Annotated in this window: 49 protein-coding genes and 1 tRNA gene (2 of these 50 cut by a window edge); 27 read left to right on the forward strand and 23 right to left on the reverse strand. The window is 67.0% G+C overall.

Features of this window, described 5'->3' with window-relative positions:
* A protein-coding gene (locus QZ951_RS04385; protein ID WP_292998939.1) for a fumarylacetoacetate hydrolase family protein crosses the window boundary here: on the reverse strand, window positions 1-215 show its start. It extends 412 nt beyond the left edge of the window; the window shows 215 of its 627 coding nt (coding positions 1-215); its start codon is at window positions 213-215; its stop codon lies off the left edge, out of view.
* Window positions 216-339: 124 nt separating this feature from the next.
* On the opposite strand from QZ951_RS04385, the gene QZ951_RS04390 reads away from it, so the two are divergent.
* Window positions 340-1,041, forward strand: a complete 702-nt coding sequence (locus QZ951_RS04390; RefSeq protein ID WP_292998941.1) for a hypothetical protein — start codon at window positions 340-342, stop codon at window positions 1,039-1,041.
* A gap of 312 nt (window positions 1,042-1,353) precedes the next feature.
* On the opposite strand, the gene QZ951_RS04395 is transcribed toward QZ951_RS04390, so the two are convergent.
* The 4 genes from QZ951_RS04395 to QZ951_RS04410 all read right to left on the reverse strand — a co-directional run bounded on the left by QZ951_RS04395 (window position 1,354) and on the right by QZ951_RS04410 (window position 7,035).
* Window positions 1,354-2,016, reverse strand: a complete 663-nt coding sequence (locus tag QZ951_RS04395) for a response regulator transcription factor (RefSeq protein WP_292998943.1) — start codon at window positions 2,014-2,016, stop codon at window positions 1,354-1,356.
* Window positions 2,013-5,063: a CHASE domain-containing protein gene (locus QZ951_RS04400; protein WP_292998945.1), complete on the reverse strand. Its 3,051-nt coding sequence runs from the start codon at window positions 5,061-5,063 to the stop codon at window positions 2,013-2,015. The genes QZ951_RS04395 and QZ951_RS04400 overlap by 4 nt, the downstream gene beginning before the upstream one ends.
* Window positions 5,060-5,914: an Hpt domain-containing protein gene (locus QZ951_RS04405; protein ID WP_292998947.1), complete on the reverse strand. Its 855-nt coding sequence runs from the start codon at window positions 5,912-5,914 to the stop codon at window positions 5,060-5,062. Before QZ951_RS04405 ends, QZ951_RS04400 begins: the two co-directional genes overlap by 4 nt.
* 221 nt (window positions 5,915-6,135) lie before the next feature.
* On the reverse strand, window positions 6,136-7,035 hold the full coding sequence (locus QZ951_RS04410) for a LysR family transcriptional regulator (RefSeq protein ID WP_292998949.1): 900 nt from the start codon (window positions 7,033-7,035) through the stop codon (window positions 6,136-6,138).
* A gap of 140 nt (window positions 7,036-7,175) precedes the next feature.
* Between QZ951_RS04410 and QZ951_RS04415 the strand changes: the two genes are divergently transcribed.
* Window positions 7,176-7,742, forward strand: a complete 567-nt coding sequence (locus tag QZ951_RS04415) for a carboxymuconolactone decarboxylase family protein (RefSeq protein WP_292998951.1) — start codon at window positions 7,176-7,178, stop codon at window positions 7,740-7,742.
* 25 nt (window positions 7,743-7,767) lie between these two features.
* Window positions 7,768-8,523, forward strand: a complete 756-nt coding sequence (locus QZ951_RS04420; RefSeq protein ID WP_292998953.1) for a glucose 1-dehydrogenase — start codon at window positions 7,768-7,770, stop codon at window positions 8,521-8,523.
* A 114-nt stretch (window positions 8,524-8,637) separates the two neighbouring features.
* On the opposite strand, the gene QZ951_RS04425 is transcribed toward QZ951_RS04420, so the two are convergent.
* The 9 genes from QZ951_RS04425 to gshB all read right to left on the reverse strand — a co-directional run bounded on the left by QZ951_RS04425 (window position 8,638) and on the right by gshB (window position 19,906).
* Window positions 8,638-11,001, reverse strand: a complete 2,364-nt coding sequence (locus QZ951_RS04425; protein ID WP_292998955.1) for a PAS domain-containing hybrid sensor histidine kinase/response regulator — start codon at window positions 10,999-11,001, stop codon at window positions 8,638-8,640.
* A gap of 102 nt (window positions 11,002-11,103) precedes the next feature.
* On the reverse strand, window positions 11,104-12,780 hold the full coding sequence (locus QZ951_RS04430; protein ID WP_292998957.1) for a phosphoenolpyruvate carboxykinase (ATP): 1,677 nt from the start codon (window positions 12,778-12,780) through the stop codon (window positions 11,104-11,106).
* 185 nt (window positions 12,781-12,965) lie between these two features.
* Window positions 12,966-15,011: a methyl-accepting chemotaxis protein gene (locus QZ951_RS04435; protein WP_292998959.1), complete on the reverse strand. Its 2,046-nt coding sequence runs from the start codon at window positions 15,009-15,011 to the stop codon at window positions 12,966-12,968.
* Between the two features lie 55 nt (window positions 15,012-15,066).
* Window positions 15,067-15,432: a response regulator gene (locus QZ951_RS04440; protein ID WP_292998961.1), complete on the reverse strand. Its 366-nt coding sequence runs from the start codon at window positions 15,430-15,432 to the stop codon at window positions 15,067-15,069.
* Between the two features lie 98 nt (window positions 15,433-15,530).
* Entirely contained in the window at window positions 15,531-16,832 is a 1,302-nt protein-coding gene (locus tag QZ951_RS04445; RefSeq protein ID WP_292998963.1) for a dihydroorotase, read from the reverse strand.
* A gap of 27 nt (window positions 16,833-16,859) precedes the next feature.
* Entirely contained in the window at window positions 16,860-17,828 is a 969-nt protein-coding gene (locus QZ951_RS04450) for an aspartate carbamoyltransferase catalytic subunit (RefSeq protein ID WP_292998965.1), read from the reverse strand.
* A complete protein-coding gene (ruvX, locus tag QZ951_RS04455; RefSeq protein WP_292998967.1) occupies window positions 17,825-18,355 on the reverse strand; it encodes a Holliday junction resolvase RuvX in 531 nt (176 codons plus the stop codon). The genes QZ951_RS04450 and ruvX overlap by 4 nt, the downstream gene beginning before the upstream one ends.
* A complete protein-coding gene (locus QZ951_RS04460) occupies window positions 18,348-18,908 on the reverse strand; it encodes a YqgE/AlgH family protein (protein ID WP_292998969.1) in 561 nt (186 codons plus the stop codon). The genes ruvX and QZ951_RS04460 overlap by 8 nt, the downstream gene beginning before the upstream one ends.
* Before the next feature lie 44 nt (window positions 18,909-18,952).
* Window positions 18,953-19,906, reverse strand: a complete 954-nt coding sequence (gene gshB, locus QZ951_RS04465; protein ID WP_292998971.1) for a glutathione synthase — start codon at window positions 19,904-19,906, stop codon at window positions 18,953-18,955.
* A gap of 77 nt (window positions 19,907-19,983) precedes the next feature.
* Between gshB and QZ951_RS04470 the strand changes: the two genes are divergently transcribed.
* From QZ951_RS04470 to QZ951_RS04490, 5 genes are all read left to right on the forward strand, one after another.
* Complete coding sequence (locus QZ951_RS04470; RefSeq protein ID WP_292998973.1) at window positions 19,984-21,036, forward strand: molybdopterin-dependent oxidoreductase; 1,053 nt, start codon at window positions 19,984-19,986, stop codon at window positions 21,034-21,036.
* Entirely contained in the window at window positions 21,036-21,953 is a 918-nt protein-coding gene (locus QZ951_RS04475; RefSeq protein WP_292998975.1) for a cation diffusion facilitator family transporter, read from the forward strand. Before QZ951_RS04470 ends, QZ951_RS04475 begins: the two co-directional genes overlap by 1 nt.
* A gap of 132 nt (window positions 21,954-22,085) precedes the next feature.
* The gene (locus QZ951_RS04480) at window positions 22,086-23,888 is read left to right on the forward strand and encodes a CocE/NonD family hydrolase (protein ID WP_292998977.1); all 1,803 of its coding nucleotides are present in this window, start codon (window positions 22,086-22,088) and stop codon (window positions 23,886-23,888) included.
* Window positions 23,889-24,060: 172 nt separating this feature from the next.
* A complete protein-coding gene (locus tag QZ951_RS04485) occupies window positions 24,061-25,602 on the forward strand; it encodes an FAD-binding oxidoreductase (protein WP_292998979.1) in 1,542 nt (513 codons plus the stop codon).
* A gap of 162 nt (window positions 25,603-25,764) precedes the next feature.
* Window positions 25,765-26,664, forward strand: a complete 900-nt coding sequence (locus QZ951_RS04490) for an AEC family transporter (RefSeq protein ID WP_292998981.1) — start codon at window positions 25,765-25,767, stop codon at window positions 26,662-26,664.
* A gap of 53 nt (window positions 26,665-26,717) precedes the next feature.
* Here the strand turns inward: QZ951_RS04490 and QZ951_RS04495 are convergent, their stop codons facing one another.
* Window positions 26,718-28,535, reverse strand: coding sequence for a creatininase family protein (locus QZ951_RS04495; RefSeq protein WP_292998983.1), 1,818 nt, complete (start codon window positions 28,533-28,535; stop codon window positions 26,718-26,720).
* A 131-nt stretch (window positions 28,536-28,666) separates the two neighbouring features.
* Between QZ951_RS04495 and QZ951_RS04500 the strand changes: the two genes are divergently transcribed.
* Window positions 28,667-28,742, forward strand: a tRNA-Thr gene (locus QZ951_RS04500).
* A gap of 131 nt (window positions 28,743-28,873) precedes the next feature.
* Here the strand turns inward: QZ951_RS04500 and QZ951_RS04505 are convergent.
* Both QZ951_RS04505 and QZ951_RS04510 read right to left on the reverse strand, forming a co-directional pair.
* On the reverse strand, window positions 28,874-29,275 hold the full coding sequence (locus tag QZ951_RS04505) for a DUF4149 domain-containing protein (protein WP_366943799.1): 402 nt from the start codon (window positions 29,273-29,275) through the stop codon (window positions 28,874-28,876).
* 54 nt (window positions 29,276-29,329) lie between these two features.
* Entirely contained in the window at window positions 29,330-30,457 is a 1,128-nt protein-coding gene (locus tag QZ951_RS04510; RefSeq protein ID WP_292998987.1) for a demethoxyubiquinone hydroxylase family protein, read from the reverse strand.
* 507 nt (window positions 30,458-30,964) lie between these two features.
* Between QZ951_RS04510 and QZ951_RS04515 the strand changes: the two genes are divergently transcribed.
* From QZ951_RS04515 to QZ951_RS04545, 7 genes are all read left to right on the forward strand, one after another.
* The gene (locus QZ951_RS04515; protein ID WP_292998989.1) at window positions 30,965-31,420 is read left to right on the forward strand and encodes a nuclear transport factor 2 family protein; all 456 of its coding nucleotides are present in this window, start codon (window positions 30,965-30,967) and stop codon (window positions 31,418-31,420) included.
* A gap of 371 nt (window positions 31,421-31,791) precedes the next feature.
* Window positions 31,792-32,823, forward strand: coding sequence for a hypothetical protein (locus tag QZ951_RS04520; protein ID WP_292998991.1), 1,032 nt, complete (start codon window positions 31,792-31,794; stop codon window positions 32,821-32,823).
* Between the two features lie 278 nt (window positions 32,824-33,101).
* The gene (locus tag QZ951_RS04525) at window positions 33,102-33,569 is read left to right on the forward strand and encodes a cupin domain-containing protein (RefSeq protein ID WP_292998993.1); all 468 of its coding nucleotides are present in this window, start codon (window positions 33,102-33,104) and stop codon (window positions 33,567-33,569) included.
* A gap of 110 nt (window positions 33,570-33,679) precedes the next feature.
* Entirely contained in the window at window positions 33,680-34,243 is a 564-nt protein-coding gene (locus tag QZ951_RS04530; protein WP_292998995.1) for a YdeI family protein, read from the forward strand.
* A 332-nt stretch (window positions 34,244-34,575) separates the two neighbouring features.
* Window positions 34,576-35,637 (forward strand): bifunctional nicotinamide-nucleotide adenylyltransferase/Nudix hydroxylase, encoded by a 1,062-nt coding sequence (locus tag QZ951_RS04535; protein ID WP_292998997.1) that lies wholly within the window; start codon window positions 34,576-34,578, stop codon window positions 35,635-35,637.
* A gap of 67 nt (window positions 35,638-35,704) precedes the next feature.
* Window positions 35,705-37,135, forward strand: coding sequence for a nicotinate phosphoribosyltransferase (locus QZ951_RS04540; RefSeq protein ID WP_292998999.1), 1,431 nt, complete (start codon window positions 35,705-35,707; stop codon window positions 37,133-37,135).
* Between the two features lie 559 nt (window positions 37,136-37,694).
* Window positions 37,695-38,156, forward strand: coding sequence for an SRPBCC domain-containing protein (locus QZ951_RS04545; RefSeq protein ID WP_292999001.1), 462 nt, complete (start codon window positions 37,695-37,697; stop codon window positions 38,154-38,156).
* 580 nt (window positions 38,157-38,736) lie between these two features.
* Here the strand turns inward: QZ951_RS04545 and QZ951_RS04550 are convergent.
* The gene (locus QZ951_RS04550; protein WP_366943786.1) at window positions 38,737-39,459 is read right to left on the reverse strand and encodes a class II aldolase/adducin family protein; all 723 of its coding nucleotides are present in this window, start codon (window positions 39,457-39,459) and stop codon (window positions 38,737-38,739) included.
* 343 nt (window positions 39,460-39,802) lie between these two features.
* Between QZ951_RS04550 and QZ951_RS04555 the strand changes: the two genes are divergently transcribed.
* From QZ951_RS04555 to QZ951_RS04605, 11 genes are read left to right on the forward strand one after another with little or no spacing between them, the layout of a single operon-like run.
* On the forward strand, window positions 39,803-40,750 hold the full coding sequence (locus QZ951_RS04555) for an acetaldehyde dehydrogenase (acetylating) (RefSeq protein ID WP_292999005.1): 948 nt from the start codon (window positions 39,803-39,805) through the stop codon (window positions 40,748-40,750).
* A gap of 52 nt (window positions 40,751-40,802) precedes the next feature.
* A complete protein-coding gene (gene dmpG, locus QZ951_RS04560; protein ID WP_292999007.1) occupies window positions 40,803-41,837 on the forward strand; it encodes a 4-hydroxy-2-oxovalerate aldolase in 1,035 nt (344 codons plus the stop codon).
* Window positions 41,838-41,841: 4 nt separating this feature from the next.
* On the forward strand, window positions 41,842-43,548 hold the full coding sequence (locus tag QZ951_RS04565; RefSeq protein ID WP_292999009.1) for an AMP-binding protein: 1,707 nt from the start codon (window positions 41,842-41,844) through the stop codon (window positions 43,546-43,548).
* Window positions 43,549-43,591: 43 nt separating this feature from the next.
* On the forward strand, window positions 43,592-44,908 hold the full coding sequence (locus QZ951_RS04570; protein ID WP_292999011.1) for an aromatic ring-hydroxylating dioxygenase subunit alpha: 1,317 nt from the start codon (window positions 43,592-43,594) through the stop codon (window positions 44,906-44,908).
* Complete coding sequence (locus QZ951_RS04575; RefSeq protein WP_292999013.1) at window positions 44,908-45,408, forward strand: aromatic-ring-hydroxylating dioxygenase subunit beta; 501 nt, start codon at window positions 44,908-44,910, stop codon at window positions 45,406-45,408. Before QZ951_RS04570 ends, QZ951_RS04575 begins: the two co-directional genes overlap by 1 nt.
* A 10-nt stretch (window positions 45,409-45,418) precedes the next feature.
* Window positions 45,419-46,315: a VOC family protein gene (locus QZ951_RS04580; protein WP_292999015.1), complete on the forward strand. Its 897-nt coding sequence runs from the start codon at window positions 45,419-45,421 to the stop codon at window positions 46,313-46,315.
* On the forward strand, window positions 46,312-47,079 hold the full coding sequence (locus QZ951_RS04585; RefSeq protein ID WP_292999017.1) for an SDR family oxidoreductase: 768 nt from the start codon (window positions 46,312-46,314) through the stop codon (window positions 47,077-47,079). The genes QZ951_RS04580 and QZ951_RS04585 overlap by 4 nt, the downstream gene beginning before the upstream one ends.
* A gap of 38 nt (window positions 47,080-47,117) precedes the next feature.
* Complete coding sequence (locus tag QZ951_RS04590) at window positions 47,118-47,432, forward strand: non-heme iron oxygenase ferredoxin subunit (protein ID WP_292999019.1); 315 nt, start codon at window positions 47,118-47,120, stop codon at window positions 47,430-47,432.
* 4 nt (window positions 47,433-47,436) lie between these two features.
* Window positions 47,437-48,132, forward strand: a complete 696-nt coding sequence (locus QZ951_RS04595; protein ID WP_292999021.1) for a TetR/AcrR family transcriptional regulator — start codon at window positions 47,437-47,439, stop codon at window positions 48,130-48,132.
* A complete protein-coding gene (locus QZ951_RS04600; protein WP_292999023.1) occupies window positions 48,129-49,001 on the forward strand; it encodes an alpha/beta hydrolase in 873 nt (290 codons plus the stop codon). Before QZ951_RS04595 ends, QZ951_RS04600 begins: the two co-directional genes overlap by 4 nt.
* A 59-nt stretch (window positions 49,002-49,060) precedes the next feature.
* Window positions 49,061-49,825 (forward strand): fumarylacetoacetate hydrolase family protein, encoded by a 765-nt coding sequence (locus QZ951_RS04605; protein ID WP_366943800.1) that lies wholly within the window; start codon window positions 49,061-49,063, stop codon window positions 49,823-49,825.
* A gap of 33 nt (window positions 49,826-49,858) precedes the next feature.
* Here QZ951_RS04605 and QZ951_RS04610 read toward each other — a convergent pair whose 3' ends face one another.
* From QZ951_RS04610 to QZ951_RS04630, 5 genes are all read right to left on the reverse strand, one after another.
* Window positions 49,859-52,327, reverse strand: a complete 2,469-nt coding sequence (locus QZ951_RS04610) for an MMPL family transporter (RefSeq protein WP_292999027.1) — start codon at window positions 52,325-52,327, stop codon at window positions 49,859-49,861.
* A gap of 89 nt (window positions 52,328-52,416) precedes the next feature.
* A complete protein-coding gene (locus QZ951_RS04615; RefSeq protein ID WP_292999029.1) occupies window positions 52,417-53,799 on the reverse strand; it encodes a DUF1329 domain-containing protein in 1,383 nt (460 codons plus the stop codon).
* Window positions 53,800-53,864: 65 nt separating this feature from the next.
* Window positions 53,865-55,082 carry an AMP-binding protein gene (locus QZ951_RS04620; protein WP_292999031.1) on the reverse strand — a complete coding sequence of 406 codons (1,218 nt, stop codon included), beginning with the start codon at window positions 55,080-55,082 and terminating at the stop codon, window positions 53,865-53,867.
* 66 nt (window positions 55,083-55,148) lie between these two features.
* Window positions 55,149-56,729 (reverse strand): hypothetical protein, encoded by a 1,581-nt coding sequence (locus tag QZ951_RS04625; protein ID WP_292999033.1) that lies wholly within the window; start codon window positions 56,727-56,729, stop codon window positions 55,149-55,151.
* A 45-nt stretch (window positions 56,730-56,774) separates the two neighbouring features.
* A protein-coding gene (locus QZ951_RS04630; RefSeq protein WP_292999035.1) for a hypothetical protein crosses the window boundary here: on the reverse strand, window positions 56,775-57,431 show its 3' portion. 369 nt of this gene lie beyond the right edge of the window; 657 of the gene's 1,026 nt are visible here — the last part of the coding sequence; the start codon falls outside the window, past its right edge; its stop codon occupies window positions 56,775-56,777.

Here is a 57,431-nt window from a genome sequence, read left to right on the forward strand (position 1 = left end):
CGGCCGCCGCCGGTCAGCATCACCACCAGTTCCGCTTCGTGGTGAACGCCGCCGTGGCCCTTCGGCAGGTCGATCACGTCGCCGAGCGGCACCACCGCCGAGGCCGGCTTCATGAACACCACGCACTCGCCATCCGGCTTGTGGCCGAGGTGCGCCAGTTCGGCGACGTGGTCGGCGTAGTTCTTGCCGATGCAGAAAATGCGGTTGACCTTCATCGAGTGCCTGACGGAAGAGGGAGGGGGCCTGCGCTTTTGCGAACGCGGCGGTGTCGGCGATACTTTAAGCGTGCTGCCGCAGGGATGTGGCGGCCCACCATTCGATCCAACGGAGAAGGTCAGCATGAAGCATCGCAAGTGGCAGCTCGGTGTGGTGATGGCAGCGGCCGGCAGCCTGTTCGCATCCGGTGCAGTCGGTGCCGACCAGCAAGGCGCCTACATCGGCCTCGTTGGCGGCGTCGGACTGCTGAACGACACGGCGGCGACCGTCAGCAGCGGCGGCGTGGCGACGACCGGCACGCTCGAATTCAGTGACGGCCCGATCGGCGGCATCGTTACCGGCTACACCTTCGCCAACGGTCTGCGCCCGGAACTGGAAGTGACCTACCGGCGCAACCGCTTCGATGGCGGCGGCGGCAATGTCCGCACCGCGTCCGGCGTTGCCAGCCTGTACTACAACTTCTCGAACAAGGGCTATTACTTCTACGTCGGCGGTGGTGGCGGCTACGCCAACCTGCGTGCCTACCTCGACGAGGCCGGCGGCGATACCGCGAACAAGGCGGTCTACAGCGCTGGCACCGGTCTGGGCTTTGCGGCCACGCGCAACCTGCAGGTCGGCGTCGACTATCGCTTCACCGGCACCTTCGATCGTCCGGTGTTCACTTATGACGTCGGCGGCGCGCCGGTCGACGCCGCGTTCCGCTATCGCGGCAGTGTCGTCACCATCGGCCTGCGCTACTCGTTCGGCGCGATCTTCGGCGGCGGCGAGGGCAGCGGCGTGCGCGCCGGTGACGAAGACGTACGCGTGGTGCCGGTCTCGCGCTGAGTCCGTATCGCGCGTGTCATCGGAAGCCGTCGGCGAAATCCGGCGGCTTTTTTGTGGACGACGCTGCGCAAGCCGTCGCCGCACGAAAAAAAAGCGGCCACCACCCCGGTACTTCGGTGGCCGCAAGCTCAGGGTACCTCCGACTTCGCGACCGATCCCCGATGCGCGGCTGCGCCGCGGACCCGACACCGGCACACGAGGCCGGAACAGCCCCGGGATTGTTGATGCCACGTGAATGTGCCTCAATCGGCTGATCGGCTTGGTACGAAAGGACTAGTCCCGTTCGTGCCGATCGGCTGACCCAAACGCGGCTCAGCCGCGCTCGGGATTCGCCATCAGCCGTTGCGCCAGCACCGCCGCCTGCGTGCGCGTCTGCAGATCGAGCTTGCGCAGCAGCGTGCTGATGTGGGTCTTGACCGTCGATTCGCTGATGCCGAGATCGCTGGCGATCTGCTTGTTCAGCCGGCCATCGCGCAGGTGCAGCATGATCCGGAGCTCCTGCGGCGACAGCCGCCCCAGCCGGACCTCGGCGGCATCGCGCGGCTTGGCGCGGTCGTCCATCGCCGCCGGCATGACCCACGAGCTCTCGCCATCGAGCAGGCGCCGGATGATCGTCTGCATCTCGTCCGGGCCGATCGACTTGTGGATGAACGCAACCGCACCCAGCGTCTGCGCCAGCCGCACCCAGACCTGTTCCGACAGCGACGACACCACCGCCACCCGCAGCGCCGGATGCTGGCTGCTGAGGTATTGCAGCGATGACAGGCCTTCGGCGCCGGGCATCAGCAGATCGAGCAGCACGAGGTCGGCTGGCGGCGTCGCGGCGGCGGCGGTGGTCAGCGATTCGAACGAATCGGTCTCGACGATCGTGGCATCGGGGGCCACGGCCTTCACCGCCAGACGCAGCGCAACCCGGAACAGCGGATGGTCGTCGGCGATCAGCACGATGGGCGCAGCGGAAGTACGGTCGGTCATGGCCGGAGGGAGCGGTCGGTGCGGGAAAGGGTTGACGAGTCGGATCGGGGGGATGCGGGATCGAGTGCCGCGATCAACTGCCGGTGACGGGCCACGGCGGCGGCAATCTCCGCGTCATCGGCAGCGGGTGTCAGGGTCGCGTGGCACCGCGACAGCGCCTGCGCACCGAGCCAGTCGCAGTGGCCCTGCAGGGTCGCGGAAGCCTGCCGGAAGGCGACGTCGTCACCCGACTGCCGGGCCGCGAGCAGCGCCGCGATGGTCGGCTCGGACTGGCCGCGCAGGCCGTCGAGCATGGCCTGCAGGCCGTCGGGACCGAGATCGTCCCGCCACTGGTCGAGCACGGCGGCATCCGGCAGGTCGGCCGGATGCGCGGGCGCCGCGGGTTCGGGTCGTGCATCGGCGCGCTGCACCGGCGAACGGCCAGCCGCCGGCATCACTTCGCGAAGCGCGGCATCGAGCTCGGCGCGGCGGATCGGCTTGCCGAGGTGCCGATCCATGCCGGCGGCGATGCAGGCCTGACGCTCGTCGTCGAGCACGCTGGCGGTCATCGCGAAGATGCGCGGCTGACGCGGCAGCGGCAGCGCCCGGATCCGGCGCGTGGCCTCCAGACCGTCGAGCCCCGGCATCTGCACATCCATCAGCAGCAGGTCGTAGTCGCCGGCCGCGGCCATCTCGACCGCGCGCAGCCCGTCTTCGGCGAGATCGGCCGCCACGCCCAGCGACTGCAGCATGCGCAGCCCGACCTTCTGATTGACCGGGTTGTCCTCGACCAGCAGCACGCGCAGGGCCGATGGCCGTGTCCCGGGCGGCGCAGGGGGCGTCGATGTGCTGGCGGCGGCCGGCGCGGCCAGCAGTTCGGTGAACACTTGCAGCAGTGCCGCGCGGCGCAGCGGCTTCAGGCGCACGCGGTCGACCAGCGGCGTCGCCTGCGGCAGTCGCAGGCTGCTGAGCAGCAGCAGCGGCAGGTTGGCGCCATCGGCACGGGCGCGGATCGCCGCCGCCAGCGCCAGCCCGTCCATCTCCGGCATCAGGTAGTCGAGCACGGCCAGGTCGTAGCGTTCGCCCGCCGTCAGCCGACTCAGCGCGTCGGCAGCGCTGGCGCAGCCAACGGCCGTCATCTGCCAGTCGCGCGCGGCGGCCAGCACGATGCGGCGATTGACCGGGTGATCGTCGACCACCAGCAGGCGCTTGCCGGCCAGCGCCGAGGCGTCCGGCTGCGGTGGCGGTGGCCACGCCGGATCATGCTGGACGGCGACGTGGAACGAGAACGTCGAGCCTTCGCCGGGCCGGCTGTCGACCGCGACATCGCCGCCCATGCGCTGGGCGAGCCGCTGGCAGATCGCGAGCCCCAGCCCGGTACCGCCGTAGCGGCGCGTGGTCGAGGCATCGACCTGGCTGAAGCTGCGGAACAGGCGATCGAGCCGTTCCGGCGCGATGCCGATGCCGGTGTCGCGCACGGCCACATGCAGGCGCAGCCGCTGCGCATCGAGCGCCTCGGCCCGGATCGAGACCAGCACCGAGCCGCGCTCGGTGAACTTCACGGCGTTCGACAAGTAGTTGACCAGCACCTGCCGCAGGCGGCCACGGTCGGCGCGGATCATCACCGGCACGCCGTCGTCGATCTCGCAGGCGAGTTCGAGGCCTTTCGCGGCGGCGGCGACGGCGGCCTGCTCCAGCGCTTCGTCGACCGTGTGCGGCAGGTCGAACACCTGCTCGTCGAGCTCGATCTGCCCGGCCTCGACCTTCGAGAAATCGAGGATGTCGTTGATCACGTGCAGCAGGTGGTCGCCGCTGTGGCGAATCGTGTCGAGGCTGGCGCGCTGGTCGGCATCGAGCGGCGCATCGGCCATCAGCTCGGCGGTGCCGAGGATGGCGTTCAGTGGCGTGCGGATCTCGTGGCTCATGTTCGCCAGGAACTCGCTCTTGGCCCGGTTGGCCGCCTCGACCGCCGACCGCGCCTGCTGCAGCGCCACCGCCTGCCGCCGCCAGCGGGCGCCGCCGCGGGCAACGACGGCCAGCAGCAGTGCCGACAGCGCGCCGCCAAGCGCCACCAGCCACGGCGCCAGCCGATCGGCCACGGTGACGAAGCCGGGCAGCGCATGGGCGCGCAGCGTCCAGGCCCGCCCCGGCATCGCGATGCCGACGGTGCCGTCGAGCCCGGTGCCGACGCCGGGATCGTCGGCGCCGGCCAGCGGCTGGGGGCTGCCGGCAGCGTCGCGGCCGGCGGTCGAGTAGAGCCGGGCGGCGCCGGCGGTGGCCGGGCCGTCGAACACCTCGAACGCGATCGGGCTCGGGCTGTCGCCGAGCAGGCCGAGCATGAAATCGTCGGCGCGGAATGCCGCCGTGAGCCAGCCGAGCAGGCGGCCCTCGCGCTGGATCGCGAGATAGGCGATGAAGCCGGCCTGCGCGCCGTTCGAGGCGGCCAGCCGCAGGCGCGGGCTGATCGTGACTTCGCCGCTGGCGACCGCCGCTTCCATCACGGCGCGACGAGTCGGCTCCTGCATCATGTCGACGCCGAGCACGCGCTGGTTTTCGGCCGTGAACGGCGCGACGTAGAGAATCGGCGAATGGATCGCCGGCGGTTCGACCGCCGCCGGCCGGCCCGGCTCGACCGGCGGCCGCGGCGTGAATTCCCGCAGCAGCGCCGGGTCCGCCAGCCCTTCCGGCAGCGGCGCGCGGCGCACCGATGCGACGAAGGCCGACAGCTCGGCCGCCGGCACGGCCACGGCGAAGCTCAGCGACTTGAAGCCGGGGTAGTGCTGGTCCAGCCGCAGCGTCTCGACGTAGCGCAGCCAGTCCGCACGGCTGACCTCGTCGGACGCGATGAACAGGCCGAGGCCGCCGCGCAGCACCTGACCGTACGCCGCCATCCGCTGTTCGACGGCGGCGACGATGCGCTGCAGTTCGTAGTCGAACCGGGCGCGCTGATGTTCCTGCACCAGCTTCTGCGTCTGCCAGCCGCCGAGCAGGCCGGCGGCCAGCATCACCGCGATCAGCGCCAGGGCGGATCGCGACAGCAGTGGCCCGTCGGTCGGCGCTTCGCTCATCGGCCGATATCGCCCGCTGCCGCCGACGCGGCTGCCGCCGACGCGGCTGCCGTCGTCGGGGCCGCGGCCAGGATCGCGCCGTGCCGCCACACGGCGGCGACCAGCCGCGCGTGCCGGGCCAGCAGGCCGCGCACGTCGGCGCTGGTGCGCGTGCGATCGCCGGCACTCGCCTGCGCTTCCACCTCCGCGCACCGTGCGGCCAGCGCGTCGGCCCCGAGCTGCAGGCTGGTGCCGCGGAGCGCATGGGCGATCCGGCCGAGCGCCGCGAGATTGCCGGCAGCAATGGCGGCGTCTGCCCGCGCCTGCTGCACGGGCAGATCGGCGATCAGCGCGCCGACCACTTCGGCCAGTCCGGCGTCGCCGTACAGCCGCTGCAGGTCGTGCAGCGCCCCCGGATCGAAATCCGTGGGCGGTTCGACGGTCGGTGACGCGGCCATCACTGCACGCAGCGTGGCCAGCCGCGGTGGGTGCGGAAGCGTTGCGTCGGCGCCCGCGGCACGGCAGCGCTCGTCATCGGCCGGATCGCGGATCAGCGCGACGAGGCGGATGGCGCCGGGGGCCTGCGCGCGGCCGACGGCGGCAAGCGTCGCCAGCGGCGCGAGGCGCGCGACATCGGCGTCGGCGTCGACGTCAGGATGGCCTGGTGGGTCGATGCCGACGATCAGCAGCGCGGGCGTGGCCTCGGCGATGAACCGGCCGGCGGCGTCGAGGTCCTCGACGATGACCGGCGGCGCGGCTTCCAGGCGCTGCAGCAGCAGGCCGAGCAGTTGCCGGGTCACGGCATCGGACATCAGCAGGCCGACGCGCAGCGCGGTGGCGTCCGGGCCTGAAGCAGAGTCGGCATTCGGCATCGCGCCTGTCCCTGTGGGCGAAGAGTCCAGCGCTGACCTTACGGGGGCGCGCGGCGGCGATCAATGGCGGTGGCGAAAAAAGGCCCGGAAATAATGAATTCTGGTCGTCAGAATGCTCCGAATCGCCGGAAATTCTGCTGCTTTGTGGCGATCGATGCGCCGATCATGCTGGCCGTGACGACCATGACGACGAGGTGATTTTTGTCAACAATCGCTCTGTTTCACGGCGCTGGCAGCGTGCGCAGCAGCGGGTCGGCGGAAAACTCGGCATCGAGATAATCGATGAACACGCGGGCCCGGCGCGGCAGCAGGCGCTTTTCGGCGTAGATCGCATGAATCGGCAGCGACGGAATGCCCCAGTCAGGCATCAGCACCTGAACCCGGCCGGATGCGATCTCGTCGGCGAACAGCCAGCGCGGCATCAGCGCGATGCCCAGACCGTCGAGCACGGCGGCCCGCACGCCTTCCGGACTGTTGACGCGGAAGCGTCCGCCAACGGTGATCGGTGCCCGCTCGAACGGCCAGACCGCGCCGGTGGCCAGCAGCGAAAACAGCACGCACTGATGCCGGGGCAGGTCGAGCGGCGTCTGCGGCGTGCCGTGGGCCGCGAGGTAGTCGCTGCTGGCAACACAGACGCGCCGCGCCGTGCCGATGCGCCGCGCGCGCAAAGCCGAATCGCGCAGATCGCCAACGCGGATCGCGACATCGACGCCTTCCTCGACCAGATCGATCATCCGGTCGCCAATCTGCAGATCGAGATCGATCTCCGGATATCGCGCGAGGAACGGCTTGACCAGCGGCAGGATCTTGTAGCGCGCCAGCGCGGTCGGGGCAGTCGCGCGCAGCAGGCCGGCCGGGTGATCCTCGCCGCGGGCGTTGGATTCGGCTTCGCGCAGCGCATCGAGCGCCGGTCGCAGCTCGGCGTAATAACGCTCGCCCTCCGAGGTCAGGGTCAGCCTGCGGGTCGAGCGGTGCATCAGCCGGGCGCCGACCTGCGCTTCGAGCGACGCCAGATGGCGGCTGACATTCGGCTGGCCGATGCCCAGCTCGCGAGCGACGGCGGACAGGCTGCCCGTCTCCACGGCGCGCGCGAAGCAATGCATCCACAGCAGGCGGTCCATGCGATGGGGCTCCGATCATTCATCCGGATTCATGCGCCACGCGCATGAGCCATATGTGTTTTGGTTAGCTTATCGCCAAAAGCGCATGAGTCGATAGTGCGGTCCACGCCGAAACGATTCGGTACCGAACGAGAACCGCCATGCTCCATTTCCCGCTGCCCACCGCTGAAACCGCTCCCGAAGCCAGCCGCGCGACGCTGGTCGCGGTCGAGAAGGCCTGGGGCTTCACCCCGAACCTGATCCGCACGTTTGCCAACAGCCCGGCTACGCTGCAGGGCGTCTGGGGTCTGCTGGGCGCGTTCCAGCAGTCATCGTTCACGCCGGCCGAGCGCGAGCTGGTGCTGATCGCCGCGAGCGTCGAGAACGCCTGCGGCTACTGCACCGCCGGCCACAGCCTGATGGGCAAGGGAGCCGGCCTGAGCGATGTCCAGATCGCCGCGCTGCGTGCCGGCCAGCCGCTCGAGAATGCCCGGCTCGAAGCGCTGCGCGTGTTCACGGTGGCGGTGGTGGCGAAGCGCGGCTTCGTCGACGATCTGGAACTGCAGCGCTTCCTCGCGCAGGGCTACAGCCAGGCGCAGGTGCTGGAAGTGCTGCTCGGGGTCGCGGCCAAGACGCTGACCAACTACACCGACCACATTGCCCGCGTCGCGCTGGACGATGCCTTCCAGTCCGCCGCGTGGACGCCCGCGCCGCGGCAGGCCGCCTGAGCCGGCCGCATTGGAGCGCCTGACCATGACCACCACCACACCCGTCGTCCTCATCACCGGTGCCCTGACCGGCATCGGTCGCGCCACGGCCTTCGCGTTCGCCCGCAGCGGTGCCCGGCTTGTCGTGTCCGGCCGCCGCGAGGCCGAAGGGGCCGCGCTGATCGCCGAACTGAACGGCCTCGGCGCCGAGGCGATCTTCGTCCCGGCCGATGTCCGCCACGAAGCCGACATCGCCGCGCTCGTCGCGAAGACGCTCGATGCCTTTGGCCGCCTCGATGTCGCCGTCAACAATGCCGGTACCGAGGGGCAGGGCGGGCCGATCACCGCCGTCGACGAGGCGGTCTACCACAGCGTGTTCGAGACCAACGTCAAGGGCGTGCTGCTGTCGATGAAGCACGAACTGCCGCCGATGGCCGCGCAGGGCAGCGGCAGCATCATCAACCTGTCGTCGCTGGCCGGGCATGTCGGCTTCGCCGGTGCGTCGATCTATGTCGCCAGCAAGCACGCGGTCGAAGGCCTGACGCGCAGCGCCGCGCTCGAAGTCGCCGGCTTCGGCGTCCGGGTCAATGCCGTGGCGCCGGGACCGATCCAGACCGACATGCTCGATCGCTTCACCGGCCGCAGCGCCGAGATGAAGGCCGGCTTCCTCGGCATGGTGCCGGCGAAGCGCGCCGGCACGGTCGAGGAAGTCGCGTCGACCATCGTCTATCTGGCCAGCGCCGGTGCCGCGTTCATCACCGGCCAGATCGTCAGCATGGATGGCGGCCTGTCGGCGCGGTGATGCCGGACCTCGCGGACTGAGCGCCGCGCCGGCCACGGTGCCCTGCCGCAGCGGCAAGGCACCGTGGCCGGTGGCGGCGCTGCGCCGGTTGCGCGCGGTGCTCCCGAGCCGGGCTCAACGGCCGCGCTTGTCGCGCACCATCGACACCAGCCGCTGGTAGTCCGCCAGCACCGATGGCGCGGCGTGCAGCGCAAGCGCGGCATCGCCGCTGCGTGCCGCCTGTTCCAGCGCGGCGCAGGCCTGCGCCAGCGCATCGGCGCCCAGCAGCCACGCGGCAGACTGGAAATCGTGCGCGACGCGGCCAAGCGCGGCGACGTCGCGGGTGCGCAGCGCAGCCTTGAAGCGCTGCTGCTGGCCCGGAAACTCGTCGAGCAGGGCCTGCATCAGTTGTTGATGATCGCTGGCGCCGTACGCTGATTTCAGGCGCTCGCCGATGCCTGCGACGTGACTTCCGGCGGCATCCGGCACCAGGCCCGGGCCAGCCACCGGACGGTCCGGCGTTCGTCGCAGCACGGCGGCGAGTTCGTGCACGTCGATCGGCTTGCGCAGGTAGTCATCCATGCCGGCTTCGCGGCAGCGCTGCTCGTCCGCAACCAGCGCGCTGGCGGTCACGGCAACGATCCACGGGCGAGGCCGAGCATCGCGCGCTGCCCCCGGCTGTCGCAGGGCGCGCGCCACGGCGAAGCCATCGATCTCCGGCATCTGCAGATCGAGCAGGATCAGGTCGTAGGCGCATGCCGTCGCCATCCGCAGCGCTTCGCGGCCATCACGGGCCAGATCGGCGGCCCGCGCACCGTGATAGCCGAAGCGTTCGAGCCAGTGCAGCAGCACCTGCTGGTTCACGCGATTGTCCTCGGCCACGAGGATGCGCAGCGGATGCTGGCTCGCCCATGCGCTGCGATCTTGCTCGGCCAGCGCCTCGGCTCCCGCCGACTCCGGCCCGTCGTCGAGCACGTCGGGCGCGGCCGGGAGGTCGATCTCGAAGCTGAAGGTCGACCCCTGCCCCGGCTGGCTCGTGGCCCAGATGCGGCCGTTCATGCGCTCGACCAGCCGCTTGGCGATGGCCAGCCCGAGGCCGGAGCCGCCGTAGTTCCGCGTGTGCGACGGATCCAGCTGGCTGAACACGCCGAACAGGCGATGCATGTGCTCGGCGGCGATGCCGATGCCGGGATCGGTCACCGAGAAGCGCAGGCGCCTGCCGGCGTCACCGAGGTTTTCGGCGGGCGGGGCCGATGCCACCTTCAGTACCACCGATCCGTGCTCGGTGAACTTCACGGCGTTCGACAGCAGATTGACCACGATCTGGCGCAGGCGCGCGGCATCGCCGAACACGGCCTGCGGCAGGTCGGCTGCAAGGTCGAGCGTCACCGGCAACTGCTTGTCGAGCGCACTGGCCGCAACCAGCTGCAGCGCTTCGTGCAGGCAGCTGCGCAGCACGAAGCGGTAGCGCTCCAGTTCCAGCCGGCCGGCCTCGGCCTTCGAGAAATCGAGAATCTCGTTGATGACGGTCAGCAAATGGGTGCCGCTGCTGCGGATGATGGTCACGTAATCGCGCTGCTGCGCGTTCAGCACCGTATCGAGCAGCAGCGAGGTCATACCGATCACGCCATTCATCGGCGTGCGGATCTCGTGACTCATGTTGGCGAGGAACTGGCTCTTGGCGGCTGCCGCCGCCTCGGCGGCTTGCTGGCTGCGCTTCAGTTCCTCGACATCGACCAGCGTGCCGAACCAGCGGATCGGCCGACCGTGATCGTCGAGCTGCGGGCGGCGATCGGTCTGATGCCAGCGGTACTCGCCGTCGTGTCGGCGCATGCGCACGAGCATCGGCTGGGATTCGCCGGTATTCAGGCAGTGCTGCCACTCGGCCTGCACGCGGGCGAGGTCGCCGTGATGGACGCTGTCCTCCCAGCCGTTGGCCATCAGTTGCTCGGCCGTGCGGCCGAAGTAGTCGACGCAGACGTCGTTGACGAAATCGAGCAGGCCGTCGGCCCCCGAACTCCAGATCTGGATCGGCACCGCGGCGGCCAGCGCGCGGTAGCGGGCTTCGGCATCACGGCCGGCAGCCGCCGCTTCGGCGGCGGCGGCGCGCGCTTCGAGCAGGTCCGCGGCGACGCCGATCAGGGCCAGCAGTTGATCGCGCTGCGCCGATGTCAGCACGCGAGGCCTTTCGTCGAACAGGCACAGTGCGCCGAGCGTTCGCCCGCCGCGGTCGTTCAGCGGCGCGATGGCGCAGTAGCGAATCGGGCGCGAAGGCTGCGCGCCGCGCTCGTCCTGCCGCGGATCCTGAACTTCGAGCAGGCCGTCCGGCATCGCTTTCGCGGCGGTCATCAGCGGGTCGACATCGATGCCCAGAATCGGCTGCGATGGTCCGGCGTCCGGCAGCAGGCGCACGTGCGGCATGTCGAGCAACGCGCTCGCCAGCCGCGTCAGCGACTCGCCCGCGTTCGCGGCAGCGGCATCCCTCCGATCCTGCGTCACGGCCCGTGTCCTCGTGGCGTCCCTGTCATGGCCGATTATCCACCGCCACCGGCCACAAAAAACCCGGCGCGAGGCCGGGTTCTTCGTGCAGCGAAGGTTGCGCTAGATGCGCGCCTCGATGCCGAACGCGGCGAAGCCCTTGGTCTCGAAGTTCTTGCGGAACATGTCGCGCAGCTTGGTGGCCGTCGCGTCGTAGTCCGCCGGATTCGGCCAGGTGTTGCGCGGGTTGAGGATGGCGGCATCCACGCCAGGGCAGGACTTCGGCATCTTCAGGTTCAGGATCGGCTGGGTTTCGGTTTCAACGCCGTCCAGCTCGCCGTTCAGTGCCGCGTTGAGCAGCGCGCGGGTCACCTTCAGCGACATGCGCTTGCCGGTGCCGTACGGGCCGCCGCTCCAGCCGGTGTTCAGCAGGATGCAGCGCGACTTGTGCTTCTTCATCTTCTCCGCCAGCAGCTTGGCGTAGACGTTCGGCTTGTGGGCCATGAACGGGCCGCCGAAGCAGGCCGAGAACGTCGGCTGCGGTTCGGTGACGCCGACTTCGGTGCCGGCCACGCGCGCCGTGAAGCCCGAGACGAAGTGGTACATCACGTCTTCCGGCTCGAGGATCGAGATCGGCGGCAGCACGCCGAAGGCATCGGCGGTCAGCAGCACGATGGTTTCCGGATGCGGGCCCTGGCCGTTCGGCATGGTGTTCGGCACCACGCTCAGCGGGTAGCTGAAGCGGGTGTTCTCGGCGATCGAGCCGTCGTTGAGGTCGAGCTCGTCCGGATGGCACTCGGCCATCGTCCTGCCCGGCAGCGGCGGCACGTTCTCGATGATCGTGCCCGGCTTCGACAGCGCTCCCGCGATCACCGGCTCGGCGTTCTTGTCGAGGTTGATCAGCTTGGCGTAGCAGCCGCCTTCGAGGTTGCACAGGCCGTTGTCGGACCAGATGGTCTCGTCGTCGCCGATCAGGCGGCGCGACGCGTCGGCCGACAGCGTGGTCTTGCCGGTGCCGGACAGGCCGAACAGGATCGCGCCGTCGCCCTTCTCGCCGACATTGGCCGAGCAGTGCATCGAGAGGCGGCCCTGCTTCGGCAGCAGGTAGTTGCCGACCGTGAAGATGGTCTTCTTGTTGACGCCGCAGTAGTCGGCGCGGCCGGCGACGATGCAGATCTGGTTGCGGGTATCGATGATCACGGCGGCTTCGGCGCGGCTGCCGTCACGCTCCGGCTCGCAGACGAAGCTCGGCACGTTGAGCATGGTCCAGCGGCGGGCATCGACATCCTTCACGCCCGGCAGGTTCTTCGGAAACATGTTGTCGCAGAAGAACGCATGGGTCGCGTACTCGCCGACGAAGCGGTACGGCACGGCGAAATCGGCGTCCGAACCCATGAACAGGTCCTTGACGTACAGCGTCGCCTGCTTGTCATTCAGATGGGCGACGACGCGCTTCAGCAGGCCTTCGTACTTGGTCGGGTCGTACGGCGTGAGATCGGCCTTGAACCAGATCTCGTCGGCGACTTCCGGCCACTTCACGGCGAAGGTGTCCTTGGTGCGGCGGCCGGTGCAGTCGGGATCGGTGTAGTAGACCAGCGGGCCGTTGACGCCGAGCTTGGTCGCGAACGCCTTCTGCGCATCCGACGGACCTTCGCGAGAAACGCGACCGCGATCGTTGGCGATCGCCTCGTGAAACAGCTGTTCCTTGCTCAGCTCGTACTTGTAGGTGACGGAGGTGAGACCGAACAGCTTCTCGAGGTCAGCCTGGAAGCTCGTCGCGGCGCTTTTCTGATCATCCATTGGTTTCGTTACCACTTTCTGCGAGGGAGAGGGTCGCGCGCCGAAAAATGTTGCGCTGCGGGACGTGCATTTTACGGAAACGGCGCCGAATAGGGGCCGGAGGGTTCATTTTTACGGGGCGACCGCCGCGGCGCCGTTTCAATCACCGCGATCGCAGGCAACGGTGGCGGAAAGACCGCCGTCCCTCAGATCGGTGCGGTGACTGCGCCGGCTTCGTTGTCGTCGGCCAGCTTGAAACCGGATACCGACTCGCGCAGCTTGTCGGACAGCGCATTGAGCTCGCCGACCGCCTGCGAGGTCAGCCCGGCGGATTCCGACGTCTGCATCGCGATCTGGCGGATCGACAGCATGGTATCGGCGATGCGCGTGGCGGCCTGCGATTCGCCACGGGCGGCGATGGCGATGTCCTGAATCGACCGCGCCAGTTCCTGCGACGAGGCTTCGATCCGCGTCAGCGCCTGGCCGGCTTCCTCGGCCGACTGGGCACCCGACACGACGTTTGCCGTCGAGCGCTCCATCGAGATGATCGCTTCGTTGGTATCGGCCTGAATGGTCTTGACCAGAGTCTCGATCTGGCGTGTGGCGGAGCCGGCGCGTTCGGCCAATCGCTGCACTTCATGCGCGACCACCGAGAAGCCGCGACCGGCTTCGCCCGCCATCGCCGCCTGGATCGAGGCATTCAGCGCCAGCGTGTTGGTCTGCTCGGCGATGTCGTTGATCACCTCGATGATGTTGCCGATTTCCTGCGACGACTCGCCGAGCCGCTTGATGCGCTTCGCCGTGTCCTGGATCTGCTCGCGCAGCGCGGCCATGTTCTGGATCGTGCGGCCGACGGTGTTGGCGCCGTTGTGCGCGATCTGCACCGAGCCCTCGGCTTCCAGCGAGATGTTCTCGGCACGGGCGGCAACGGCCCGCAGCGATTCGCTGGTGGCGGTGATCGCGGTCGAGGTCGCGGTGATTTCCTGCGCCTGACGCTCGGACGCCTCGCTCATCTTCAGCGCCGTGCCCTGCGTGCTGGCCGCGGCACCGACGATGTCCTCGGACGTGCGGTTGATCGTGCCGACGAGGCCGCGCAGGGTCTGCACGGTGTAGTTGATCGAATCGGCGATCGCACCGGTGAAGTCTTCGGTCACCGTCACGTCGACGGTGAGATCGCCGTCGGCCAGATTGGTGATCTCGTCGAGCAGATGCAGGATCGCCTGCTGCTGGCGGGTTTCCTTCTCGGCCGCCAGACGCGCCGCCTCCGCTGCCGCCTGCTGGCGCAGCCGCACGAACAGCGCGATCGCCCCGAGCGACAGCAGGCCGGCGACATAGGCGATCCACGGCAGCCAGGTCGGCAGGCCGTCCCTGACCGAACCGGCCTTGTCGTCGAGTGCGGCGAGCGTGCTGGTCAGGTTGACGATCGCCGCCGGCGTGCCGGCAGCGGCGGTCAGCAGTGCGGCAACCGGTTCGGCCTGCTGTGACGTGACCTGCGCGGCCTGCGCCAGGCCTTTCACGTCTTCCTTCAGCAACTGCACCGACGACGCGAGCGCTGGATCGGCCAGCAGGCTGTCGTTGTTCGACTGCAGCACGCGAATCTGGGCATCGAGATCGGCCACCGCGGCCTTGAAGTTGGCCCCGCGACCGAGCAGGCCGCCGGCCAATGCGTGGAGGCGTTCGAGTGCCACTGCCTGCTGCGAGGCCGCGCTCAGCAGGGCGGCCGATGCTGCCGGGCGTGCGGCGATCTTCTCGATCAGCGCGGCGACATTGCGCGCGAGCCCGCCATCGGCGGCCGGATTGTCCGAGGCATGGATCGCCGTACCGACGTAGCGCATCGCTTCGGCGACGCGCTGGTAAGGCTCGCTGCCGATGCGGATCGCGTCGATCGCGCCGCCGAGGCCGGACCACGCGGCCGCGGCCGCGTCGGCTTCGGGTCGGGCCGACGCCGGTGCCGCGGCAATCACGCCGGGCAGCAGGCCATCGATGTTCTGTGCCGCGGTGCTCAGCACCGCGAAGTCCGGCTGCAGGCCGGCCGCCGCGCGCTCGGCGGTGCTGCCGATCGCCAGCGCGCTGCGGGTCAGTTCGCGCAGTTGCGCCGCGAGCACCGGATTGGCGACCTGCCGGGTCTGCAGCAGCGCGAAGACGATGCCGACGACGAGCAGGCCGGCGGCGGCCACGCCGAGCAGGATGCCGTCGCGCCGGGCCGATGCCGGTCGGGTGCCGCGTGCGCTGCCGGTCCTCTTGTCTGCCATGTGCGTCCCTTGTTGCCGCTGATGACCGTGTTTCGAGGCGAGGCTGGCCGCAGGCTCAGCCGCCGAGCACGTGCTGGACCTTGCCGACCAGTTCCGCTTCCTGCACCGGCTTGACGATGTACTCGCGCGCGCCCTGCCGCAGCGCCCAGACGCGATCGGTTTCCTGACTCTTGCTCGACACCACGATCACCGGAATCGCGGCCGTGGCCGGATCGCGGGTCATCGTGCGGGTGGCCTGAAAGCCGTTCATGCCGGGCATGACGACGTCCATCACCACGCAGTCGACCTTCAGGGTCCGGACCAGCGCCAGCGCATCCTGGCCGGACGTGGCTTCGAACACCGAGTGTCCGGCGCGGGTCAGCGCGGCCTTGAGGAATTCCTTGTCCGTCGGTGAATCGTCGACCACCATCACGCGTGCCATGCGGGGCTCCGGCTGTTGCTGGACTGCGGGCAGACCATTGCGGCCTGACTATAAACCAGCCGCCCCGGATGCCCGAGACGGCGGTTCCGGCCGACTATTTACCCGCGCCAGACGCGGACGGCACGGCCCTCGAAGCGCTCGCCGATGAACGGCGTGTTGCGTCCGACGCTGTTGATCGTAGCCGGCGTCAGGCGCCAATCGTTTGTCGGATCGACCAGGCACAGATCGGCCTTCGCGCCCGGCGCGAGGCTCGCGGCGGGAAGGCCCAGAATGCGGCTCGACGCCGCACTCAGGCGTTCGGCCAGCGCCAGCGGCGACAGCAGTCCGTCGTGCACCAGCCGCAGGCTCAGCGGCAGCAGCGTGTCGACGGCGGAGATCCCCGGCTCGGTCAGCGGCAGCGGATTGGTCTTGGCATCGACTTCGTGCGGCTGGTGATCGGAACAGATCGCGTCGATCAGGCCGGAGCCGACCGCGGCGCGCAGCGCATCGCGATCGGCCCGCGCGCGCAGCGGCGGCAGCACGTGGGCCATCGCGTTGAAGCCTTCGAGATCGTGCTCGCTCAGGAACAGCTGATGCGCCGCGACATCCGCCGTCACCGGCAGGCCGCGCCGCTTGGCCGAGGCCAGCAGCTCGACGCCGCGGGCACTGCTCAGGCGGCCGAAGTGGATGCGGGCGCCGGTGTCCTCGACCAGCGAGATCCACTGCCGCATCGCCACCGCTTCGGCGGCGACTGGAATCGGCGCGAGCCCCAGCCGCGTGGCGACGGCGCCCTCGTGAGCGCAGCCGTTGTTGGCCAGCGCGGCATCGAGCGGCACCACGTGCACGGTCATGCCGAGGCTCGCGGCGTATTCCAGCGCCCGCCGCGCAACCAGCGCGCTGGCCATCGGCGTCAGGCCGTTCGACACACCGACGCAGCCGGCGGCCTTCAGCGCGCTGATCTCGGCCAGCGCCTCGCCATCGAGGCCCTTGGTCAGTGCGCCGAGCATGTGGACGTAGGTCCCGGCCGCCGCCTTGGCGATGCGGTTGACGCGGTTGACCATCGCGGTCGAATCGATCACCGGTCGCGTGTCCGGCGGCAGGCAGATCGCGGTGATGCCGGCGGCCAGCGCGGCATGGGTTTCCGAGCGCATCGTGCCTTTCTGCGTGGCGCCCGGTTCGCGGGTGCGCGCACAGAGGTCGACCACACCCGGCAGCAGCCAGTGGCCGCTGCCGTCGATGACCTCGGCGAAGTCGCCGCCGGCGGCATCGACGATCACGCCGTCGCGGAACGCAACATCGCCGATCGAATCGCTGCCGCTGCTCGGATCGAGACGGCGGACGTTGCGGATCAGTGTGCCGCCGTGAGGCGGGAGGCGGGAAGGGCGAGGCGTGGGAGCGACTGGCGCGTCCGGCGGAGTCATGCTGCTGCTGTCGTTACGCCTCACGCCTCACGCCTCCCGCCTGACGTCTTCACCGAGGATCATTGCCATCACGGCCATGCGCACCGCGATGCCGTGCTCGACCTGTTCGAGGATCAGCGACTGGTCGCCGTAGGCGACATCGCCTTCGATCTCGACGCCGCGGTTGATCGGGCCCGGATGCATGATCAGCACGTCCTTCGGCAGCTTCGCGAGGCGAGCCTTGGTCAGGCCGAAGTCGCGATGGAATTCGCCGGTGGACGGCAGGAAGGCACCGACCATGCGCTCCTTCTGCAGTCGCAGCAGCATGATCACGTCGACGCCGGCGAGCCCGGCATCCAGATCATTGAACACGGTGACGCCCATCGCCTCGATGCCGGCAGGAATCAGCGTGCGCGGGCCGACGACGCGGATTTCGGCGGCACCGAGCGTGCGCAGCGCGTGGATGTCCGAGCGGGCGACGCGCGAGTGCAGGATGTCGCCGACGATCGCGACCTTCAGCTTCGAGAACTCGCCGCGGTGACGGCGGATCGTGAACATGTCGAGCAGCGCCTGCGTCGGGTGCGCATGGCGGCCATCACCAGCGTTCAGGATCGCGACACCGGGAGCCGCGTGCTGCGCGAAGAAATGCGCGGCACCGCTGGCTTCGTGGCGGATCACGAACATGTCGACCTGCATCGCTTCCAGCGTCTTCAGCGTGTCGAGCAGGGTTTCGCCCTTGGCCGTGCTGCTGGACGCGACCTGGATGTTGATCACGTCGGCCGACAGGCGCTTGGCCGCCAGCTCGAACGTGGTGCGGGTGCGGGTGGAGGCCTCGAAGAACAGGTTGACGACCGTCTTGCCGTGCAGCAGCGGCACTTTCCGGCCGCGGCTGCCGCGACCGCCGGCATAGCGTTCGGTCTGATCGAGGATGTCGGTCAGCAGCGGCTTCGACAGGCCTTCCATGCTCAGCAGGTGGCGCAGACGCCCGTCCGGCGTCAGTTGCAGCGGATGACTCATGACGCCTCGGCTTTCAGCGGCGTCGGGCCGGGCACGGCCCAGAACTTGGCGGTGTCGCCGGACAGGTACTGCTCCAGGATCAGGCGCGCGGCGACGCCATCGCGCTCGCCCTTCTGCACGCGGTTCTTCTTGCGGCCGTCAGCGCGGGCGCTGCGGATTTCATCGTCCGCCGCACGCGAGGACATGCGTTCGTCGACCATGAACACCGGCAGGCCGTAGCGGCGGCGCAGCGTTTCGGCGAACTGCCGCGACGGGCCGGTGATCGGCTGGTCGCCGCCATCCATGTTGACCGGCAGGCCGACGATCGCCGCATCCGGCCGCCATTCCTTCAGCAGCTTGTCGATCGCCTGCCAGTCCGGTTCGCGACCGTTGCTGAGCACCGGCAGCGGGCGGGCGAGGCGGGTCAGGTCATCGCCGACGGCGAGGCCGATGCGCTTCAGGCCGTAGTCGAAGCCGAGATAGACCCGGGTCTTGGTCGGGACCGGAGATGCGGAAGTGACGGGGGTATCGACAGGGGCCTCAGGCATGTCCGGCGCGGCTCGCAAGATGGGAGATGTCAACGCCGATCAGCCGCGTGGCGGCGATCCAGCGTTCGGCGGCAGGGGTCTGGAACAGCACCGACGGCTTCACCGGCGCGTTCAGCCAGGAATTCGCCAGCACTTCAGTTTCAAGCTGGCCTTCGCTCCAGCCGGCGTAGCCGAGCAGCACCAGGTACTGGCTCGGGCCCTGACCGCGGCCGATGGCGCCGAGCACGTCGCGCGAGGTGGTGATGAACAGGTCCTCGTCGACCTTCAGGGTCGAATCCCAGCCGCCGGGCGCCGTGTGGACGACGAAGCCGCGCTCCGGCTGCACCGGGCCGCCCCAGAACACGATCGGATCGCTGTCCATCGCATCGTGATCGACGCCGATCTGGTCCAGCATGTCGGACAGCCGCAGGTCGGTCGGCCGGTTGACGACGAGGCCGAGCGCACCTTTCTCCGAGTGCTCGCACAGCAAGGTCACCGAATGACGGAAATTCTCGTCTTCGAGGCCCGGCATGGCCACGAGAAACTGGTTGCTGAAATAGCTGTCATCGGCCATGGCGGCAGTATCCGGTTCGCGTCGAGGGCTGACAAGACGCGCGATCAGCGTGCGAGCAGTCGCCGCTCGATCGCGTCGATCAGCAGGCCGCCGATGTCGGTGCCGAATTCGGCATCGATCTCGCGCGCGCAGGTCGGGCTGGTGACGTTGATCTCGGTGAGCGCTTCGCCGATGACATCGAGCCCGACGAACAGCAGCCCGCGCCGCACCAGTTCCGGACCGACCGCTTCGGCGATGCGCTGCTGCGCCGCGGTCAGCGGCCGCGGCACGCCCTTGCCGCCGGCGGCAAGGTTGCCGCGGGTCTCGCTGCCTTGCGGAATGCGGGCGAGGCCGTACGGCACGGCCACGCCATCGACGACCAGCACCCGGGTGTCGCCATCGACGATCGCCGGCAGGTAGCGCTGCGCGACGATGGTGCGGCGGCCGTTGTCGGACAGCTGCTCGATCACCGAGCCGAGGTTCATCGCATCCGGCCCGATCCGGAAGATGCCGCTGCCGCCCATGCCGTCGAGCGGCTTGTAGATGACATCGCGATGCTCGGCGTGGAACGCGCGGAGGGTCCGGTCATCGCGCGAGAACAGGGTGGGCGGGCACAGTTCCGGGAACCAGGCGGTGAACGCCTTCTCGTTGCAGTCCCGGAGCGACGACGGCTTGTTGACCACCAGCGCGCCCTGCGCTTCGGCGCGTTCGAGCATGTAGGTGGAAGCGACGAATTCCATGTCGAACGGCGGGTCCTTGCGCATCAGGATCGCGTCGAGGCTGCCGAGCTTCACGACTTCCGGCTCGGCGGTGAACTCGAACCAGTGCTTATTGTCGTCGAACACGGTGACGGCGCGGGTGCGGCCATAGGCGATGCCGTCGCGCAGCCAGAGGTCACCCTGTTCGAGGTAGCGCAGCGCCCAGCCGCGCTTCTGCGCCGCCAGCATCAGGGCGAGCGTCGTGTCCTTGTACGGCTTGATCGACCCGATCGGGTCCATGACGATGCCTAGCGTTTTCATCGGTTCGCGGGAGGCGGGAAAGTAGGCAAATGGTAGCGGATCGACCCACCCGCCTTCCGGCAGTCGATAATGGCTGCATGTCCAATCCTTCGCTTTCGCTGATCGCGCCCCCGCTGCCGCCCGGGCAGGTGCTGACCGACAAGTTCCCGCTGGTCGGCGAACTGGCGGCGGCACCGGGGCTGAGTGCCGCGAGCTGCCGGATCGAGATCGGCGGGCTGGTGGCTACACCGCTGAGCTTGAGCCTTGCCGAGCTGATGGCCGTGCCCGATGCCGAACGCATCGTTGACATCCATTGCGTCACCGGCTGGTCGCGCCCCAGCTTGCGCCTGCGCGGCTGGCCGCTGGCCGCCGTGCTGGCGCGTGCCGGCGTGCACGCGGACGCGCGCTATGTGCGCTTCGTCGCGCACAGCCTGCGGGCGCATGACACCTCGCTGCCGCTGGACTTCGCGCTGGCCGATACCTGGCTCGTGCACAGCGTCGACGGCGCACCGCTGAGTGCCGAACACGGCGGACCGATCCGCACCGTCACGCCGAGCCGCTACTTCTACAAGAGCCTGAAATGGCTTGCGAAGATCGAACTGATGGCGGAAGACCGGCTCGGCTACTGGGAACGGGAAAGCGCGTACCACAACGAGGCCGATTTCCGCGCCGAGCAGCGCTTCGACGATGCCCGCGTCACCGCGCCGGACGCCGTCGCCGCATTCCGCGACGCCACCGATTTCGCCCCGTGGCGCGACACCGTGCTGCTGAAGGCCCGGCTCGGCGGCTGGACGCCGAAGACCCGCGATCTGCGCGGCATTCAGGCCAAGTCCTGCAGCTTGCGCAATGCCCGCCTGGCCGAGGCCGATCTCGGCGGGGCCAACCTGAGCCTGAGCAACTGCGAAGGGGCCGATCTGCAGCGCGCCGATTTCACCAAGGCCGATCTCGAGGGCGCAAGCTTCGCCGGCGCCGACCTGCGCGGTGCCGTCATGGTCGACAGCTTCCTGTCGGCGGCCCGCTTCTATCGCGATTTCGCCAACGGCAAGCGGCTGGCCGCGCAGGTCGAAGGCTTGCGGCTGGTGCGGCCGCGCGGCCTGCTCGAATCGCAGGCGGAATTCCTGCGGCAGCAGGGGGTTGCCATTTCCGAATGATGAACAACTCGCCGTTGCGGTTCGCCGCGTTGTCGGTCGCCACGGCCTGCGTGGTGCTGACTTTGAAGCTGGCCGCGTGGTACGTCAGCGGCTCGGTCGGGTTGCTGTCGGATGCACTAGAGACGCTGACCAATGTCGGTGGCGCGCTGATGGCGCTGACCATGCTGCGGCTGGCGATGCAGCCGCCGGACGAGATCCACGCCTACGGCCACGCCAAGGCCGAGTACTTCTCCAGCGGCTTCGAAGGCATGCTGATCTTCGTGGCCGCGATCCTGATCGCGATCGAAGCCGTGCCGCGCCTGTTCGCGCCGCAGCCGATCGAGGCGCCGGGCCTCGGTCTCGGCATCGCCGTGGTCGCCACGGTGATCAACTTGGTCGTCGCGCGGCTCCTCAAGCGCGCCGGCAAGCGCCTGAATTCCCTGACGCTGGATGCCGATTCCCGGCACCTCATGACCGATGTCTGGACCACCGTCGGCGTGCTCGTCGGCCTGCTGCTGGTGGTGGTCACCGGCTGGCTGTGGCTCGATGCCGCGATTGCGCTGCTGGTCGCCGCCCATGTGTTGCTGGAAGGCTTGAGTCTGGTTCGCGAAGCGGCCAGCGGCCTGATGGACGCGGCGTGGCCGGATGCCGAACTGGCCGAGCTGAACACGGTGCTCGACGCCTTCCGGGCCGAAGGCGCGCCGGGCGAGATCGAGTTCCATGCCATCCGCACGCGGCAGGCCGCCGCGCTGCGTTTCGTCGACTTTCACGTGCTGGTGCCCGGCGAGTGGTCAGTGCAGCGCGGCCACGACCTGATCGAGCGGATCGAGCAGGCGCTCGGCGAAAAGCTGCCGCAACTGGCAGTCAACGCCCATCTGGAGCCGTCGGAAGACCCGCGGTCCTACGAAGACGAAGGTATCGCGCGCTTTCGCACCTGATCGCCTGCGACGGCGTTCTGCCCGCACGGCAACGGTGCGCGGCGCACCGGACTGGGCTGCATTTGCTGTGGCGGCCGCGACGAGTCATCCCTACACTCTGCGTGAACAGTCGTGTTCCGACGGAGTGATCGGATGTCCATCGTGTTGAAAAGCTTGAAGGTTTCAGTGCATGCGCTGATGTGCGCCGCCACGGTCGGACTGCTCGCGGCCTGTTCCGGCAGCTCCGCCCCGGACACGGCATCGAGCAGCCCCCTGCAGGCGCCGCCGGATGCGCCCGGCGTCACCAACACGGTGCCGGCCACGCCCAGCGCTGGCCAGAGCCGCGCAGGGCAGGTCTACAACGTCAGCATCCGGGCGCCGGCGACCGGCGACACGATGGTGTTCACCGTGTTTGAACCGGCCACCGTCACCGGCGGCCGGCGCTATCCGCTGGTGCTGCACAGCCACGGGTTCTCGGCCAGCCGCCAGACCTCGCTCGCCAGCAATTCGGCGACCAGCGCGCTGAGCCCCGGCACGGCGGAAATCCCGATGCTGGTGGCCCAGGGCTACGGCGTGATTTCGATCGACGAGCGCGGCCACGGCGAATCCAGCGGCACGATCCGGGTGATGGACCCGGATTTCGAAGGCCGTGACCTGATCGCCGTGCTCGATTGGGCCGAAGTCCGTCTCGACTGGCTCGCCCGCGGCCGCAGCGCCGACGGCCGCGATCCGGACAATCTGGTCGTCGGCGCTATCGGCGGCTCCTACGGCGGCATGTACCAGTTCCTGCTGAACAACATCGACCCGCGCCGTCGCCTCGATGCCTTGGTGCCCGAAATCGCTCCGAACGATCTGACCTACAGCCTGTTCCCGAACGGCACGATCAAGGCCGGTTGGGATTCGGCGCTGTTCTTGCTCGGCAACACCGCCGGCAGCGGCCTCGATCGCGGCCACTTCGATCCGTACATCCAGCGGCTGTTCACGACCGACCTGCTGACCAACCAGATCGCGCCCGATCATCTCGACTTCTTCCGCTATCACTCGAACGCGTACTTCTGCAACGGCCAGCGGGTGGCGACCAACGGCGGCGCCGGCACCACGCCGGGCTTCTCGCCAACGCCGCCGCCGAGAGTCAACGCGCTGTTCTGGCAGGGCTTCCGCGACACGCTGTTCAACTTCAACGAAGGCTTCGCCAACTACCAGTGCTACCGGCAGGCCGGCGGCGACGTGCGCCTGCTGACCTACCAGTTCGGCCACAACGCCATTCCGCTGATTCCGGACCCGGGTGCGCTGCTGCACCAGCCGCTCGGCGACTCGCTGCGCACGCAGTGCGGCGTGGTCCAGAAAAGCGATGCGACCATCGCCTTCTTCAACGAGTACCTGAAGGGCCAGCGCGGCGCGACCAATGCCGTGGTGCCGAACCGGGTCTGCCTGTCGCTGTCCGGCACCGATGCCGTGCAGGTCGACACCGTGGCGCGCGGCACCGGCGGCACGCCGATCACGATTCCGGATACGCAGGTCGTCACCGGGCTGATCGACGTGCCGGTGATCGCGCCGCTCGGCATCACGGCCGATGCCGCTGGCACCGTGCTTGGCGGCATTCCGCACCTGCGCGTGACCGTCACCGACACGCTGCCGGTCCCGGTGCTGAACAGCGATCCGATCGTGTTCGTCGGCGTTGGCCATCGTCGCGCTGCCGGCCCGCTGCGGTCCTGGGATCTGGTCGACAACCAGGTCACGCCGCTGCGCGGTTACGGCGTGCACGATGTCGACCTGATCGGCGTCGCCGAGCGCCTGCTGCCGGGCGACGAGCTGGCGCTGCTGTTCTACGGCGGCCACGACCAGTATCACGTCACCGGCAGCCTGAACGTCGCCAGCCCGACGATCACCACGGTGCGGATCGCCGGCCAGGTCTGGATGCCGCTGCTCGGGCCGCTGGCGAACAGCGGGCAGTAGCGGCCAGCCGTTCCACCGCCCTCCTCATTCCGGCGCAGGCGGGAATCCAGCCTGCGCTCATCGACCCGGCGCGCTAACCGCGGGGCGGGGCCCTGCGGGCACCCGGTGACCGGTGCCCGCAGGCCCGACCGTTACAATGCGCGTCTTGACTCACGCTGACCCGATCACCGCCATGACCGCTGTCCAGAATCCCGCGTCGCTGCCGAGCCTGCTCGGTCCGCATTGCTTCGATGATCCGGACCGCCTGCGCCGCTACGAGATTCCGGAGCGCGGCGAGCCCGGCAAGGCCAGCGGCCTGCTGCTGCCGCAGAGCGAGGCCGAAGTCGGCCAGCTGCTCGCGGCGTGCAGCGCGCACGGCGTCAAGCTCGTGATCAGCGCCGGGCGGACGGGCCTCGTCGAAGCCCAGCGTCCGGATGGCGAGTGCGTGCTGAGCCTCGAGAAGCTCGACCAGCCGCTGCGCTTCACCACGCCGGACGGCGACGTCTTCGCGTTCGGCGAACGCGCCGCCCCGGAAACGCACGCCGATGCCCTGGCCGCATGGTGGCGGGCGCGCGGTGCGCCGCCGTGCGCCGACGGCGTGCTGGAAACGCAGGCCGGCATCGCCGTGGACGCGGTCAACCGCATCCTCGAACCGCTTGGCCTGATGTGGCCGATGGAGATGGGTTCGTCGAGCGCCGCGAGCGTCGGCGGCTGCGTGGCCAATGCCTCGGCCGGTGCCAACGCCGTCTGCTACGGCACGGCGGCCCATCTCGCGGTGCAGGCATTCGGCTTCAGCGGCGACGGTCGGGCCATCGTCAGCGATGCGCCGGCCTGGAAAGCGGTGCCGGAAGATCTGCTGGCGATCAATTCGGCGGCGCCGCACCCGGAGTGGGGTCTGATCGGCACGCAGGGCGTGCTCGGCGTGATCACCCGCGTGCGGCTGCGCGCCTACGCGATCCCGGGCCAGCGCGAGGCGGCGCTGATTCCGGTCGCCGACATGCCGGCCGCGATGCGGATCCTCGCGGCGGCGCGGGCGCTGTTCGGCGCCGATGTCGAGGAATTCGAATTCATCGGCAAGCCGGCGCTGGAACTGGTGCGCCACCTGAAGGGCGAGGCCTTCCGCAGCCCGCTCGCGCGGCATGACGCGCCGTACTACCTGCTGCTGCAGGTCAAGTCGCACAAGGCGCATGTCGATCTGGCCGGCATGCTGTACGAATTCCTGGCCGACGACGTCAGCCTGCCGGAAGAGCAGATCGGCTACGCGCCGCTGAAGGCGCTGAAGGAGATCCGCCATTCGATCACCGAGGCCAGCAACCACCGCATGCGCGAGCTCGGTGGCGGCCGCCTGAGCTTCGACACGGCGACGCCGGTGTCCGTGTTCGGGGATTACCTCAAGGTGCTGGAAGCCGAGCTGAAGGCGGAATTTCCGAACGTGGCGCTGATCGCGTTCGGTCACGCCGGCGTCGGCGGCGCACACCTGCACATCCTCGGCACGAAGGACGCGCCGGTGTCGCAGCACGCCAAGGCGCTGGTCAAGATCGTGTTCGACGTGACGCAGGATTTCGGCGGCACGTTCAGCGCCGAGCATGGTGTCGGCACCAAATGGGGCGACGAGTTCATCGCGCGTGCGCCGGCGGCCACGCATACGGCGCTGGTCGCGGCCAAGCGCCGCCATGATCCGCAGGCCACGCTCAGCCCGCGCAGCTTCGCGCTGGATCGCTTGTTGCTGGCATAAGCCGAAGCGCTGTCCGTCCTCCCGCGTGCTCCTCGCGCTGTTCCGGTTCCGTGTGCTGCATCGTGGTCATGCCTGCGATGCTGGCAACGGAATACCGGCGCAGGGCGGCGATGACGCTTCTGGAACACTTGCTCCCGTGATTCGACTGGTTGCCACGCGCCGATGAGCGCCATCCTGCTGCTGGCGCTGTGCCTTGGCATCGGGCTCGCGATGGCGCGTCACGAACGCCTGCCGGCCGGTGCCCCGCAGGCGCTGAACTTCTGGATCGTCAATGTCGCGCTGCCGGCGCTGATTCTGGTCGAGATCCCGAAGCTGCAATTCTCGCGCGAGCTACTGTTCCCGGCGCTGGCACCGTGGCTGGTGTTCCTCGGCGCCGTGGCGATCTTCGGCTTCATCGGCCCGCGGCGTGGCTGGAGCCGCGGCACCACCGGCGCAATGATCCTGACCTGCGGGCTCGGCAACACGGCCTACATGGGGCTGGCGATGGTCGAATCGCTGCGCGGCCCGATGGCGGTCGGCCCGGCCGTGATCGCGGACCAGTTCGGCTCGTTCATCGCGCTGTCGACCGGTGCCGTCGTCGTCGCCACGGTCTATGCCGGCGCGCCGCCGCGGCTCGACGAGATCGTGCGCCGCCTGTTCGGCTTCACGCCGTTTCTCGCGCTGCTGGTGGCGCTGGCGCTGTGGCCGCTCGGCGGCCTGCCGGACGTGCTGCAGAAAGTGCTGACCCGCATCGGCCAGACCCTGACGCCACTGGCGCTGTTCTCGGTCGGCCTGCAGCTGCAGCTGCGCGGCATCGGCGAAAGCCGCGGCAAGCTGATCGCCGGGCTCGGCTGGAAGATGGCGGTGGCCCCGCTGCTGGTGTTCGGCATCGCGCTGGTCGGCGGGCTCGGCGGCAATGTCAACGCCGTGGCCGGCATCCTGCAGTGCGCGATGCCGCCGATGATCACGGCCGGCATCCTCGCCGAGCAGAACAACCTGGACCCGAAGCTCGCCAACCTCGTGATCGGCGTCGGCACGGTGCTGTCGCTGCTGACCTTGCCGCTGGCGTCGGCGCTGCTCTGAGCCGTTGACGCCGCGATCAATGTGTATCTGACCCCAATTCTTCGAAGCGCGGCCTAGGGCTGTGACGGCTTGGCGCTGCCGGCCTGCAGTTGTGCCACCGCCGCGTCGATCCTCTGCTGCAGCAGCCGCTGTCCCAGTTCGACGCTGGCCTTGTCCGGCCGTCCGGATGAGCCCGGGCCGGGCGGCGTGCGGTACGGCGCCCAGCGCTCCGGCGCCAGCCGATCCCGCCGCACCAGTGCCGGCGCCACGGCCAGCAGTTCCGAGGTGTCGACCAGCCCGGCATGATCGCCGGCATCGGCCGGATCGGCACCGGCCGCCTTGACCCGCTCGGCCAGCGGCGCGGGCTCGTAGTAGCGATCCAGATGGACGATGGTCACGCCGCGTGTCCCGAGGGTCGCGTTCAGCTTCTGCGCGAGCGCCGCCTGCAGCGGCTGGCTGCCGCCGTGATCGCCCATCAGCACGATGCGGGTGAAGCCGGCCAGCGCGAGGCTGGTCACCGCGTCGTCGAGCACGGCGGTCATCGTGGTGTCGCGCAGGCTGATCGTGCCCGGCCACTGCATGTGCGCCGTGCGCGGCGCGGTGCCGCCGGCGGGCGAGAACGGAATGACCGGCGCCACTAGGGTCTGGCCCACGCGGCGAGCAATGGTGTCGGCGGCCGCACGGACGATGGCGTTGTGCTTCGCGAACGCCATCGCCGGGCCGTTCTGCTCGATGCCGCCGATCGGGATCAGCACCGTCGTCGCGCCGGCCTTGATCCGCTCGGCCAGCTCCGGCCAGGTCAGTTCATCCAGCTGAACGGTGGAAGCTTCGGCCGCCGCTTGAACGCGCGGCGCGGCCATCAGCATGACCGCGATCAGGATGGTGGAGGCCACCGTGCCCGTCGCCGCGTCACCCCGGCGCGTCAGCCGCTTCCACGCCGCCACGAAGGGGGCGAAGTACAGCGTGCGGACCGAATGCCACTGGCCATCGGTGCCGTCGCCGAGGCCCATCGCGGTCACCTCGTTGGTCGCGGCCGGCACATGCAGCGAGCCGTACCAGCGATCCCAGATGCCGAGTTCGAAGCCGCGGTTCTTGCCCCAGTGCGCCGGGTTCGCGGAATGGTGGATCTGGTGATGCGCCGGGCTGATCCACCAGCCATCGAGCGGCCCGTAGCGGAACCAGACCTGCCAGTGCTTCAGGTTGGCGATCAGTCCGGACAGGCCGATGACGAAGTTCGCGCCGAGGAACGTGAATGCCGTCACGGCATCGGCATACAGGTACAGGAACAGGCCGGTTACCAGTGATGTCAGCACGGCCGTCACGGTCAGCGTCAGCAGCAAGTCGACCGGATGAACGCGGAATGCGGTGATCGGCGTCAGCACTTCGGCCGAATGGTGCACCTTGTGGAACTCCCACAGCAGCGGCACGTCGTGCAGCAGCGTATGCGCGAGCCAGCGGCCGAGGTCGTAGGCAACGAAGAACAGCAGCGTGTAGACCAGCTTCGTGCCGACACCGGCCGACCAGCCCGGTGACGCCCCGAACCCGAAGGCGAGGGCGCTGGCCACCGCGTCCGCCAGCCAGGCCGACGACAGCACCAGCGGCACCACGATCACTGCGAAGACCAGCGCGTTGACCAGGTAATAGCGGTAGTCGGCCCGTGCCGATGGATGCCACCACTGCCCGCGGCTGAAGTGCCGGCTGCGGAAGCTGCCCGGCGTGCCGCGCTCGAACCAGCGCCAGCCCAGCCAGCCGAGCAGCAGCGTCGCCAGCAGATAGGGCCAGTACAGCGGCGACGACCGATCAAGGAAGAAGAACAGCGCGCGCGCCACCGGCCGCACGACCGTCGTCAGCAGATCCATCATCAGCGGCGAGCTTGCCAGGTCAGCGGCCATCGGGGCATCGGGACGGAACACCAGCCCCGATTATGGCCCGTGCGGGCTGCCTGCTCCGTTGTCGCCGATTGGCGGCAGCAGTCCTCTGCCCTAAACTGCGCGCCGCAGGACTCAGCGCCTCGCCCCGCGTCGCCGGCTTAGCTCAGTTGGTAGAGCAACTGATTTGTAATCAGTAGGTCGTCAGTTCGATCCTGACAGTCGGCACCATCAAATCAATGGCTTGCGCGACGTGACGCATCTTTCCAAGTCTTCTCGGGTGTTCGCGCCGCCGTGTGCGGCCTTTTCTGTGAGTCATGGCGCGAGCGGTGCACGTCCCGCATCTCGTCCAGGCTACGCGCTCATGTGACGAGCCTGAGCAGCACGGCGCCAGCCGCGGCAATGTGGGCCAGCGTGATCAGCACGGATATGCCGTGCAGCCGTGCGAACTGCTTGCGATCTCCGCGATCGGTGGCGCGGTTGATGGCCGGCATCAGGATCTGACGCGTGGGCACGGTCGTTGCGGCGATCAGCGCGAGGAGCACGGCGGTTGAGGCCTCCGCGCTCGCCAGCATCAGCAGCGCTGCAGCCGCCCCACTGGTACCGATCACGAACAAGTAGAACGGCGGAAAGGCCTTGCGAATCAACAGCCGCGCCTCGGCCACCGGCATGACCTTGAACAGGAATGCGGCAAAGCCCGCTGCGAACAGCAGCATCCCGCCGAACAGCCATGCGGTGATCAGCAGCGCGACTGACCCTGCCAGATCGGCGATCATTCGCGGTCCACCCGGTGTCTGTCGTGACGCGGGACGCGGGCGCTACACATAACGGCAAACCCGCACGGCGTGCGCCGATCCGTGGCCGACCATGCCCAGCCACAGGCGCATCAATGGGCCGGGCTTGTTGTTCCAGCGCGAACCCGCGTCATTGCGGTGCGCGACTTCATCGGCCTGACAGGAGACGAGCAAGTCGCGCAGCTGCTCGAGCTTTTCGAGATGGGCCGTGACGCGCGCGTCGCCGGCAATGGCAGTCGCATTCGCGCTCGCGGACGGATCGGGCTCCGTCAACGCGTCGATCTGCTCGATCTGCGCGGCGTAGTGACGATCGACGAACGTCTCGACTGCCTGGATCGTCGCGTAGACGGCGCGCGGACCGAACAAGGCGGGCACGGCACCGGTCAGCCAGCCGGACAGTCGCCACAACGGCAGCAATGCGCTACGGGAACGCGGCGGCACGACGGCCTCGATCAGGCCGAGGTGCCGCTGTTCGGTTTCGAGATGGTGCCGGGCGAAGGCGCGCAACTCGGGCTTTCGCGTGATCGCCAGCACACCGCGATAGATCATCACGGCGCCGGTCTCGCCGGCATGGTCGGTTCGGAGTTCGCGTAGCAGTTCGCGAGGAAAGGCCTCCGAGACGGTCGCGCCGGATCGGCCGCGCCACAGCGGTCGGATCACGAGGAAAACCGTGTACAGCTGATCGAGCACCGGCAGCATCCCGGGCAGCCGAGCCAGCCTCGCGAGCCAGCGCCAGCGCGGCAGGTGCGACCAGATTTCCGCGAAGGCTGCGGCACCCCGCAACAGCGTTCCGTCGGCACGGCGGACATGCATTCGCGCCAGTGCAGTGGCGGCATCGAGATCGGGGCCGAGTTCGGCTGGGCTGCCGGCATGAGCATCGACCCAGCGCAGTGATTCTCCGCCTTCGGTTCGCTGATAGCTTGCGATCTCGGCGCGGCACAACGGGCAGCCGCCGTCGTAGTAGACACACAGCGTATCGGCAGCGACGACTGTCTGGTGATTCGGGGTCAGGGCTTCAGGGTGGGTAGACATGGGTCGGAAGGGCAAGAAGTTGCACGGCGTTACGGCCGGACCGTGATCGCGGATGCCACGCCGTGGCCCACGGGCTGTCTCATAGGCAGCCTCAATGCCGGTGGTTGAACGAGCATCCAAGTGCGCAGCTCATCCGCAGCGTCGAGGTTTGCTGTCGTGTCGACGGCACACGCCGCTGGATCGGCCCGGAACGCCGATCGCAGCCCATCGCGGTCCGCAGCTCGGAATCCGCGGGCGCCGCGATCTGATCGGCCACGCGGAGAAACGCCTCTCCCATCGGAACCGGTCGCTCTATCGTGGGCGTGTCGCACATCCGAGCCGTTGCTTTGGAAGGCCTGACCAAGACGTGCTGAGCCTGCGAAGTCGCGCATGAACAACGCCGAGGAAGTCGCTAAGCTCGGTATCACCGATTGCCTCAGTCTCTCGGCTGCGCACACCAAGCACTGGTACGCGCCTTTGACCAGTGGCGAGCACGCTCCTCCACGATCGCAGGTGTGGAAATCGGGGCACTGTGGAAGATTCGTTCGACCAGCCGTTGCAGGCATACCATTGCTTCTCGCAAGAGGGCATGTGCCGTCGAGCAGGTTCAGGCCGCTGACGCCAATCATTCAACCGCAGGACAGGGCGATGTCGATCATCAAGGCCGTCTGCAGTATCGCGATTACCGGGCTCCTGAGCATCTCATGCCTGACCATGGGGCCGGCATTCGCCGGCAACACCAACACGGCCACAGAACCCGCTCCGAATGCGTCGCCCGAAGCCATCGTCGACGCCCAGCTTGCCGCCTATAACCGACGGGATCTCGAGGGGTTTCTCGATTTCTACGCGGAGGATGCGATCCTTGCGAATCACCCCGATCAGGTCACGCAAACCGGCAAGGCCGAAATCCGCGCAAGATACCGGCAGCGCTTCAGTCACCCGGACGTTCACGCTGAGATCATCGAACGCGTGACCTTCGGCAGGTTCGTCATCGATCACGAGCGCGTCGTGGCAGCGCCTCCAGCGAAGGGAACGCTGGAAGCAGTCGCTGTCTACGAGGTCAGCGCCGGCAAGATTGTCCGGGTCACGTTTCTCAAGAACTGATGCCGCCGAAGCGCAGCGATGCAGCCCAGAAGATACTTCGTGATCGCGAGGTTCAGGACAGTCTTGCCGATTCATGACTGACCGGCTTCTCATTCGACGCAACGGCAGGATCAGGAGCGGAGGCTCGCGTTACATGCAATGCGCCGATGCCCTGTCTCTGCCGTGCACGGCCAGTGAGGTCCGCGACAGCGCGCAGCGTATGGCTCGATGACTGACTTGCTCAGCCTGATCGGCATCGGATTCGGACTGTTTCGGGCCAATGTCGATTCGCTGCTGTCTGAATGTCGCCACACGCGTGAGTGGAACGCATCACGTCGGCCAAACCGCTCGGTCGATGTGACGCGACGCGCGCTTTCGGGAGGCAGCAACCCATGAGAAAGATGCTCGATGATTATCCTGCGCTCGCTGCCGCTGTCCGAAGGCTTGTGTCGGCCGAGGTGACTGCGAAAGAGGCTGCGGACCTGATGGCCCGCGTCGGTTCGGAGACGCAATCGATACCGATACGGCGAATGGACCTGTGGGAAAACACACTGCGAGCGGAGGCGTGGACAGCTGAACCTGGCGATGGGAAACAACGCTGGAAGTTCTGGGTTCGCCCGCGTCGATTCATCTCGTGGATCGACCTGTGCAGCCACGATGGTCGCAAGCGGGAGGCCGCATTGCGAATGACCACGGGCGGCGCACCGAGCGCTTTCCTGCTTGCACTCGCGTTCAGGCGGTTGAATGACTGGGTCCCCGAAGTCAGGGCTGCCGCGAGAGCGGCAATTCCGGACCTGGCCTTGAACTCCAAGCCCGAGGACGTCGCCGATGTGCTTTGGAGCCTGTTGCCCATCTGGAATAACTGGGGCCGAATGCAGGCCGTCGATCGAGACACTGTTGCCGCCATTGCCGCATTCGACCGTGTCTCGCGCGCACTTCGTGCCAGAGTGATGGGAGCAACGGTGGGGCCAGCGTCTTTCGTTCTGTCTCAATGCGCACGCATCGGTTGTTTCGAGCATGGCATTCACGAATTCGCTCAAGGCGCAGCCCAGCCGGCGGTACGGGCACGCGCCTTCCGGTGGCTGCTCATGGGGCGAACCGATTGGGTCGTGGGTTACCAGTGGAAATGGACCGATCACGCCTACTGCAAAGGAAGGCTCGAAGCCATGCTGGAGTCCCAAGCCATTCCAGTGAAACCATCGTTCATGACGACGCTTGACGCCGCGATGTCGGACCCATCGCCGATGGTCCGTCGAGTTGCGGCCGAGTTTCTCATCCGCGAACTTCACACACTGGGCGATCATGCATTTGCGCTCGCGCAGAAAGCAGCTTCCGATGTCAGTCCGTCCGTTTCTGAACGAGGAAACTTCGCTTTGAAGCAACTCGGTAACGACGATTCACGTGCAGCGAAGTGCATGGCATGACCATACGGTCAAGCGCGTGAACGCTTGCAGGCCAACCTCAAGTTTCCGTGCGAGGGAGATGATCTCCCGCGGCCGAAAGGCAGCATTCGGTCGGCGGCATGCTGCTGGGCAGTTTGACGGCATGGCGCGATGACATGACTCGCGGCTGACAATTGCGAGATATGCCGATACTCATGCATGCCCCATGTGCTCGCTCGGACGGCGCTTATCGTGGCGTGATCACGGGCAGTAAACTTGTTGTTTCCTGACGCAGTTCTCCAACCTCGCGAGACGTGTAGATGCCCGTCATCAGATCCGAAAGTTTTCTCGTGGAGGAAACGTCGTCAAGCAGCGTCTCGGCTCCGAACCGTGATCTGTGGATCAGCGAGCCCGGCGGCCTCACCCAGTTTGGCGCTTTTGTGCAAGAGATACAGCCTGGTGCCCGTTCGTCGATCAAGCATTGGCACAGCGCCGAGGATGAACTCGTGTATGTGCTTGACGGTGTGCTGACAGTCATCGAGGGGGAGACATGCTTCGTCATCGGTCCAGGCGATGCCGCAACGTTCAAGGCAGGTGTGCCGGCAGGCCACTGTTTGTGGAATCAGACTGATTCGATCGTGCGGTGTCTGGTTGTCGGCACGCGTGCACCGCTTGATCGCGTGACCTATCCTGATCATGAGCGAGTGTGTGTTCGTGATCGAAGCCAGCCCGAAGACATCTGGACCGATTTGGCCGGCAAGCCCGCCGGCAGCCCCTATGCCGAGTGATCCATGACCCGGCGGCCGCAGTTACCGACTGCTCCCGCAAGCCGGCTGATCAGTCGCCGCGCGATCGCGGCTGGTGCCGGGTTCCTGTTTTAGTCCTCCTCCAAAGTCCGATGTCCACACCGCAGTTCTTCGTCAACGCATCCGCCTTTCGTTCGTGGCTGGAAGCACACGCTGCATCTCGAACCGAGCTGCTGGTCGGCTTCCACAAGGTTGGCTCCGGCCAGCCGAGCATGTCATGGCCTGAATCGGTAGACGAAGCCTTGTGCTTCGGATGGATTGACGGTGTCCGCAAGCGCATCGACGATCATTCCTACTCGATCCGATTCACGCCGAGGAAGGCCGGCTCGATCTGGAGCGCCGTCAATATCGCGAAAGTCGAAAAGCTCGTGGCTGAAGGACGAATGACAGATGCCGGCATGAAGGCGTTTGCACGTCGCACCGCGCACAAGTCGAAGGTCTATGCCTATGAACAGGCATCAACCGCTGAGTTGTCGCCCGAGGAGCTGCAGGAGTTCAAGCGGGATGCCGAAGCGTGGCACTACTTCGAGTCAACGCCGCCCAGCTACAGGCGCGTCATCCTTCACTGGATTGCCTCTGCCAAGAAAACGGAAACGCGAGCCTCGCGTTTCTCGGCCCTGCTCTTGGCCTGCGCATCTCGCCAACGCCTGAGGTGAGGATGGAAGCCGCGGCGCAAGTGTTCGGTGGACATGTCTGGGCCCGTTCTTCTGTGCGCCCTTGCTGCTGATGGGGTCGGTCCGCGGTCGTGTACCCAACGTCGTCGAACATGTGGAAACAGGCAATCAGTCCAGCCTGCGCACCGTCATCCCAGGCACATCAAGCCACATCCACGCGTGCCGACATGCGTGCACTGAGGGCAATGCGTCGCGCCGTTCGTCGCCACTCACTTGACGGCTTCTGCTCCGCGGGAGCGTAATTTCGCCGTCAGCGGATAGACCGCGGACACTCGCCAACGGATCGTTGGCAACGCGATAAGGAGCTTATCGCCATGCAGTTTGATCTACTCGTGTTCATCGGGCGATTTCAGCCCTTTCACAACGGCCACCTTGCTGTCGTCCGCCAAGGTCTTGCCGAAGGACAGCATGTCCTGGTGTTGGCCGGTTCGGCCGACCGCCCCCGCAATATCCGTGATCCGCTGACCGCGGACGAGCGCGCCCAGATGATTCTGGCGTGCCTCACACGTGAGGAGCAATCGCGCGTCTCCATCGCGCCGCTGCGTGACGCGACGTACAACGACGCGATCTGGATCCGCAACGTGCAGGCGGCGATCTTCAGCTGTCTTCAGACCATGTTTCCGGGCCGAAAGCCGGAAGGCCTGCGGATTGGTCTGGTGGGCCACAGCAAGGATCGCAGCTCGTATTACTTGCGGCTGTTCCCGACCTGGGGCGCCGTCAATGTTGCGAACCACGAGGGCATCAGCGCGACCGATCTCCGGAAGCTGTACTTCACGCACCCGTTCGAGCAGGGAAGAGTACCTGCCGAAGTGGCCTTGATCTTCGAACAGCGCATGCCGAGCGCAAGTTACGAAAGCTTGCTGGCCTTCGCCCGCACGTCCGCTTACGCCGAACTCAAGGCGGAGCAGGATTTCGTCAATCGGTATCGCGAGCAGTTTGCCGGCCTCAAGTATCCGCCGACTTTCAACACGGTCGATGCCGTCGTTGTCCAGAGCGGCCACGTGCTGTTGATTCGCCGTGGCGCGCGCCCCGGTCTTGGCCAGCTTGCACTGCCGGGCGGTTTCATCCACGAAGACGAGACCGCACTCGATGCCTGCCTTCGCGAACTGCGCGAGGAAACACGGCTCAAGATTCCCGAGCCGGTGCTGCGCGGCTCGTTGACGGATCAGTGCCAGTTCGACGATCCGTTCCGGTCCGTCCGCGGTCGCACGTTCACCACGGCATTTCGCTTCGACCTCAGGCCCGACACCACCCTTCCGAAGGTCAAGGGCGGCGACGACGCCAGGGAAGCCTTCTGGGTGCCGCTGGCACAGGTACAGCCGGCAGACATGTACGAGGACCACTACTTCATCCTTCAGAAGTTGGTGGGCCTGTAGCACGATAGCTTGTTCAATCCGTCGGGATAGACCCGGCGGCCATCCATCAACGTAGAGGAGTTCTACGATGACGCTTCACGATCGCAAGAATCTGATTCTCAACACCGACAGTTACAAGCTGAGCCACTTCCTCCAGTATCCCGAGGGCACGGAGGTCATCAACAGCTACATCGAGCCGCGTGGCGGCGGCCTGAAGGACGTCGTCTTCTTCGGCCTTCAGGCGTTCGTCAAGGCGTATCTGAGCCAGCCCATCACGCGGGCGGCCATCGACGAGGCCGAGGAACTGGCGATGGCGCATGTCGGCTACTTCAACCGGGCTGGCTGGGAACGGATACTCGAAAGGCACGAGGGCTTCCTGCCCCTGGAGATCGAGGCGGTTCCCGAAGGTACCGTGCTCGACACCCGCATTCCCGTGGTGCAGATTCGGAACAGCGATCCCACGTTGCCGTGGCTGCCGAGCTACCTCGAAACGGCATTGCTGCGTGCCGTCTGGTACCCGACCACCGTTGCCAGCCTGAGCTTTGCCTGCAAGAAGGAATTGCGGCGATATCTCGACGAGACCAGTGATGATCCGGCCGCCGCGCTGCCGTTCCAGCTGCATGACTTTGGTGCGCGCGGCGCAGCCTCCGAGGAGGCGGCCGGCCTTGGCGGCGCCGGCCATCTGTTGAACTTCCTCGGCACGGACACGCTTGCGGCGCTGTCGGTCGCGCGAGAGTTCTACGACGAGCCGCTGGCCGGTTTCAGCATTCCGGCCAGCGAGCACAGCACGATGACCAGCTGGGGCAAGCCGGGCGAAGCCGAGGCCTATCGCAACATGATCGAGCGCTTCGCCGGGCCCGGGAAGATCGTCGCTTTCGTGGTCGACAGCTATGACCTGTGGAACGCGGTCGATCACATCGTTGGCGTCGAACTCAAGTCGCTGATCGAAAGCACCGGCGGCCGCGTCGTGATCCGTCCGGACAGCGGCGATCCGATCGCCGTGCTTCCGCGCTTGATCGAGCACCTGATGAAGCGCTTCGGCCATCGCGTGAACGGGAAGGGCTATCGCGTGCTGCCGGACTTCATCCGCGTCATTCAGGGTGATGGCGTCAATCTGGAGAGCCTGCCCCGGATTCTCGAAGCGCTGAAAATTCGCGGTATCGCCACCGAAAATGCCGCATTCGGCATGGGCGGTGGCCTGTTGCAGAAGGTTGATCGAGACACGATGAAGTGGGCGATGAAGGCCAGTCAGGCCGTGATCAACGGTCAGCCGCGCGACATCTTCAAGGACCCGGTGACGGATCCCGGCAAGCGCAGCAAGGCGGGACGCTGGGCCGTGGTACGCAAGGCCAATGGCTATGAGGGTGTACGAATCGAGGAACTGGCCGGCCGTGAAAATCTGCTTCGGCCGGTATTCCGGAATGGCAGGCTGCTGGTCGATGATCGGTTCGCCGAGCTGCGGACACGTACGGCGGCCGAGTTCGAACGGCTGATCACCGCCCCGCACGCTGGCCACTGACTCTGTTCGAATGCCAGCGCACGCGGGAGGTGGAGCACGTGATGGAACCGCGGTTCTGGGAGATCATCGTCAACGATGTCGATGATTCGGTCTAGGCCCGGCGAAACTCGCAGATCAAGCGCGCGCAGGGTTCAAGGAAACCGAGCGCAAGACCAAGCTTGCTACCGAAGACAAGAAGCAGTTGATCCGTGGAGCCCCGTTCGACGGGAAGCGATACCGGCTCGATGCGCGTCACTCGATCGGGTGCGTGAATATGGCAGGCCGGATCGAGATCGTCTCGATCGATGGTTCGGCTGGTCTGCCGGCAGCACGAGCGATGGTGCTTCAGCGTGCCGCAACGCGTGTGGGACTTGGAGTGCAGCCTGCTTCGAGCTATCGTCTGAGTCGCCTCGATCACGACGCCGGGCGCTTGCCGCGAGAATTCAACTTCTTGGTGAATTCTCGGCGTGCGATGGCCGAGCGCTCAGCTCACTCTCCCATGTTGTGACGCGGCTATGTGTGATGGATGCTGTCATGCAGGCAGGATCGACCTGCACATCCCAAGCTGTAGGAGCACTCGATGTCATCGAAGAAGCGTATCCAGTTCACGACCATCATCAACGCTCCGGTAGCCGTCGTCTGGCGTCATGTCATCTCGCCCGATAGCTACAGGCATTGGGCGGCAGCCTTCTCGGAAGGATCACATTTCGAGGGGTCCTGGGCGCAGGGTTCGGGAATTCGGTTCCTGTCTCCAACCGGAGATGGCATGGTGGCCGAGATCGCCGAGAACATCGCGCACGAGCGCATTTCCATTCGCCACTTCGGCTTCATCATGAATGGAGTCGAAGACACGACCAGTGATGCCGTCAAGGCTTGGGCGCCGGCGTTCGAGACCTATACGTTCGTCGCCCTGCGCGAAGGCACCCAGATGGTGGTTGATCAGGACGTTGCGGCTGAATGGGAGCAGTACATCAGTGAAGCCTGGCCGAAGGCGCTAGCACTGCTCAAGGCGCTGAGCGAGTCCTCTGCGGCCGAGACCTGATCGACGCGCCGGCCTTCTTCGCCGGATCAACGCCGACTCGCGCCTGCGCGGGAGGTGGTGGTCTCGACGTCATGGCGCAATGCGAATCGGAATGCGCGGGAGATCGGCACACTGTCCGATCGCGCGGATGCGCGCTTCGATTGGCCGATGCGTATCGAACCGGGCATCGGTCAGCCGGTCGACCAGCAGAGCAGACAGACCCCGCACGGAGCATCCGCAATTCGCGGGTGTCATCCACCAGCGACTGATCTGCAACCGCATCGGCCGACGGGCGACTCGGCTGCACGGAGGTGCTGGCCGCGCCTCGCCGACATCCAGTGTCGCTGAGCGCTGCGTGAGCTGGCTCCCGGTACGGTTCGATACCGGCCTCCAATGCGGCCGAGTCAACGCGTATGCCGACTGCGGCTTCTGGGAGCCGTGACGTGCGTCGCCGTAGTCGATCGCGAGTTGTCACGAACTCCCGCGGCGCCCCGCGACTGAGGGTCACGTCGGTCAATGCCTCGCAGACAGGAAGCTGTAAAGTGCAGCGGTGGTTCGCATCCAAGGAAGCTCGAGCGGCGGCGACCGAACTGCGAGTCCCTTAAGCCAGTTCGATGTCACCGAAGGTCAGGTGCTCCCACATGCGCTCGTAGACGCGGCCGGCCGTGACCTGGCGCGCCACCGTTTCGTCCGGCGTCAGCAGCGTGTGGTCACCATCCTGACCCAGGCTCATCAATCCTGTCTCGACTCTTGCGGCTTCTTCGAGAAACCACGACAGCGCAAGCGCTTCGACCAGGTCGATTCCGACGACGACTGCGCCATTGGCACGCATCACCAGCGCATTGCCACTGCCGAGCGTTTCGGCCAGCCGCGCAGCCGCGGCATCGTCGCGCAGCAGGCGCGGGTCGTCCCAGAGCACCGGGCCGGAGCCGTCCGGCTTGGCGAAGTAGGCGCCGAAGCCGTGTCGCGCGCGCGGCGTGCGCTTCAGCAGCGCCAGCAGGCCGGTCTGCGGCGGCATGATCCGGCAGATCGCGCCGACTTCCGGCCGGCGCGCATAGACCTGCTGATGGATGCGCACTTCGCCGAGCACGCCATCCGGCAGCGGTCCGGAGGTGCGGACGACGCTGCCGGTGTCAGTCGGCAGCAGGGTGCCCATCGGCTTCGCGGCACAGACCAGGAAGTGCTCGACATCGAGCCGGACGCTGCAATGCCCGTAGGCATGGACGAGGCCGCTGCGGGCCAGCGCGCGCGCCGCCTGGCGCAGCGCGCGTTCGGTGTTTTCGGTGGCGACAGGGGTATTCGGGAACGCGCTCACGACATTCATTTCCTGACCGATCAAGAGGTTCGATTTGTAACTTACAAGCCGTACAGCCGGAATGTTGAAAGCTGTGTCGGGAGATAGTACGGTACCTGCCTGACGGGTGGCGAGTGCGCTGCGAGCCGACGCCCAACGTCAAAAGCAACCGTTCAACGCAAAGGCGTAAAGAACGGCCAAAACGAGGACGCAAAGGAAAGCCAAGAAAGAAGAATAATGCTTCGAGTAAAAGCGGCCCTGCAGTTTCGATCCCTTACTTTCTGTAGCTGTTCTTTGCATCCTTTTTGTTCCCTTTGCGCCTTTGCGTTGAACTTTTGCTGTCGCCATGGCAACACCAACGAGACAAGCCGACATGAGCAACAAGATCCGCTGCGCGATCATCGGCCCCGGGAACATCGGGACCGACCTGCTGTACAAGTTGAAGCGTTCGGCCGTGCTGGAGCCGGTGTGGATGGTCGGCGTCGATCCGGAATCCGAAGGTCTGGCCCGGGCTCGCGAATACGGCCTGCAGACGACCTCCGACGGCGTCGCCGGCCTGCTGCCGCACGTGCTGGCCGATGGCGTGCAGATCGCCTTCGATGCCACCAGCGCCTACGTCCACAAGGCCAACTCCGACGCGCTCACCGCGCTCGGCGTACTGATGATCGATCTGACGCCGGCGGCGATCGGCCCGTTCTGCGTGCCGCCGATCAACCTGAAGCGCCATGCCGGCTCCGGCGAGCGCAACGTCAACATGGTCACCTGCGGTGGCCAGGCGACGATTCCGATGGTCTACGCCGTCTCCCGCGTGCAGCCGGTCAAGTACGCCGAGATCGTCGCGACGGTCGCCTCGAAGTCGATCGGCCCCGGCACCCGCAAGAACATCGACGAGTTCACCCGCACCACGGCTGCGGCCGTGAAGAGCGTCGGCGGTGCCGAGCGCGGCAAGGCGATCATCATCGTCAACCCGGCCGAGCCGCCGCTGATCATGCGCGACACCGTCCACTGCCTGACGGTCGACGCGCCGAAGCAGAAAGAGATCGAGGAATCGGTCCGCGACATGCTCGCCGAAGTCCAGAAGTACGTCCCCGGCTACCGGGTGATGAACGGCCCAGTCTTCGACGGCAACCGCGTCACCACCTTCCTGCAGGTGGAAGGCTTGGGCGACTACCTGCCGAAGTACGCCGGCAACCTCGACATCATGACCGCCGCCGCCGCACGCACCGCCGAGATGTTCGCCGAAGAAATCCATGCCGCCGAGAGGCGTGAGGCGGAAGGCGTGAGGCGTGACAGCAACGCCGTCGCGAAGGACCAGGCCTGACCCTGCGGCTGTTCCGCCTCACTCCTCACCCCTCACCCCTCACGAGTAAGCCATGAATCTGAAAGGCATCGCGGTCAAGACCCATGACATGTCGCTGCGTGACGGCATGCACCCGAAGCGCCACCAGATCAGCATCGAACAGATGCAGAAGATCGCCACTGGCCTCGATGCCGCCGGCGTGCCGCTGATCGAAGTCACCCACGGCGATGGTCTCGGCGGTGGCAGCGTCAACTACGGCTTCGCCGCCGCCAGCGACGAGGACTACCTCCGCGCCGTCATCCCGCTTCTCAAGCAGGCCAAAGTCTCCGCCCTGCTGATCCCGGGCATCGGCACCGTCGACGACCTGAAAGTGGCCGCCGACTGCGGAATCCACACGGTCCGGGTCGCCACCCACTGCACCGAGGCCGATGTCAGCGAGCAGCACATCGTCGCGGGCAGAAAGCTCAACCTCGACACCGTCGGCTTCCTGATGATGGCTCACATGAGCGAGCCGGAAGCGCTGCTCAAGCAGGCCCGACTGATGGAGAGCTACGGCGCCCAGACCATCTACGTCACCGACTCGGCCGGCTACATGCTGCCGGACGATGTCACGGCCAGAATCGGCCACCTGCGCCAGCACCTGAACCCGGACACCGAACTCGGCTTCCATGGTCACCACAACCTGTCGATGGGCGTGTCGAACAGCCTCGCCGCCATCGAAGCGGGTGCGCGGCGCATCGACTGCGCCTGCGGCGGCATGGGCGCCGGTGCCGGCAACACGCCGCTCGAAGTGTTCATCGCGGTGGCCAACCGGATGGGTATCGAGACCGGGGTCGACCTGTTCAAGGTCACCGATGTTGCAGAAGACCTGGTCACCCCGATCCTCGACTTCCCGGTGCGCATCGACCGCAACTCGCTGACGCTCGGCTATGCCGGCGTCTACTCGAGCTTCCTGCTGTTCGCCCGCCGCGCCGAAGCCAAGTACGGCGTGCCGGCAAGAGAAATCCTGATCGAGCTGGGCCGCCTGAAGATGGTCGGCGGTCAGGAAGACATGATTGAAGACACCGCCATCAACATGGCTCGCGAGCGTGGGCTGCTGGCAGCCTGAGATCGTGAACAAGGCCACCACCACCTTCCGCGCGGCGCGCGACCTGTTGCTGCGCCATCGCAGCGACTACACGTCCGCGATGCGCGAGTTCGCCTGGCCGCAGTTGCCCAGCTTCAACTGGGCGCTCGACCATTTCGATGATCTGGCGCGCGGCAACGGCAGCACTGCGCTGTGGATCGTCGATGACGCCGGCAACGAGCTGAAGCGCTCGTTCGAAGAACTGCGCATCGCTTCCAATCGCACCGCCAACTGGCTGCGCGCACTCGGCGTGCGGCGTGGCGATCGCCTGCTGGTGATGCTGCCGAATCGGGTCGAGCTGTGGGAAGTGATGCTGGCGGCGATCAAGCTCGGTGCGGTGCTGGCACCGGCGACGCAGATCCTGTCGGTGGCCGACCTTCAAGACCGCATCGAGCGCGGCGACATGCGCGCGGTGATCGCCGATGAGGCCAGCACGGCCAAGTTCGATGGCATCGCCGACGGCAGGCTCAAGATCGTCGTCGGTGGCGAAGCCGAGGGCTGGACTGCGTACTCGGAAGCGGCACATGCCGCAGACGGCTACACCGCCGATGGCGCGACCGAGGGCAGCGATCCCTGCGTGCTGTATTTCACGTCCGGCACTACCTCGAAGCCGAAGATGGTGCTGCACACCCAGACCAGCTATCCGGTCGGTCATCTGAGCACGATGTACTGGCTCGGCCTGCAGGCCGGCGACGTGCATCTGAACATCAGCTCGCCGGGCTGGGCCAAGCACGCCTGGAGTTGCTTCTTCGCGCCCTGGCAGGTCGGTGCGACGGTGTTCATCTACAACCAGGGCCGCTTCGATGGCGCGAAGACCTTGGCGACCATCGTCCGCTGTGGCGTCACCAGCCTGTGTGCGCCGCCGACGGCTTGGCGCAGCCTTATCCTGGAAGACCTGAGGGCCTATCCGGTCGCGCTGCGCGAGCTGACCAGCGCCGGCGAGCCGCTGAATCCGGAAGTGATCGAACAGGTCAAAGCTGCATGGGGCATCACCATCCGCGAAGGCTTCGGCCAGACCGAATCGACCGCGATGCTCGGCAACCCGCCGGGTCAGCCGGTGCGTTACGGCTCGATGGGCCGGCCGCTGCCGGGTTATCAGATTGATCTGCTCGATCTCGATGGCACGGTGGCCCGGGAAGGCGAGATTTCAGTTCGGCTGAGCCCGCGCCCGACCGCGATCATGGCCGGCTACGCGGGCGACGACGCGAAGACGCGGAAAGCGCTCGGTGGCTCGCACTACGGCACCGCCGATGTCGCGTCGATCGACGCTGATGGCTACTACTGGTACGTCGGTCGTACTGATGACGTGTTCAAGAGTTCGGACTACCGCATCTCGCCGTTCGAGCTGGAAAGCGCCTTGCTCGAACATCCGGCGGTCGCCGAAGCGGCCGTGTTCGAAAGCCCGGACTCGAAGCGTCTCTGCGTGCCCAAGGCCTGCGTGATCCTGACACCCGGCCATGCACCGACAGCGGACACCGCGAAAGTGATCCTGCAGTTCGCGCGCGAGCGGCTGGCGCCGTACCAGAAGATCCGCGTGCTGGAGTTCTGCGAGCTGCCGAAGACCGTGTCCGGCAAGGTCAAGCGCAACGAACTGCGCGCCACCGAAGCCGAGCGCCGTGCGTCCGGAACCCGCGGTCCGCACGAGTATTTCGACACCGATTTCCCCGAGCTGCTGGATACCCGACGCGCCTGAGCCCCGCTCAACTGCCGCGCATCATCTGAACCGGAAGACCGCCATGAACGCACCCGTCACGCCCGAGTCGAAGCCGATTCCGCTGTCCGAACTGCCGGTCGTCTGGACCGACAAGGAAAAGCATCGCTTCAAGGTCGCCCGGCGCAGCTTCGTCGACCCGGACATCCTGAAGACCGAATACGAGACGATCTTCAATAAGTGCTGGCTGTACCTCGGTCACGAGTCGGAACTTGCCAAGCCGGGCGACTTCGTGACCCGCATCGTTGCCAAGCGCAGCATCCTGTTCACCCGGGACGCCAGCGGCAAGATCAATGCGATGTTCAACACCTGTCCGCATCGCGGTGCGCAGGTTTGCCGCGAGCGCAAGGGCAACGCCAAGTCGTTCCAGTGCTTCTATCACGGCTGGGTGTTCGGCTCTGACGGCAAGCTCAAGAGCCAGCCGGGTGCCGAGTGCTATCCGGACGACTTCAACGCCGACGGCGATGCCAATCTGGTACCGGTGCCGCGGCTCGATTCCTACCGCGGCTTCTGGTTCATCTGCTTCGATGCCAACGTGCAGTCGCTGCCGGATTATCTGGCCGGCGCGAAGGAGTGGATCGACATCGTCGCCGACCAGTCGGAAACGATGATGACCCTGGTCGGCGGCACGCAGGAGTACCAGATTCGCGCCAACTGGAAGCTCTTGACCGAGAACTCGATCGACGGCTACCACGCGATGAACACTCACGCGACGTACGTCGACTACCTGAAGAACTCGCAGGGCTCGATGAGTCCGGTGCCGTTCGATGGCACCGGCTACGACCTTGGCAACGGCCACGCGGTGATCGAGTACCGCGCGCCCTGGGGGCGTCCGGTCGCGCAGTGGATTCCGCTGTGGGGCGAGGAAGGGAAAGTGGAGCTGGCGAAGGTCCACGCGCGGCTGGTCGAGCGCTTCGGACAGGCGCGCGCCGACCGCATCGCGTTCTCGAATCGCAACATGTTCATTTTCCCGAACCTGGTGATCAACGACATCATGGCGATCACCGTGCGCACCTATTACCCGACCGCGCCGGATGCGATGAATGTCTTCGGCTGGGCGCTGGCGCCGAACGAGGAAAGCGCGTGGGCGCGCAAGTATCGACTGTCGAACTTCCTCGAATTCCTCGGCCCGGGCGGCTTCGCGACACCGGATGATGTCGAAGCGCTGGAACAGTGCCAGCGCGGCTTCGAGTCGATGCTCGAAGCGCCGTGGAGCGACATCTCCAAGGGCATGAAGAAAGAAAAGGTCAACTACGACGACGAGCTGCAGATGCGCACGTTCTGGACCCAGTGGCAGGCCTGCACCAAGGCCACCGCGGCGCCTCGCACGGGAGACCGCTGATGAGCACGCTGACCCTCGCCACCGTCACCCGCGAGCAGGTCGAGGACTTCATGTTTCTCGAAGCGGAAATCCTCGACGAGTGGCGTCTGAAGGAATGGCTGACCTTGTTCACGCAGGACGCCACCTACAACGTGCCGGCCACCGACGTGGCCCCGAACGCCTCGCCGGACAGTGCGCTGTTCTACGTCGCCGATGATCGTTTCCGGCTCGAGCAGCGGGTCGAGCGCCTGCTGAAGCGCACCGCCCATGCCGAGTTCCCGCGCTCGAAGACGCGGCATCTGGTGTCGAACGTGCGCATTCGCAGCCGCTCGGAAACCGAACTCGATGTCGGTGCCGCCGTGCTGACCTACCGCACCAAGATGGGCCTGACCGAAACCTACATCGGCAGCTATCGCTACCGGCTGGTGGTCGAAGACGGCCGGCTGCTGATCCGCGAGAAGCGCTGCATTCTCGACATGGATGGCCTCAAACCCAACGGTCGCATCAGCATCATTCTCTGAGATCAGGCCGATGAACCCTCCCTTCCGCTACAAGCGCCTCGGCTACGTCGCCCTGAACGTCACCGATCTGACGCGCAGCGCCGCGTTCTATCGCGATCTGGTCGGGCTCGATGTCAGCGATTCCAGTGACGCAAGTGTCGCGCTGCGCTGCTCGCGCGACCATCATGCGATGCTGCTCTATCCGGCCGCGCAGCCGGGCCTGAAGCGCATCGCCTTCGAACTGGAATCGGCGGCCGATCTGGCCAAGGCGCGCGACTACGTGGTCAGCCTCGGGCTGGAAGTGGAAGCGGTCTCGGCCGACGAAAAGAAGACGCTGCGGCTGGTCGATGCGCTGCGCTTCAGGATTCCCGGCTGTGGCCTGTGCATCGAGCTGTTCGTGCAGATGATGTTCATGGCCAAGCCGTTCGAAGCGCGGCTGGCGAAGATCGAGCGGCTTGGCCATGTCGTGCTGAACGTCGCCGATTTCAATGCCACGGTCAGCTTCCTGAACGACCAGCTCGGCTTCCGCACCTCGGACTTCGTGCCCGGTTTCGCGGCCTTCCTGCGCGCGCACCCGAATCCGCTGCATCACTCGCTGGCGGTGCTCAGCGGTGCCGATGACCATCTGAACCACGTCAACTTCATGGTCAGCGACATCGACGACATCGGCCGGGCGATGAATCGCATGAAGGCCGCCGGCGTCGAGATCGTGTTCGGGCCGGGCCGGCACCTGCCGTCGGAAAGCATCTTCCTGTACTTCCTCGATCCGGACGGCATGACCGTCGAATACAGCTTCGGCATGGAAACCTTCCCAGAAGCCGGTGCCCGCGAAGCGCGGCTGCTGGAACCGGTGCCGGCCACGCTGGATACCTGGGGCAGTGTCGCCACGCCGCCGTTCGGCAAGATTGGCGCGATCGAACGGTCATGAGCACCGGCCCGCGCTTCGAAGGACAGGTGGCGATCGTCACCGGAGCCGGCCGCGGCATCGGCTACGCTTGCGCCGAGCGCTTCGCCTCCGAAGGCGCGAATCTGGTGATCGGCGATCTCGATCAGGCGCAGGTCGATGCGGCCGTCAGTCAACTGATCGCCGACTACGGCGTGAAGGTCGTCGGCGTGGCTGGCGACCTGTCGCATCAGTCGGTCGCCGAAGCGACCATCAAGGCCGCGCTCGACCACTACGGCCGCATCGACGTGCTGGTCAACAACGCCGGCGGCGGCATCCTGCGGCCGTTCCTCGCGCACACGCCGGAAACGCTGAAGGCGACCATCGACCGCAACCTGTGGACGTGCATCTGGTGCTGCTGGTACGCGCTGCCGACGATGCGCGCGCAGGGCTACGGCCGCATCGTCAATCTGGGTGCCGATTCGGTGCGCAACGGCCTGTTCGACCACGCCGCCTACAACGCGGCCAAGGGCGGCATGCACGGCATGACCACCGGCCTGGCGCGTGAATACGCCCGCGAAGGCATCACCGTGAACACCGTCGCGCCCTGCGTGGTGCAGACCCCGCAGCTCGATGAAGTCGCCAAGCGCGATCCGGAACTGGTGCGCAAGGTGATCGACGTGGTGCCGATGGGCCGCCCGGGCACGATGGACGAAATCGCGTCGATGGTCGCCTACCTCGGCAGCCGCGAAGCCGCATTCGTCACCGGTCAGGTGATCAGCGTCAACGGCGGCACGACGATGCTCTGAGCCGCGCAGAATCCCTCTTTCCTTTCCATCACCCGCCCATGCCCCAGTCCGTTGCCACGATCGCCGAGTCCGAGCTGCTCGACGGCGAGATGAAAACCTGGTTCCTGCCCGATGGCACGCGCATCGCGCTGTACCACGTCAATGGCGGGTTCTACGCCACGCAGGACACCTGCACCCACGAGAACGCCTCGCTGACCGAAGAAGGCCAGGTCGAAGGCGATCGCGTGATCTGCACCTGGCACTACTGCGAGTTCTCGATCATCGAAGGCACGGCGCTGAATTCGCCGTGCAGCGAGCCGCTGCAGACCTACCCGGTCACGCGCGTCGACGGGGTGCTCCATGTCCACTACTGAACCTGTGATCGCAAGGGCCGGCCGCAGCCGTGCACCCGCGAAGCCGACCATCGCCGGCAAGCCGCCACGGCGCCGCACGCAGGCGGAGCGCTCGGACGAGATGCAGCAGCGGCTGGTCGAAGCCGCCGCCACGGTGCTGCGCAAGAAAGGGTATGCCGGCTTGCGCACCGACGAAGTGGCGCGCGCCGCCAAGGTTTCGCGCGGCGCCCTGCAGCATCACTATCCGAGCAAGGACAGCCTCGTCGTCGCAACTGCCGAACACCTGCTGCGCGCGAGCCTGACCCGCGGCCAGAATCGCGCGGCCAGCGCCGTTGCCGCTGCCGATCCGATCGACGCGATCATCGCCGACGGCATGGAGTTCTTTCTCGGCCCGGATTTCGGCGTGGTGCTCGATCTGGTGCTGGCCGGCAGCAAGAGCCGCGGCCTGCGCGACCAGATCTACGCCCATGCCCGCGAAAGCCGTCTCGGTGTCGAGGAAGCCTGGCTCGGCCTGCTGGTCGAACACGGCGTGCCGCGCGCGAAGGCGGAGAAGGTGCTGTGGCTGACGATCAGCCTGATCCGCGGCCTTGCCGTACGAGCGCTGTGGCAGCGCGACGAGGCCCTGTTCAAGTCACTGCTCGATGAGTGGAAGCTGATCGTCGCCGAGCATCTGCGCGCCTACACCCACATCACACCGAAAACGAAAGGAGCCCCACGATGAGCCTCTGGCAGGATTTTGTCGGCAGCGAGATTCGCATGATCGACACCCCGAGCTTCGGGCGCATCCGCATTGCCGAGGCCGGCCGCAAAGGAGCGCCGGTAATCCTGTTTCAGCATGGCATCGGCGGGCATCTGGAAGCCTATTGCAAGAACCTCGTCGCGCTGTCGGACGAGTTCCATTGCATCGCGTTCGACTATGTCGGCCATGCGATGTCGAACCGCAAGGTCATGGAATACACGCCGCCGGTGCTGGCCGAACAGTTGCGCGAATTGATGGATGCGCTGGGCATCGACAAGGCGCATCTGTCCGGCGAGTCGCTGGGTGGCTGGGTCTCCGGCTACTTCGCGGTGAAGTATCCCGAGCGAGTGCTGAAGCTGATGCTGAACACCGGCGCCGGTATCCCGATCGTGTCCGAGAAGGGCCGGGCCGACATGCTCGACCTGATGGAGCGCTCGAAGAAGGCCGCGGGCGCTCAGCCTACCTTCGAGATGGTCAAGCACCGCATCGCCTGGCTGATCCATCCGAACAACCACCATCTGGTGACCGACGAACTGGTCAATCTGCGGCTGCACTACTACCTGATGCCCGAGGGTCGCGAGGTCTCGCCGCTGGTCAACCGCATGCTGCCGCGACATGACGAATTCCTGGTGCCGCTGGAGCAGATCAAGGCCGAGACGATGCTGCTGTGGACCCGCGACAATCCGATCCACGATCTGGAATGCGCGCAAGCGGCCCATGCGCGAATCCCGGGTTCGACGCTGTACGTGATGAAGGCCGATGGCGCGCACTGGCCGCAGTACGAGGCCCCGGACGAGTTCAATCAGGTGGCGCGGGATTTCTTCGCCAGCCGCAGCGGGGTGGCCGCGTGAGCCGCGCCGGCCACGTGGCACCAGCGCGCAAGATCGTCGCCAAGCCGGCGACCGAGCGTCTGAAGATCGCGAACGAGCTGCGCGACGCCTATGCCAGCCTCGTGCCGATCGCACCGATCCGCGATCGGCTGCCGGCCGGCGATGTGGCCGCCGCCTACGCGATTCAGGACAGCAACACCCGGCGCTGGCTGAAGGACGGCCGTCGTCTGGTCGGCCGCAAGATCGGCCTGACCTCGCTCGCGGTGCAGAAGCAGCTCGGCGTTGACCAGCCGGACTTCGGCATGCTGTTCGCCGACATGGCGGTCTGCGATGGCGAAGCCGTGGCAGCGGGCCGCGTGCTGCAGGGCAAGGTCGAAGCCGAGATCGCGTTCGTGCTGGAACGCGATCTGGTGATCGAACAGCCGACGATGGCCGACGTCACGCGTGCGATTGCCTACGCGACGGCGTCGATCGAGATCGTCGGCAGCCGCATCGCGAACTGGGACATCCGCCTCGTCGATACCGTGGCCGACAACGCCTCGAGCGGCCTGTTCGTGCTCGGCAACACGCCGCATTCGCTGAACGGGCTGGACCTGCGCAACTGCCGCATGAACATGACCCGCGCGGGAGAGGTGGTGTCGACCGGCGTCGGCCATGCCTGTCTCGGTCATCCGCTGAACGCGACGCTGTGGCTCGCGCGCAAGATGGTCGAGGTCGGCCGGCCGCTGAAGGCCGGCGACATCATTCTGTCCGGCGCACTGGGCCCGATGGTGGCGGTGAAGTCGGGTGAATCCTACGAGGCGACGATCGAGGGACTCGGTTCGGTGCGCGCGGTGTTCGCCTGACGCTGCGCGGCCCGGCGAACACCGGCGGCCGCATCACGACGCCGCCGGAATCTCGACGCTTTCGCCAAGCAGCGCGTTGTGCCGCAGCGCGAAACGCGGCTTGACCCACCAGACCAGCAGCGGCAGCACCACCAGCGACAGCACCATGTTGATCGCCATGATCGCGATCAGCAGCAGTCCCATGTCGGCGACGAATTTCAGGCCGGACATCAGGTACCACGGCGCGATGCCGAGGGCCATGATCGTGGCGGTGAAGGTGATCGCCTTCCCGGTGGTCTGCAGCGCCGCAGTGATCGCGGCCTGCCAGTCGCGATCCGAATGGCCGCCGCGGGCCTGCAGTTCCTCGCAGATGCGCGACATCAGATAGATGCCGTAGTCGATGCCGACGCCGACTCCAATCGCTGCGACGATCATCGAGTTGACATCGAGCCCGACGCCGAGCAGGTGCATCGCCGCGATCAGTGCCTCGTTCGCGAGATTCACCGGGATGATCAGCAGCACGCCCGCCACCATCGAGCGATACGCGAGGCTGCACAGCACGAAGATCATCAGGTTCACCGCCAGCACCACCAGCACGTGGTAGCGCTCGACCACCCGGTTGACCGCTTCCTGCAGCGCGATGGTGCCGGTGCCGAGGCGCACGGTGAATTCAGGATGATCGACGCCGACATCGGCCACGGCCTTGCCGGCCGCCTTCAACGCGGCATTGACCGTTTCCTGCTTGTTGTCCGGGTACCACAGCGAGACCGTCGAGTGCTGCAGGCCCGAGTCGACGACATGGCCGAAGTTCTTCGAGCTCGAGCCCATCATCGCGCCGACGGCGGCGGCGCTGATCGCGCGTTCGCGGGCATCCAGTGGCAGCCACTTCGGGTTGCCGCCATTGAACAGCCGGCTGGCTTCGCTGAGGTAGTCGGCGAAGGCCAGCGTGGCGCGTGGCGGGGCCTCGCCATGCTCCAGCAGCGACTGCAGCCGGATCTCGGTCAGGATCGTGTCGACCCGCTGGCCGGTCCAGTCCGGGCGGGTCGGGTCCTTCGCTTCCAGCACGATTTCCAGCGTGTTGACGCCGGGGAAGTTGGCGTTGATCGCGCGAACTGCGGCGTTGAACTCGGAGTGGTCCCACAGCAGGTTCGTGCCTTCGACCGGATTGCCGATGCGGATGCGCGACGCGGTGGCGACGATCGCGACCGACGCCAGCACGACCACCGCCGTGGTCCGCATCGCCGCACGGCCCGTGACCTGCGCGGCGATGCCGGCGAGCAGCGCCTGCAGGCGACGATGCACGCCGCCACTGTGCTGGCGATCGCGGCCGATCAGCCGTTCCACGTTCTTCGGTGGTGGCAAGGTGGCCAGCAGCAGCGAGATCAGCACGACGCCGGTCGGGATCAGCCAGACCGCCCACATGCCGCAGAAGATGGCGTGTCGCACCATCGCCGGAATCGGTGCGGCCATCACCACGACGATGCCGAGAATGTCGGTCAGGATGCCGAGCACGCTCGGCGCGAGCATCACGCTCATGGTCAACTCGGCCGCTTTCCGGCGATGCTCGGGCTGCCCGCCGAGCTGGGCATAGACCTCGTAGTAGCGCTCGGTGAACTGCACGCTGTGCGAGAACGAGCGCGCCGTCAGCAGCAACGGCACGACCATCAGCAGCGGCTCGATCGAGATGTCGAGCCAGCCGACGAGGCCGAAGGCCCAGATGCCGGCGACGGTGCTGGTGATGATCGGCGTCAGCACGCCGACGACATTGCGCATGTACAACGCAAGGGCGGCAACGAACAGCACCATGGTCACGGCGAAGATGCCGAGCATCTGCCAGACATAGCGGTAGACCCAGCCGAACAGCACCGGCTGGCCGGTGAGATGGACCTCGTGATGCGCGTCGCGCGCGGCTTCCACCAGCTTCTGCACGTGTTCGAACGCGGTGCCGTAATCGACGCGCTCCTCGATGAACGTGGCCATGACGATGGCGGCGCTGTCGTCGCGCGAGATCAGGAATTCGCGCACCTTCGGCGCGCGGTCGACGTGCAGCCGGAAGTCGGCGAGTTCCTCCGGCGTGGTCGGCGGGTGATCCGACATCAGCGGCCGCATGTCGATCCCGCCCGGCGTGGCTTCGGAATAGCGCGCCTTCTCGGTCGTGATCGACAGGATCTGGTCGTGGTCGACGCCGGGGGCGAGGTCGATGTCGCGCGTCATCTGCCAGACCTTGGCCAGCGTCTCGGCGTTGTAGATCGTCGGCCGGGCATCGGCCGATCCGGGCGCGACATCGGTGCGCCGGATCATCACCATCATCGTCAGCGGGCTGCCGAAGTTCGGGTGATCCCGGAACACCTGCACGAACGGATCGTCGGTCGGCAGCAGGTCCGAGAAGATGGTCTGCAGCTTGACCTTCGGCAGGCCGGCGGCGAAGAACGCCGTGATCAGCGCGAACAGCAGGTACGACAGCCCGCGATGGGCCAGAACGAACATCGCGAGCCGCGCCCGCAGCGAGTAGGGACCAGCCATGCCTGTCAGCTACCGGAAATCAGGAGATCGTCAGTGACGACCGTGGCGCGCCGGCGACACGGTCGTCCACCCGGGGCGCGCGGTGCGCGTCAGCTGGCGCCGAGCCGCTGCAGCGCACTCTGCGTCAGATACTTGTCGTACATCTTCGGGTCGTTGGCGCCGCTCATGTGCTGGCCTTCGACCGCGCGTACCTGCTGGATGCGGGTGACGCTGTTGCTCTGGATGTCGCTCGACGTGACATGGGCCCAGCTCCAGTACGGATGCTTGCCGTCCATCACCGCCTTGCCGCCGCCTTCGTACAGCGAGTACGCGCCGTCGAACGAGCGGAACGGCTTGCCGTTGCGATCGAACGTGACCATGCCGATGACGACCTGGTTGCGGGCATCGAACCAGACCCGCTTCTTCGAGATCGGCGCGCGCGGAAAGCCGGTCGGCTCGGCTTCGACGATGATCGCTTCCGGCACCAGCTGCACCGTGGAATCCCAGAAGCTCTTGCCTTTCTTGCCGCCGTGGGTGGTGTGTTCCCAGTTGTCGTCGGCGTAGTTCCAGCTGTCCGACAGGCCGGCGAGGAACGGTCCGCGGCCAACGATCTTGTAGTTGCCCCAGGTGTAGAGCGGATCGCCCGCGGCCCAGGCATCGGACAGGTACAGCGTCAGGCCGGGCACCAGCGGTTCGAAGCGCTGGTTGGTCGGGAACTGGCGCACGCGGCGGAACTCCGGCACGTAGCCGTAGAGCTGCGGAAACGTCGAGTGATCGTAGTCCCAGATGTTCAGGAACGAGGTGCCGCGGAAGGCCTGCGGCGTCAGGAAGAACACCGACTGGAAGCGCAGCTTGTCCTTGTGCGCGGGCCAGTACGGCTTCGGCTCCATCGACACGCGGGCGACCGGCGACATCTCGGCCCAGCCGCCGGAATAGTTGAAGCGCTCGCCGCCGTCGGAATCGGTGGTGGCCAGCTTCATCGCGTAGAACGAGGCATCGTGCCGGCCCCAGTTCAGCGTCTGCGCGGCGAACAGTTCGACGCCGGTCTTCGGGTCCGGAAACGGGTTGCCGCCGATCCAGGGCCCGCCATCGGCCTTGTTGATGACGTTGCCGCGGGCATCGAACCCGGCCTTGCCGCTGTTGCGCAGCGTGGCCTCGACGTATTCCCACGGCGACAGCCGCATGATGTCGGTCGTGGTCTTGACGATCTTCTGCTTGCGGCCCTGCTTCAGAATCTGCTCGTAGCGCACCGGCTCGATCAGATCCTTCACCGCCTCGACGTTCGAGGCGTCGATCATGTCGCCGGTCTTGATCCGGCCCTTGGTGTAGTTCTCGATCGACAGCAGCTCGTCCGGGTAGGCCTTGCTGACATCGCCGGTGGCGGCCATGACCTCGGCCAGCGGTGCCAGCACGCCGGTGCTGAGCACGCCGGTGGCCGCGTCCTGCAGGAACTTGCGGCGGGAATAGCCGCGGTCGTATCGGATGAGCTTCATTCGGAGTTCTCCTCGTTCAGATGAGCTGCGGCTTTTCGGGTGTCGGTGTCAGCGGCTTCGGGCGGTCACAAGTGGAGGTAGCCATCGACATCCATCGTGGCGGTGATGCCGGTATGCAGCCAGCCGTGACGCAGCACGGCGGCGGTTTCGTCGGGCTGATCGAGATAGCCGAGCATCACCGTCGGGCCGCGCGCCACCAGCTCGCCGGCGACGCCGCGCGGCAGCTCTTGGCCCCGGTCATCGATGATCCGCAGCTCGACCTGGCTGAGCGCGCGGCCGGCCGAGCGCTGGGCATCGCTGCCGCGCCAGTTCGGGCCATGGCGCGAGGCCGGCAGCACGGCGGCGAGCCCGGACAGCTCGACGATCGACAGCACATGGAACAGGCCGGTATTCGGCAGCCGGTCGTTCAGTTGCGCGATCAGGCTTTCCGGCAGCGTCGGCCCGACATAGGTGATCCGCCGCAGACTCGACAGCGGACTCCAGTCGTCGCCGGCATGCGCCAGCAGCTGCCGGAACAGCAAGGTGGTCAGTGCCAGATCGGTCACGCCGTGGTCGTAGATCGCGTCGTGGATCGCCGCGGCCTCGAAGCGCTCGATGAACACTTGCGCTGCGGCACGGTTGACCAGTCCCGCCGTGATCAGGCCGTGCGTGGAACTGCCCGACGGCAGCGCGACGAGGCCGATCGCTTCATCGGCGAATGCGCCTTCGGCAGCGTGCAGCAGGCTCGCGGCGCAGACATTGCGATGCGACAGCTGCACGGCGCTGGCGTCGCCGGCGAGCGCGCTGGCGAAGTAGACGATCAGCGGCGCATCGCCGCCGGTGTCGCTGTCGGCAATCGGATCGGCATCGATCACCAGCTGCTCCTGCGACTTCGCCAGTTCCGGCAGCGCGCCCTGACCATTGAAGATCAGCACGCGGACGAACGGGCAGTGGTCGATCAGGGCATCGGCGTGTTCGAGCGCGGCGTCATCGATGATCGCCGCGACGGCCTGCAGGCGATTCATTCGCTGCACCAGCGCTTCCAGCGGCAGCGTCGGCAGGATCGGCGCCGCCACGGCGCCGGCCCAGGCCAGCGCGTACTGCGCTTCGAGCTGGCGATCATTCGCGTGTCCGACGAGCGCGACGACATCGCCCGGCTTGATGCCGAGTTCGAGCAGGCCGCTGGCGAGGCAGGCCACGCGGCTTTCAAGCTGGCGGTAGGTCTTGCCGCGCTCGCGATGGATGATCGCCATGCCGTTCGGGCGTTGCTGGGCGGCGCGGCGGAGGCTGCTGGTGAATTGCATGGAGTTGGGGCAGGGTTCAGGGACGCGAACGATAACGCCAGCGGACGGCCGACTGGCGCGCGCCGTTCAGCGGCCTGCGCTTCGGCCGCTGGCCACGGCCAGCGGCACGGCGTCGTCGCGGCCGGCATCCGCTGCCTGCTTGGTCGATGGCGAACCCGGCGGCGGCAGATCCAGCGGCATGAATGCCGACTGCATCAGGAACGGCTCGTCGAAATGGCGGCGGCCGATGTAGTCCATCGGCAGGTGCGACAGATGCCGCAGGCTGCCCGGACGCGTGATGCCGCTGGCCAGCCGCCAGCCTGGAGCGTCGCTTTCGGTGCCGGCGATCAGGCCGTCGAGCTGGAACGGGCTGCGCGTGCCGCCGCTCGGCAGCGGCAGCGTGTAGAGATCCTCATAGCGCTTCAGCGTGTACTGCCGCGGCGTTGCCGGGCTGCCGACGCTGACTTCCGTGCCGGCGGCGCCGACCCGGCGCACGCCGCCGTGCACGGCATCGAGCATCAGCAGTGCCTGCGGCGGCGCCAGACCATCCTGCGGAAAGAATGCCGGCTGCTCGTCGGCGGGGGCCGCCGCGCTGGCGGGCTTGCGGGCGAGCCGCTGCTGCACCGGGAACCAGAAATGATCGCGGCCGGAGGCGCGCAGGCTTTCGTAGGCCAGCGGCTTCAGGTGGTCGTCCAGGGTCACGCGCCACACGAGGCCGTCGACCGGTGCCGTGCCGCTTGCCGCGTTCGGCGTGCGGAACCAGAAGAAGTAGTTGACCTGCACCAGATTCAGCGGCCCGAGCCGAGTGAAGCCGATCTGGTAGTTGACCTCGGGCTTCGTGGTATCGACATCCAGACCCTGCGCGGTCCACATCGGCGCGCCGAGCTGACGCCGCGTGGCATCGGCAGTGGTCAGCACCTGCGGCGCATTGGCTTCGGCCAGCGCTCGCCAGGTCGAGTCGACGAAGCCGGGCAGGCCGAACTCGTCCGGGTAGGAGTCGTACATCGACTTCGGGATCAGCGTGAGGTCTTCGACCTCGGCCACCTGCCAGCGCACCGCCGGCGTGTTGTCGAGCAGGGCCGCGGCCGGCTTCGCGAATTCGGCACGGACCAGGCGCTCGTGGTCGGCGATGTCGGCGCGCAGCAGCGGCTTGGTCAGCGCATAGAAACCCCAGGTGCGGGCCTTGTCCGAGTAGTCGTCCGGTGGCACCGCCAGTTGCTTGACCAGCGCGACGTTGTCCGGATTCTCGAGTTCCAGGCCGGCCAGACCGCGGCCGCAGTTCAGGAATTCGAAGCGCAGGATCGCGGCTTCCTGCTGGCTCAGGCCGAGGTTCTGGTATTCGAACTCGCGCGCTTCCTGATCGAACTCGCGCATCCGGCGAATCCAGCCGTTGAGCACGCCGAAGTCTTCGGTATCGTCGCGGAACGACGCGGTCAGGCGGTCGGTGCGCAGGTACGGGAAGCCCGGCACGCGATGGAACGCGGTGTCGCGGACCCCGGCAGCGTCGATCCTCGCGTCGATCTCGGCATAGCGATCGCGGCAGGACTTCAGCTCCTTGTAGAAGCCGGTGATCTCGACCAGCGTCGGCTTCGGCGGTGGCGCGGCCGTGCATCCGATTCCTGCCAGCCACACGGCCACGGTCGTGGCCACGACAGCGCGCTGCTTCATGCTCCAGCCCCTCGCAATGACGAATTCTGGCCGGTCAGGCCGGCATCATGGCGCTGGCCGGGCCGGGGCCGCGGGCAGCGCTGAAAAACTCCACGACAGCGTGACCTTGGCGGTGCCGGTAAACAAGCCCAGCCAGGTCGAATTTGCGTTCAGCGGCAGGCTCAGCGGCAAGGTGGCGCTGGCGGTGCCGCGCTCCGGGGCCTGACGCAGGGTCGCGGTGATCCATTCCAGCGCGGCCGTCGGCATCGGCTGGGGTTCGGTGGTGCGCGAGGTGTGGCCGCTCTCGGTGAATTCGGTCACGCCGACCGGCGACGGAATGTGGACGTTCTCGACCAGCAGGCCGCGCACCTTGTCGGCGGTATCGAGCACGACGGTGAAGTGATCGCACAGCGGCAGGCCGTCCGAGGCATCGACGGTATCGGCTTCGCGCCGTTCGCTGAACGGCACGAACTTGTCGCTGGTCTTGTTGTAGCGCACGCCGTCGATCGCCAGCTTCAGCGTCACCCGCGAGCGGCTGGTGCAGCCCTTGAACGGCAGGAAGTACAGGTACTGGCCGGGTTCGGGATCTTCCTCCAGCGCTTCCGGGTAATCGCGCGCGGCGAGGATCGCGGCGTACTGCAGGTTGGTGTCGCGGTTGCAGATCGCATCGCCCTTGCAGCCGTAGATGGCTTCCTGAAAGCGCTTGTCGAAGGCTTTCTGTTC

This window comes from Nevskia sp. (assembly GCF_021732705.1).
In the GTDB taxonomy this organism is placed as follows: domain Bacteria; phylum Pseudomonadota; class Gammaproteobacteria; order Nevskiales; family Nevskiaceae; genus Nevskia.

What these genes read in the sequence shown, in the direction of transcription:
- QZ951_RS04545 (WP_292999001.1), top strand. Translation starts at nt 37,695, where the DNA reads ATGTCATCGAAGAAGCGTATCCAGTTCACGACCATCATCAACGCTCCG.
- QZ951_RS04580 (WP_292999015.1), top strand. Translation starts at nt 45,419, where the DNA reads ATGAACCCTCCCTTCCGCTACAAGCGCCTCGGCTACGTCGCCCTGAAC.
- QZ951_RS04495 (WP_292998983.1), bottom strand. Translation starts at nt 28,535, where the DNA reads ATGGCCGCTGACCTGGCAAGCTCGCCGCTGATGATGGATCTGCTGACG.
- gshB (WP_292998971.1), bottom strand. Translation starts at nt 19,906, where the DNA reads ATGAAAACGCTAGGCATCGTCATGGACCCGATCGGGTCGATCAAGCCG.
- QZ951_RS04445 (WP_292998963.1), bottom strand. Translation starts at nt 16,832, where the DNA reads ATGACTCCGCCGGACGCGCCAGTCGCTCCCACGCCTCGCCCTTCCCGC.
- QZ951_RS04625 (WP_292999033.1), bottom strand. Translation starts at nt 56,729, where the DNA reads ATGAAGCAGCGCGCTGTCGTGGCCACGACCGTGGCCGTGTGGCTGGCA.
- QZ951_RS04460 (WP_292998969.1), bottom strand. Translation starts at nt 18,908, where the DNA reads ATGGCCGATGACAGCTATTTCAGCAACCAGTTTCTCGTGGCCATGCCG.
- QZ951_RS04415 (WP_292998951.1), top strand. Translation starts at nt 7,176, where the DNA reads ATGCTCCATTTCCCGCTGCCCACCGCTGAAACCGCTCCCGAAGCCAGC.
- QZ951_RS04440 (WP_292998961.1), bottom strand. Translation starts at nt 15,432, where the DNA reads ATGGCACGCGTGATGGTGGTCGACGATTCACCGACGGACAAGGAATTC.
- QZ951_RS04490 (WP_292998981.1), top strand. Translation starts at nt 25,765, where the DNA reads ATGAGCGCCATCCTGCTGCTGGCGCTGTGCCTTGGCATCGGGCTCGCG.
- QZ951_RS04410 (WP_292998949.1), bottom strand. Translation starts at nt 7,035, where the DNA reads ATGGACCGCCTGCTGTGGATGCATTGCTTCGCGCGCGCCGTGGAGACG.
- ruvX (WP_292998967.1), bottom strand. Translation starts at nt 18,355, where the DNA reads ATGCCTGAGGCCCCTGTCGATACCCCCGTCACTTCCGCATCTCCGGTC.
- QZ951_RS04600 (WP_292999023.1), top strand. Translation starts at nt 48,129, where the DNA reads ATGAGCCTCTGGCAGGATTTTGTCGGCAGCGAGATTCGCATGATCGAC.
- QZ951_RS04555 (WP_292999005.1), top strand. Translation starts at nt 39,803, where the DNA reads ATGAGCAACAAGATCCGCTGCGCGATCATCGGCCCCGGGAACATCGGG.
- QZ951_RS04570 (WP_292999011.1), top strand. Translation starts at nt 43,592, where the DNA reads ATGAACGCACCCGTCACGCCCGAGTCGAAGCCGATTCCGCTGTCCGAA.
- QZ951_RS04585 (WP_292999017.1), top strand. Translation starts at nt 46,312, where the DNA reads ATGAGCACCGGCCCGCGCTTCGAAGGACAGGTGGCGATCGTCACCGGA.
- QZ951_RS04435 (WP_292998959.1), bottom strand. Translation starts at nt 15,011, where the DNA reads ATGGCAGACAAGAGGACCGGCAGCGCACGCGGCACCCGACCGGCATCG.
- QZ951_RS04400 (WP_292998945.1), bottom strand. Translation starts at nt 5,063, where the DNA reads ATGAGCGAAGCGCCGACCGACGGGCCACTGCTGTCGCGATCCGCCCTG.
- QZ951_RS04480 (WP_292998977.1), top strand. Translation starts at nt 22,086, where the DNA reads ATGTCCATCGTGTTGAAAAGCTTGAAGGTTTCAGTGCATGCGCTGATG.
- QZ951_RS04515 (WP_292998989.1), top strand. Translation starts at nt 30,965, where the DNA reads ATGTCGATCATCAAGGCCGTCTGCAGTATCGCGATTACCGGGCTCCTG.
- QZ951_RS04525 (WP_292998993.1), top strand. Translation starts at nt 33,102, where the DNA reads ATGCCCGTCATCAGATCCGAAAGTTTTCTCGTGGAGGAAACGTCGTCA.
- QZ951_RS04540 (WP_292998999.1), top strand. Translation starts at nt 35,705, where the DNA reads ATGACGCTTCACGATCGCAAGAATCTGATTCTCAACACCGACAGTTAC.
- QZ951_RS04420 (WP_292998953.1), top strand. Translation starts at nt 7,768, where the DNA reads ATGACCACCACCACACCCGTCGTCCTCATCACCGGTGCCCTGACCGGC.
- QZ951_RS04450 (WP_292998965.1), bottom strand. Translation starts at nt 17,828, where the DNA reads ATGAGTCATCCGCTGCAACTGACGCCGGACGGGCGTCTGCGCCACCTG.
- QZ951_RS04530 (WP_292998995.1), top strand. Translation starts at nt 33,680, where the DNA reads ATGTCCACACCGCAGTTCTTCGTCAACGCATCCGCCTTTCGTTCGTGG.
- dmpG (WP_292999007.1), top strand. Translation starts at nt 40,803, where the DNA reads ATGAATCTGAAAGGCATCGCGGTCAAGACCCATGACATGTCGCTGCGT.
- QZ951_RS04405 (WP_292998947.1), bottom strand. Translation starts at nt 5,914, where the DNA reads ATGCCGAATGCCGACTCTGCTTCAGGCCCGGACGCCACCGCGCTGCGC.
- QZ951_RS04535 (WP_292998997.1), top strand. Translation starts at nt 34,576, where the DNA reads ATGCAGTTTGATCTACTCGTGTTCATCGGGCGATTTCAGCCCTTTCAC.
- QZ951_RS04470 (WP_292998973.1), top strand. Translation starts at nt 19,984, where the DNA reads ATGTCCAATCCTTCGCTTTCGCTGATCGCGCCCCCGCTGCCGCCCGGG.
- QZ951_RS04575 (WP_292999013.1), top strand. Translation starts at nt 44,908, where the DNA reads ATGAGCACGCTGACCCTCGCCACCGTCACCCGCGAGCAGGTCGAGGAC.
- QZ951_RS04620 (WP_292999031.1), bottom strand. Translation starts at nt 55,082, where the DNA reads ATGCAATTCACCAGCAGCCTCCGCCGCGCCGCCCAGCAACGCCCGAAC.
- QZ951_RS04610 (WP_292999027.1), bottom strand. Translation starts at nt 52,327, where the DNA reads ATGGCTGGTCCCTACTCGCTGCGGGCGCGGCTCGCGATGTTCGTTCTG.
- QZ951_RS04475 (WP_292998975.1), top strand. Translation starts at nt 21,036, where the DNA reads ATGAACAACTCGCCGTTGCGGTTCGCCGCGTTGTCGGTCGCCACGGCC.
- QZ951_RS04520 (WP_292998991.1), top strand. Translation starts at nt 31,792, where the DNA reads ATGAGAAAGATGCTCGATGATTATCCTGCGCTCGCTGCCGCTGTCCGA.
- QZ951_RS04395 (WP_292998943.1), bottom strand. Translation starts at nt 2,016, where the DNA reads ATGACCGACCGTACTTCCGCTGCGCCCATCGTGCTGATCGCCGACGAC.
- QZ951_RS04390 (WP_292998941.1), top strand. Translation starts at nt 340, where the DNA reads ATGAAGCATCGCAAGTGGCAGCTCGGTGTGGTGATGGCAGCGGCCGGC.
- QZ951_RS04550 (WP_366943786.1), bottom strand. Translation starts at nt 39,459, where the DNA reads ATGAATGTCGTGAGCGCGTTCCCGAATACCCCTGTCGCCACCGAAAAC.
- QZ951_RS04590 (WP_292999019.1), top strand. Translation starts at nt 47,118, where the DNA reads ATGCCCCAGTCCGTTGCCACGATCGCCGAGTCCGAGCTGCTCGACGGC.
- QZ951_RS04485 (WP_292998979.1), top strand. Translation starts at nt 24,061, where the DNA reads ATGACCGCTGTCCAGAATCCCGCGTCGCTGCCGAGCCTGCTCGGTCCG.
- QZ951_RS04430 (WP_292998957.1), bottom strand. Translation starts at nt 12,780, where the DNA reads ATGGATGATCAGAAAAGCGCCGCGACGAGCTTCCAGGCTGACCTCGAG.
- QZ951_RS04615 (WP_292999029.1), bottom strand. Translation starts at nt 53,799, where the DNA reads ATGAAGCTCATCCGATACGACCGCGGCTATTCCCGCCGCAAGTTCCTG.